Origin of the sequence: Megasphaera elsdenii DSM 20460, assembly GCF_003010495.1 — a bacterium.
In the GTDB taxonomy this organism is placed as follows: domain Bacteria; phylum Bacillota; class Negativicutes; order Veillonellales; family Megasphaeraceae; genus Megasphaera; species Megasphaera elsdenii.
This window is the reverse complement of record NZ_CP027570.1, coordinates 229,803-287,473: the sequence shown is the minus strand read 5'-3', so window position 1 is coordinate 287,473 and position 57,671 is coordinate 229,803. Positions and strand designations below refer to the sequence as shown.

Sequence of the window (57,671 nt, the reverse complement as noted above, 5' to 3'; positions counted from 1 at the left end):
AACGTGCCGCCTGAAGGCGATATCAGCCTGGACAATGTCCGCGTCGTGCCCCAGACGGTTCAGATCTATCACAACGTCATCGCTGAGAAACGCGACCTCGACGGCAGTGTCTGCTATCACATCGTCGGCGATATCGACATGACGACGGCTCCTGAGGACAGCGACGTCGCCTGCATCCGCCAGGGCCATATCGCTTTGACGCCGCTCAAATGGCAGCAGACGGCTGACCGGGTCATAGATCACTTGAAAGGATGTCTGTCCGTATGACCGATGAAGCCCTCATTGAAATTGCGAAACAATATCGCGCTCATTCGTACAGCCCGTATTCTCATTTTCCCGTCGGCGCCGCCGTCCTGACGGCGTCGGGGAAAGTCTATGGCGGCTGCAACATCGAAAATTCCAGTTATCCCCTGGGCAACTGCGCCGAACGGACGGCTATTTTCAAGGCCGTATCCGAAGGGGAGCGGGACCTGGCGGCCATCGCCATCGTCGCCGATACGCCCGGCCCTTGTTCACCCTGTGGCGCCTGCCGGCAGGTTATGGCCGAATTTCACATCCCCAAGGTCATCATGGCCAACCTGAAAGGGGAATGGTGCGTCGTCACTTTGGACCAGCTCCTGCCCTATGCCTTTTCGGATACTGATTTATAAAAAAAAGTGCGCTGAATACGGACAAATTTCCGTAAAGGGCTTGCAATTTTTAAGAAGCCGGTTTATAATAACAATCACATCATACATATTGCGTGAACGAAACACACGGGAGAAGGCCTGGCCTACCGACGGAGTCAAACTCTCAGGTGCCCCTCAGGGGGTGGGACCGTGTGTGGACACGACTCTGGAGAGTCCCGTTTGGGCGCCGAAGGTGCAAGGAAGTGATTCCTAATCTCTCAGGCAAAAGGACAGAGCTGGCAGAATGACCTTTCTTTTTTTCTGCGACCCTTAGGACCTATCTTCAGAGTGATGATGATAGGTCTTTTTTTCATGTCATTATAATTACCATAACAAAAGGGGAGTATGAAAAGATGTTAGAAACGTTGAATGCCATTGATAGTTTTGTCTGGGGGCCGCCGTTGCTGGTCCTGCTCATCGGAACCGGCCTGATGCTGACTGTCCGTCTCCATTTGCTGCAAGTCTTCCGTCTGCCGAGAGCGCTGAAGCTCATCTTCACGGCTAAGAACCAGGGTGAAGGCGACGTAGACAGCTTCAAGGCTTTGTGCACGGCTTTGGCTGCTACGGTCGGCACGGGCAACATCGTCGGCGTCGCTACGGCTGTCCATGCTGGTGGTCCTGGGGCTATCTTCTGGATGTGGATGGCTGCTTTTGTCGGCATGGCCACGAAATACGCCGAAGGCTGTCTGGCTGTCAAATACCGTACGGTCGATAAGAACGGCGACATCGCCGGCGGCCCGATGTACTACATCGAAAACGGCTTGGGCAAGAAATACAAGCCCTTGGCTTTCTTGTTCGCCTTCTTCGGCGTCCTCGTCGCCTTCTTCGGCATCGGGACGTTCGCTCAGGTCAACTCCATCGTTGAAATCACGCGCCTGACGACGAGCATCCCCGTCGAATACACGGCTATCGTCTTGACCATCCTCGTCGCTGCCATCACCATCGGCGGCCTCCAGTCCATCGCCCGCGTCGCTTCCAAGATCGTCCCGGCCATGGCTGTCATCTATGTCGTTTCTACCGTCGCTTTCCTGGTCATCTTTGCCGATCAGATCCCGGCCGCTGTCGAACAGATCATCGTCAGCGCCTTCACGCCGACTGCCGCAGCTGGCGGCTTCCTCGGCGCTACGGTCTTAGTCGCTATGCGTAACGGCGTCGCCCGCGGCGTCTTCTCCAATGAATCGGGCTTGGGTAGTGCGCCTATCGTAGCCGCTGCTGCCAAGACGAAATGGCCGGCTGAACAGGGCCTCATTTCCATGACCGGTACTTTCATCGATACCATCATCATCTGCACCTTGACGGGCCTGGTCCTCGTCGTCAGCGGTGCCTGGATGGGCGACGTCAATGGCGCAGCCCTGACTAATGCTGCTTTCAACATGGCGTTCCCGGCTTACGGCAGCATTATCCTCTGCGTCGGCCTGACCTTGTTCGCTTTTACGACCATCCTCGGCTGGAACTATTACGGTGAACGCTGTGTCCAATACCTCGTCGGCGTCAAAGGCATCCTGCCGTACCGCATCATCTTCATCGCCCTCGTCGCCTGCGGCGCTTTCATCAAACTCGACGTCATCTGGGTCCTGGCTGATATCGTAAACGGCCTCATGGCTATCCCGAACCTCATCGCCCTCATCGGCCTCTCGGGCGTCGTCGTAGCCGAAACGAAGAAATACTTCGCTCATCTGAAGGAAGAAGAAATGGTCGTAGCCGAAGATTCGGAAGAAAAAGTCCCGGCTGGCCACTAAGTTAAAAAAGTTCAAAAAAATACTTGACGATTCTGCTAGTTATGGTATAATTCTTCTTGTGCCAAGCACTGAAACACAAAGTGCCCGGCACAAGAGATATGCCGGGGTGGCGGAATGGCAGACGCACCTGACTCAAAATCAGGCGGGTAACACCGTGAGGGTTCAAGTCCCTCCCTCGGCACCAAGCAAAGAGGCTTGTCGCATACGCGACAAGCTTTTTTTTATCATTCGTGATGGAAGCCTATCCAACTTCTTTTTCTTTCTATCTATATATGTTATAATAGAATAGACATATGATTATAGGAGGGAGTCGATTCACATGAATGAAATCTTTGCCAGACGGAGTATCCGTAAATTTTTACCGACCATGGTAGAAGATGAAAAGATAGAACAGTTACTGCGCGCCGGTATGGCCGCTCCTTCGGCTGGGAATCAGCAGCCTTGGGAATTTTACGTTGTCCGCGACAAACGGGTCATCCAGGACTTATCCCACTGCAGTCCCTATGCTGGCTGTGCTGCCGGTGCTTCCTTGGCCATCGTCGTCTGTTCCCGCGATGAAAACATGCGTTTCCCGGCTTTCGTCAATCTCGACCTCAGCGCAGCAGTTGAAAACATCCTGCTCGAAGCCGTCCACCTCGACCTTGGTGCCGTATGGCTCGGCGTCGCCCCGTATAAGGCCCGTGAAGTCCTCGTCCGCCGGTCCCTCGGCGTTCCCAAAGGCCTGACGCCTTTCGCCATCGTAGCCATGGGGTATCCCCAGGCCACAGCCGAAGACAAACCACGCGAAGACCGCTACGATCCGTCCCGCGTACATTATGTATAATTAGTTTGTAGTACAGCGTTTGTAGTTTGTAGCAGATGGGGCTGTCGCACGAAGGTTTTTGCCATCATGCGAGGCCCCGTTTACTTTATAGTTTGTAGCACAGAGTTTGTAGTTTGCAGAGAAAAACTTCAAATTTAAAGCCACCCTCTAACAACTAACTGCTAGCCACTAACAACTTTAAAGGGCTTGTCGTCGTGCGACAAGCCCTTTTATGCACCTGAAAGGAAATCCCATGTCTGAAGAACGAGCTCCTATTACTTTTCACCTGGAGGAATTGCGGCGGCGCCTCATCGTTTGCTTCGCAGCCTGGCTCCTGGGCAGTATTATTTCCTATATATACGCCGAAGATATCATCGCCGTCCTTTCGGCTCCGGCCGGGAAATTGTATTTCCTCAATCCGGCAGAAGTCTTTTTTTCTTATTTAGAAGTCGCTGCCTTTACGGGTTTTCTCGGCACCCTGCCCATCCATTGTTATGAATTCTGGCGCTTCCTGCGGCCGGCTCTGCGCGGTGGGGAAGTGACGACGGCCTTATGGTTCATCCCGTCGGCCCTGCTCTTATTTTACGGCGGTTCGGCCTTTGCCTTTTTCTGGGTCCTGCCGGCGGCAATCCAGTTCTTCATGGGTTTTGCCACGGTGTCGTTGCAGCCCATGTTCTCTCTCTCGGCGTATCTATCGTTTTTCATCGCCTTTCTCCTGCCTTTCGCCCTGGGCTTCGAACTGCCCCTGGTCCTCCTGGTCCTGTCCCGCCTGGGGCTGGTGACGGCGGCCATGCTGAAAGCCAAGCGCCGCGTCTTCATCCTCCTGGCCTTCATCTTTGCCGGCGTCGTATCGCCGACGACGGACATGTTCACCCAGACGTGCATTGCCATCCCAATGATTGTACTGTACGAAGGAACAATTATCGTCATCGGGATGACAGAAAGGAAAAGCAGCGGGAAGGACTGAAAAGGCCAGAAAAACATGACGTGTATACAGTATTTTTATAAATCCGCAGGGTGCGTCCCTTGTAATGTTTTCCTATTTTGTTATAATGAAGAAAGCGGTGAATGTATGGGAGTGGACATCTGTGCGTTTACCGGTCTTGACTTAATTTTTCTAAGCAGGAGGGTATTTTCATGAAAAAAATTCGTTCGGTTTTAGTTGCCAACCGCGGAGAAATCGCTATTCGTGTTTTCCGGGCTTGTAATGAACTGGGAATCCGTACCGTAGCTATTTATTCCAAAGAAGATTCGCTGTCCCTGCACCGTTTCCGTGCAGATGAATCGTATCTCGTCGGTGAAGGCAAAAAACCGGTAGATGCATATTTAGATATTGAAGATATTATCCGCATTGCTCATGAACATGACGTCGATGCCATCCATCCGGGCTACGGCTTCTTGTCTGAAAATGCGGACCTGGCCAAACGCTGTGAAGAAGAAGGCATTATCTTCATCGGTCCTAAAGTCGAACACCTCATCATGTTCGGCGATAAGATCAATGCCCGCATCCAGGCGAAGAAGGCCGGTATCCAGTACATCCCCGGCAGCGACGGCCCGGTCATGAACTATGCAGAAGTCGAAAAATTTGCCAAACAGGTCGGCTTCCCGATCATGCTGAAAGCTGTCAACGGCGGCGGTGGCCGCGGTATGCGTATGGTCGACCGCATGGCTGATCTCCGCGATGCCTACGACCGTGCTAAATCGGAAGCCAAACTGGCTTTTGGCAGCGATGAAATTTATTTGGAAAAATGCATCGTCAATCCGAAACACGTCGAAGTCCAGATCATGGGCGACGAACACGGCAATGTCATCCACCTCTTTGAACGCGACTGCTCCATCCAGCGCCGTCACCAGAAAGTCGTCGAAACGGCTCCGGCTTCGGCCCTGCCTGTCGAATTGCGCCAGAAGATCTGCAACGCAGCCTTGAAATTGATGAAGAACGTCCATTACGTCAATGCCGGTACTGTCGAATTTCTGGTCACGCCGGACGGTGAATTTTACTTCATCGAAGTCAACCCGCGCGTACAGGTCGAACATACCGTCACGGAAATGATTACGGGCATCGACATCGTACAGACCCAGATCAAAGTCGCTGAAGGCTATGCCCTGGACAGCGATGAAATCGGCATCAAATCCCAGGACGACGTCCGCTGCCTGGGCGATGCCATCCAGTGCCGTATCACGACAGAAGACCCGATGAACAACTTCATGCCTGATTCGGGCAAGATCATGGTATACCGCAGCGGCGGCGGCTTCGGCGTCCGCCTCGACAGCGGCAATGCCTATACCGGCGCCATCATCACGCCGTACTACGATTCGCTGCTGGTCAAGACGACGACTTATGGCCTGACCCATAAAGAAGCAGCCCAAAAGATGCTCCGCGTCCTCAAGGAATTCCGTATCCGCGGCGTCAAGACCAACATCGGCTTCTTGATCAACGTCCTCAAGAGTCCGGAATTTATCGCTGGTACGTACAACGTCAACTTCATCGATGACCATCCGGAACTGTTCAACCTGCCCGTCGTCCAGGACCGTGGCACGAAGCTCCTCAAATATATCGGCGATACGACCATCAATGGCTATGCCGACGCCGGCCATCAGGATAAACCGGCTTTTGAAGCCTTGGAACTGCCGACACCTGTCGAAGGCGCTTATCCGGACGGGACGAAACAGAAATTCGATGCCATGGGACCGGAAAAATTCTCCCAGTGGATCAAGGAACAGCCGAAGGTCTTCTTCACCGATACGACCATGCGCGACGCCCATCAGTCCCTGTTCGCTACGCGCGTCCGTTCCATCGATATGCTCCGCGTCCTGGAAACGGCTTCCAAGAAACTTCCGAATCTCTTCTCCTATGAATGTTGGGGCGGCGCTACCTTCGACGTAGCTTATCGCTTCCTCTATGAAGACCCTTGGGTCCGCCTGCGCCAGATGCGCAAGAAAGCGCCGAACATCCTCTTGCAGATGCTCGTCCGCGGCGCCAATGCCGTCGGCTATACGAGCTATCCCGACAACGTCGTCAAGAACTTCATCGACTTGTCGGCTAAGAACGGCATCGACGTCTTCCGCGTCTTCGACAGCCTCAACAGCTTGGACAACATGTACGGCACCATCCAGGCCGTCCGGGAAAACAACAAACTGGCCGAAGTCGCCCTGTGCTACACGGGTGATATCCTCGACCCGTCCCGGGATAAATACGATTTGAAATACTACGTCAACATGGCGAAAGAATTGCAGAACGCCGGCGCCAACATCATCGCCATCAAGGATATGGCCGGCCTCTTGAAACCGGAAGCGGCATACCGCTTGGTATCGGCCTTGAAAGATGCCGTCGACCTGCCAATCCATCTCCATACCCATGACGGTTCGGGCAATGCCATCTACACGTATAACCGCGCTATCGACGCCGGTGTCGACATCGTCGACGTCGCTTATTCCGCTTTTGCCGGCGGCACGAGCCAGCCGAGCATGAGCACCTTGTACTACGCCTTGAGCGGCAAGGACCGCCAGCCGGACCTCGACGTCGATGCCATGGAAGAACTATCCCGTTACTGGGCTACGGTCCGTCCGTACTACAAAGGCGTCGACAAAGCCGATGCTTATCCGAATACGGAAGTCTACCAGCATGAAATGCCGGGCGGCCAGTTCTCCAACCTGCGCCAGCAGGCGAAAGCCGTCGGCCTCGGTGACCGCTGGAATGAAATCAAGAAGATGTACCACACGGTCAGCATGATGTTCGGCGACATCATCAAAGTTACGCCGTCGTCGAAAGTCGTCGGCGACATGGCCTTGTTCATGGTTCAGAACAACCTGACCGAACAGGACGTTTACGATAAAGGCGACGTCCTCGACTTCCCGCAGTCCGTCGTCGAATTTTTCGAAGGCCGCATCGGTATTCCTTACCAGGGCTTCCCGGAAAAACTCCAGAAGATCGTCCTGAAAGGCAAGAAACCCTTGACGGAACGCCCGGGCAAGAGCCTGCCTCCTGTCGATTTCGAAGCGATCCGCCAGAAACTGACCGATGCCGGCTATAAGCACGAAGATGAAGACATCAACGCCTACTGCCAGTATCCGAAAGTCTTCAAGGACTTCAACGAAACGGTCAAGAAATACGGCGATGTCAGCGTTCTCGATACGCCGACGTTCTTCTTCGGCATGAAGAAAAACGAAGAAGTCCACGTTGAAATCGAAGAAGGGAAGGACCTCATCATCACCCTCATCAACATCAGTGATCCTGATGACAGCGGCGTCCGCACCATTACCTTCATGTTCAACGGCGCCGAACGTGAAATCCAGGTCCAGGACAAGAGCGTCGACATGAAGACCGTCACCCGCCGCAAGGCCGATCCGGACAAAGCCGGCGATATCGGGGCTACCTTGTCCGGCTCTGTCGTCAAAGTCCTGGTCACCAAGGGCCAGAAAGTCAAGAAAGGCGAACCGTTAGTCGTTACGGAAGCCATGAAGATGGAAACGACCATTACGTCTCCTATCGACGGTACAGTCGGCGAAATCTATGCTACCAAAGGCCAGGCCATCATCAGTGGCGACTGCCTGTTGGAAGTACTGGAATAATGTTTGAAGTATGATGTTTGATGTTTGAAGTGATGGTTTTAAATTAGCCCCTTCTACATCAAACATCATACTTTCAACGTCAAACTTAAAAAGGGCTTGTCGTGTACGACAAGCCCTTTTGCCATTCATTCACAAAGGAGTTTTCTCATCATGAAAATGGTAACGGTCTATTTATTAGGCAAGAAATTTTCGGTCCCTGAAGATCTGACGATCATGCGGGCCATGGAATATTCCGGCTTCCGCCTCGTCCGGGGCTGCGGCTGCCGCAGCGGGTTCTGCGGGGCCTGTGCCGTCGTCTACCGCCTGCAGGGCCAGACGGAGACCCATTCGGCCCTGGCCTGTCAGACGAAAGTCGAAGACGGCATGTGCGTCGGCCGCCTGGAATCGTTCCCCATCAAGAAGCGGGATTACGATATGGAAGACCTGCCCGTTGCCGGCAACGTCGTCGGCCAGCTCTATCCGGAAATCTACAACTGCATCCATTGCAATGCCTGTACGCGGAACTGCCCTCAAGGCATCCAGGTCATGAAATACATCGCCCTGGCCCAGCGCGGTGACTATGCCGGCTGTGCCAAGGAATCCTTCCGCTGTGTCTGCTGCAATATCTGTGCGGCCAGCTGTCCGGCCAAGATCAGTCACGGTGCCGTCGGCCTCCTGGCGCGGCGCCTCATGGGCAAGTACATCGCCAAGAAGAGCAAGCATCTGGAACAGCGCGTCCAGGCCATCGAGGAAGGCCAGTTCGCAGCCGACGTCCGGCATCTGATGGAAGCCGATGACGCCGAATTGCACCGCTTGTATGAATCGCGGGATATCGAGAAATAGGGGGACACTATGATCTATACAGAAGAAATGCGGGCTTCCCAGGCGCGGGTCGAAGCTACGCGGAATATCCGTTTGTCTGAAGAATTGCCGCGCTTCACGGCTGAAGAAAAGGGGGAACTCCTGCGCCAGTACCACCCGGATTACCATGAAGAAGGTTTTGCCGTCCTCACGGCGGGCCCGAACAAAGGCGATAAAGTGCCGAAAGAACTGGCAGCCCTCCTGCAGGGCAAGAGCCGCATGGATACGGCCGATGTCGACCTGGACCACATCCAGTTCGAGACGGACGTCCTGGTCATCGGCGGCGGCGGTGCCGGTGCCGCGGCGGCTATCGAAGCGGCCCGCCACGGCGCCCGGGTCCTCATGGCGACGAAACTGCGCCTGGGCGATGCCAATACGGGCATGGCTGAAGGCGGCATCCAGGCGGCGGACAAAGAAAACGATTCGCCGGCGGCCCATTATCTCGATGCCATTGGCGGAGGTCATTATAAGAATAAACCGGAACTCTTGGCCGAACTCGTCCTCCACGGGCCGGAAGCCATCCACTGGCTCAGTTCGCTGGGTGTCCTCTTTGACAAGGACAGCGACGGCTCCATGGTCACGACCCACGGCGGCGGCACGTCGCGCAAGCGCATGCATGCCTGCGGCGACTATACCGGTGCCGAAATCATGCGCGTCCTCCGCGATGAAGTGCGCAATGCTGGTGTCGACGTCGTCGAATATTCGCCGGCTGTCGAACTCCTCCTCGATGGGGAAGGGCAGGCGGCCGGTGCCGTCCTCTACGACTTCGATACGCACGAATACCACGTCGTCCGGGCCAAGAGCGTCATCATAGCCACGGGCGGTGCCGGGCGCCTCCATTATCAGGGCTTCCCCACGTCCAACCACTACGGCTCGACGGCAGACGGCCTGGTCATGGCCTATCGCGCCGGCGTGCCCCTCATCTATGCCGATGCCATCCAGTATCATCCGACCGGGGCGGCTTACCCGCCGCAGATCTACGGGGCCTTGGTGACGGAAAAGGTCCGCTCCCTGGGAGCCATGCTGGTCAATAAGAACGGCGAAGCCTTCCTCCATCCCTTGGAAACGCGTGATGTCGTAGCGGCAGCCATCATCCGCGAATGTCAGGAACGGGACAAGGGCATCTACGCCCTCCACGGTCCGGCTGTCTGGCTCGATACGCCCATGGTCGACCTCATCAATGGCGAAGGGACCATGGAAAAACGCCTGCCGGCCATGATCCACATGTACGAAAAATTCGGCATCGATATCCGCAAGCAGCCTATCCTGGTCTATCCGACCCTGCACTACCAGAACGGCGGTATCTGCATCGGTGCCAAGAGTGAAACGAAGATCCCCGGCCTCTATGCAGCTGGCGAGGATGTCGGCGGCATCCACGGGACGAACCGCCTCATGGGCAACAGCCTCCTGGACATCATCGTCTTCGGCCGCATTGCCGGCATGGAAGCGGCTTCTTACAGCCAGACGGCCCAGCCCGGCAAGGGGACCCTCGACCACGTCCGCCGTTTTGACCAGGAACGGGAAGCAGCTGGGATACACGACGATATCTTGTCGCCGAAGCTACTGCCCAATTACACCCATAACCGCGGCACGCGGGGCTGAGCCCGTCCTAGGCTTCGTGGAGCTGGCGGGCTTTGCGCTGGACGGCGAGGCTGATGAAGAGCAGCAGGGCGCCGGCGGCCAAGAAGACGTATTTCATGCCCAGGAAGGTGGCGATGACGCCGCCCAGGATGGGACCGCCCATGGCGCCGATCTGCTGGGCTGAGAACATGAGGCCGAAGACGCGGCCTTTGATGCTGGCACTGGTCTTTTCGGCTAAAATGGCGTTGATCGACGGATAGATACCGGAGAAGAAGAGGCCGATGGCGAACTGGCTGGCGGCAAAGGTGTACAGCGTGTCCGGGAGGGCCTGGACGAAGAAGAAAATCCCCGCCAGGACCAGGGACAATCGCAGGGCCTTGACGAAGCCGTGATGCTGGCCGAAGCGGCCCCACAGCGGCGCCGTGATGGCGCTGGAAAAACCGCTCATCGAGAAGATGAGGCCGGAAATGAAGACCAGGTTGTCCAAGTCGCCGGCCAGGTGGGAAATGTACGTCGTCAAGATGGGCTGGACGATGAGGATGACGACCTGGACCAGGGCGGCACTGACCAGCATCAGGCGGATGACGGGAATCTTCCAGAGACTGACCTTATCCCCTTCGCTGTCGGCGGCGCTGTCTGCGCCGGCTGTATCCGTCGGCGGTTCCTTGATGAAGAAGACCAGGACGATGAAGTTCAGGAACAGGGCGGCTGCGGCCAGGAAGAAGGACATGCGCATGCCGAAGACTTCGGCCAGGATACCGCCGAAGAGGGGGCCGATGATGCCGCCTGCCGTCAGGGCGCCCTGCATGATGCCCAGGCAGATGCCCAGTTTCTTCGGCGGCGCATAAATGGTCATGATGGCCAGTTCCATCGGCCACAGGCCCGAGGCGAAGCCCTGGAACATGCGCATGAAGGTCAGCTGCAGCGGCGACGTGACGATGCCGCCGAGGAAGTAGCTGATCGATAAGAGCAGGCTGGCCCGGATGGCCATGAGCCGCTTGCCCCGCCGGTCGGCCATGCGCCCCCAGATAGGTGCCATGACGGCGCTGACCAGGAAGGTCGATGAAAAGACGACGCCTGACCAGATATTGACGGAAGCGGCATCGACGCCTAATTCCCGGGTCAGATACATGGGCAGGAAGGGGATGAGCATGGTATAGCTCGAAGACATGAAGATGACATTGCAGGTTAGAATGGCTAAACAGAATTTCCAGTTCACATCGATCACCTTTCTCGTGTTCATTGTTAACGTGCTAACTTCTTATTATACGCCGCCTTTTTAGGGATTACAACTTGTCATGACAGAAGGGGAGCCTTATAATGAATAGTATCTATGTTGGAAAGGAAGGAACCTGAATTGGCCATTTACCTTGCAAAGCGCCTCCTCGGCGCCTGTGTCGTCTTATGGGCGATCATTACCATTACCTTTGGCCTCATGCACGCCATCCCGGGCGGTCCCTTTACCCAGGAAAAAAAGCTGCCGCCGGCCGTCATGGCGACCGTCGAAGCCCGATATCACCTCGACGAACCCTTGTGGTCCCAGTATGTCGACTACGTCCGCCATGCGGCCGTCCTCGATTTGGGCCCGTCTTATAAGTATCCCGGCAAGACCGTCAACGATATCATTGCCGAAACCTTCCCCGTGTCGGCTCAGCTGGGGATTATCAGCCTGCTCCTGGCCATCGGCGCCGGCGTCCTGGCCGGCATGGCGGCGGCCTGGTACAAGAATACCTGGATAGACTATGCCATGATGATCGGCGCCACGCTGGGCGTCTCCGTACCCAGTTTCATCCTGGCGGCCGTCCTCATCCAGCTCTTCGCCTTTACCTGGCCCATCCTGCCGGCGGCGTTGTGGAAGGGGCCGGCTTACGTCATCCTGCCGGCCCTGGCCCTGGCAGCCCAGCCGACGGCCTTCATCATGCGCCTGACCCGGTCGAGCCTGCTCGATGCCCTGGGACAGGACTATATCCGCACGGCCCGGTCGCGGGGCATCGGCACGCGGTCCCTCATCTGCCGCCATGCTTTGCGCAACGCCCTGCTGCCCGTCGTCAGCTACATCGGCCCTTTGGCGGCGGCTCTCTTGACGGGGAGCTTCATCGTCGAGACGATCTTTGCCATTCCCGGCCTGGGGCGCCACTTCGTCACCAGTATCTATAACCGCGACTATACGGTCATTTTGGGCATTACGATTTTTTACAGTTTCCTCATTATGATGATGAATCTGCTCATCGATGTCATTTATCCGCTCTTGGACCCGCGGATTACCATAGATGGAAAGAAGGAGGGATGATGATGGATTTTACACCGCTTACGGCTGCGGACCGGACGGAACCGTATGTACCGCCGCAGACCCTGCGCGACCGGGGCTGGCGGCAGATGAAGAAGAACCGCCTGGCTTTATGGGGCCTGGCCATCGTCGTCATCATGAGCATCCTGGCCATTGCCGGTCCCTGGCTGGCACCGTATACCTATGCCGACCAGGATTTGACGGCTGCCAATGCCTGGCCGTCGGCTGCCCATTGGTTCGGCACCGATTCGTTGGGCCGGGATCTCCTGGTCCGCGTCCTCTATGGCGCCCGCATTTCCTTGTCCATCGGCCTCGTGGCCAGCTTGATCAACGTCTTCATCGGCGTCATCTACGGCGGCATTGCCGGCCTGGCTGGCGGTCGGACGGACCAGATCATGATGCACATTGTCGATATCCTCTATTCCATTCCCATGCTGCTCTATGTCATCTTGCTCATGGTCGTCTTTAAACCGGGCCTGCTCAATATCTACCTGGCCTTGGGCATTGCCTACTGGCTCAACATGGCCCGCATCGTCCGCGGCCAGATTCTCAGCCTGAAGCAGCAGGAATACGTCATGGCCGCCCGGTCCTGCGGGACGTCGACGTGGCACATCCTCTGCCGCCACATGATCCCCAACTGCGTCGGGCCGATCATCGTCACCCTGACCTTGTCCATTCCCGATGCCATTTTTACGGAAGCCTTTTTGAGCTTCATCGGCCTCGGCGTCTCGGCGCCCATGGCCAGCTGGGGTGTCCTGGCGTCTGAAGGTATCAACAGTATGCGTTCCTTCCCGTTCCAGCTCGTCTTTCCGGCCCTGGCCCTGTGCATTACCATGCTGGGCTTCATGTTCCTCGGCGACGGCCTGCGCGACGCCTTGGATCCGCAGAATCAGAAGGAGGGACGCTGATGCAAGCACTCTTAGAGGTTCGCCATTTAACCATTTTTTTCCATACCTACCGGGGCCTGCTGGAAGCCATCCATGACGTGTCGCTCACAGTCAATCCCGGCGAAACCGTCGGCATCGTCGGCGAGTCGGGCTGCGGCAAATCCGTCACATCCCAGGCGGCCATGAAATTGCTGCCGGCAGAAGCGACGGAATATACGAGCGGCCAGATTCTCTGGGATGGCCGCGACGTCATCCCCTTGTCGGAACAGAAGATGAACCACCTGCGCGGCCGCGACATGGCCATGATCTTCCAGGACCCCATGACGTCGCTCAATCCCGTCCTGACCATCGGGACCCAGCTCTGCGAGGGCATTGCCCTGCACCAGCACCTGGGGCGCAAAGCCTGCCAGGCCAAGGCCCTGGAACTGCTCAAAGCCGTCGGCCTGACGTCGCCGGAAAAGCGGCTCCACCAGTATCCCCATGAATTATCGGGCGGCATGCGCCAGCGCTGTCTCATCGCCATGGCTCTGTCCTGTTCGCCGCGGCTCCTCTTTGCTGACGAACCGACGACGGCCCTCGACGTGACGACCGAAGCCCAGGTCCTGGATGTCCTCAAGCGCCTCCAGGCCGAATTGGGCATGGCCGTCGTCCTCATCTCCCATAATCTCGGCGTCATCGCCCAGATGTGCCGCCGCATTTACGTCATGTATGCCGGCGTCGTCGTCGAAGAGGGGACGGCAGACGATATCTTTTATCGTCCGGCCCATCCCTATACGAAGGGCCTCTTGGCGTCTCTGCCGGATCCATCCCAGAAAGACAAGGCCCTGACCGGGATTCCCGGCCAGGCACCGGACTTATTCCACATGCCCCAGGGCTGCCGCTTCTATCCGCGCTGCCCCCGGGCCATGAAAGCCTGCATGGAAGCGGCCCCGCCGCGGGAAGAAGCCGGGCCGGGCCATTACTACCGGTGCTGGCTGGCCCAGGCCGCAGCGGCAAAGGAGGCATTGCCATGACCCTCATTGAAGCAAAACATATTAGCAAGGATTTCGTCGTCCAGCGGGACTGGCTGGGCCGGCCGAAAAAGGTCCTGACCGCCGTCCACGATTTGTCCCTGACCATCGGCGAAGGGGAGACGGTCGGCCTCGTCGGCGAATCGGGCTGCGGCAAGTCGACCTTCGCCCGGACTTTGCTGGGCTTATACGCCAAGACGGGCGGCACTATTTCTTATAAGGGGAAAGATGTCTCTGACGCCGCCGTCGGCCGCGATTATCGCCGCCATGTCCAGATGATTTTCCAGGACCCCTATGCTTCGCTGGACCCGCGCATGACCGTCGAAGATATCATCAGCGAGCCTTTGCGCAACTATCACCTCTGTGCCGATGACGGCCAGCGGCGCCAGCGCGTGGCGTCCTTACTGAAACAAGTCGACATGCGGCCTGAAGCGGCTCAGCGTTATCCCCATGAGTTCAGCGGCGGCCAGCGCCAGCGCATCGGCATTGCCCGGGCTCTGGCCGTCGATCCGGAATGTGTCTTTTGTGATGAACCCATTTCGGCCCTCGACGTATCCGTCCAGGTCCAGATCGTCAACATGATGCAGCGCTTGCAGCAGGAACGGGGCCTGTCCTATTTGTTCATCGCCCACGACCTGGCCATGGTCCATCACATGAGCCGCCGCATGGGCGTCATGTATTTAGGGCGCCTCGTCGAACTGGGGCCGGGCGACGCTGTCTTTCACGACCCGCTCCATCCCTATACGCAGATGCTCATCGCCTCTGTACCCCGGCCGGACCCGCATTACCAGCGCCGGACCATTGTCTGCGGCGAAGTACCGAGCCCCCTTGATTTGCCGAAAGGCTGCGTCTTCCATCCGCGCTGTCCCTATGCCGATGAAGTCTGCCGCCTTGATGTGCCTCATTTCCGTCAGGTCACAGACGACCGCTTCGTCGCCTGTCACCATGCGAGAGGAGGCAGACGATGAAAAAGTTATGCTTGCTCCTGACCTGTCTGCTGGTGGTCGTCCTGTTCAGTGGCTGCGGCATCCAGCATCCCGATACGGTCAGCTATGTCCTGGAAGCGGAACCGTCGCGGCTGGACCCGGCCATGACGACGGCTCTCGTCGAAAGCAATACGGAATTGCAGATTTTTGAAGGCCTGACCCGCCTCGATGATGACGATGTCCCTCAGCCGGCCCTGGCCGAAAGCTGGGACATTTCACCCGATGGCAAGACCTATACCTTCCACCTGCGTCCAGGCATCGAATGGAGCGATGGCACGCCGATTACGGCAGGCGACCTGGAATATTCCTGGAAGCGCGTCGTCGATCCTGACGTGGCTTCGGAAAATGCCTATATGCTCTTTTGCATCGACAAGGCCGAAGACTATTTCAACAAGAAAGCCTCAGCCGATGAAGTCGGCGTCAAAGCCGTCGATGACCAGACCCTGGTCGTCCATCTGAAAGAACCGACGCCATATTTTCTCAACCTGACGGCTTTCCACTGTTATTATCCCGTGCCGCGCCAGCTCGTCGAAGCCAAGCCCAATACGTGGGCTGCCGATGCCGACGGCATGATCTGCAATGGCCCTTATAAAATCGTATCCTGGAACCATTCCAGCGAAATCAAGCTGGTCAAGAACGACCGCTATTGGGATGCCGATTCGGTCATCCTGGACCACATCGACTTCCCCATCAGTGACTCCCAGGCGACACGCCTGACCCTGGTCGAAAGCAATCAGGCCAATATGACTGTCGAACCGCCGCCGGCTGACCAGGAACGGCTGGAAAAGCTGGGCCTCTATAAGATCGCCCCTTATCTCGGTGCCTATTATTACGTCTTCAATGTCCAGAAAAAGCCCTTTGACGACGTCCGCGTCCGCAAAGCCTTTGCCCTGGCCGTCCAGCGGGAAAGCCTGATGAAGTACATCGTCCGCGGCGAAAAGGAAGCGGCTTATGCCTGGGTCCCGCCGGGACTGAAGAATAAGGCCACAGGCCGCGATTTCCGTAAGGAAGGGGGCAGCCTCATCAGCGAGGACCCGGCTAAAGCCCGGCAGTTCTTGAAAGAAGCCGGTTACGACGACTCGCATCCTCTGCCGGAAGTGACGCTCCTCTTCAACACCAATGAAATGCACAAGGCCGTCGCCGAAGCGTTGCAGGCCATGTGGAAAGAAAATCTCGGCGTCGACGTCCATATCACCAACCAGGAATCGAAAGTCTTCATGGCCACTCGTGCCCAAGGCGACTATCAGCTGGCCCGGGCTTCGTGGATCGCCGACTACATCGACCCAATGACCTTCCTCGACGTCTTTGCCGATGAGGAAAATGACGCCCAGTATCACAATCCGGCGTACAACGCCCTCATTGCCAAGGCGAAAGCCAGCAACGACGAAGCCCAGCGCATGGCCTATCTCCATGAAGCCGAGCAGATGCTTTTCGATGACTGCGTCATCATCCCTTTGTATTACACGACGCAGCCCTATGTAGTCCAGCCGTACATCAAAGGCTATCACTGGTCGCCGCTGGGACTGGTCGACTTCAAGAAAGCCTATATCGATGAAACAGAAAGGAAGTAGCCTTATGGAGTATACCTATGCAGTCCCCTTACAGCCTGGCGACACTATCGCCGTCGTCGCCCCGTCTTCGACCCTGGCCGGCGCCGATGTGACCAAGGGCCTCGTCTTTCTGCGCTCTCTCGGCTATGAATTGAAAATCGGGAAATCCGTATCCGCCTTTGACGGCTATCTGGCCGGCCCCGACAGGCTGCGGGCCGCCGATATCAACGACGCCTTTGCCGACGACACCGTCAAGGCCATCGTCTGCCTGCGCGGCGGCTACGGCGCGACGCGCATCCTGCCGCTTTTGGACTATGACCTCATTGCGGCGCACCCGAAACTGTTCGTCGGTTTCAGCGACATTACGGCCCTGCATACGGCCTTCCTCCAGCGCTGCGGCTTCTGTCCCATCCACGGGACGATGGTCATGTCCCTCGGACGCGATGCTTCGGAATATACGAAAGAACAGTTCGCCTATGGCCTGCAGCACCCCTATGAAGCGCGGGAATTGCCCTTGCCGCCGGATTGTTCCCCGAAAACGCTCGTTCCCGGTGCCGTCACGGGTCCCCTGGTCGGGGGTAATATGATGCTCCTGTCCGTCCTCATGGGCACGCCCTATGCCATCGACCCGCCGGCCGGGGCCATCCTCTGCCTGGAAGAAGTCGGTGAAGATGCCTATGCGCTAGACCGCATGCTCTGCCAGTTCGAGGAAGCGGGCCTCATCGACCGCGTCCGGGCCATTGCCTTTGGCGAATTTTATCACTGCGGCCCCGAAGAAAAGGCCCCTTACGAATGGACCGTCAAAGAAGTCCTGCGGGCTTATGCCAAGAAATGGGGCAAGCCGGCTGTCATGGACCTGCCTTTCGGCCACGGTGCCGACAACGCCTGGCTGCCCCTGGGGCAGAGGGCCGGCCTCGAAGCCCGGCTGGACGGCGTGCGCTTTACTTTACTGTAATTTGAATAGGAGAGGATTCCATGGAATATAAAGAATTGAAAGACCAGGCCTGCCACTATGTGGATGAATTGAAGCCGGTCATCTATGGCATTGCCGACGCCCTTCACGACCACCCGGAAACGGGCATGAACGAAGTCTTCGCTTCGACGACGCTGAAAAAAATCTTGCAGGACCACGGCTTTGCCATCGACAATCCCGTCGCCGATGCCTTTCCGACGGCCTTTCACGCTGTCTGCGGCAACGGTCCGTTCCAGATGGGCTTTTTGGCCGAATACGATGCCCTGCCGGAAATCGGCCATGGCTGCGGCCACAACCTCATCGCGGCCATGAGCGTCGGCGCAGCCCTGGCCTTTGCCAAAGCGGCCGGTACGAAGGCGACGGTCCATGTCTACGGCTGTCCGGCTGAAGAAACGGTGGGCAGCAAGGTCTATATGAGCGAACACGGCGTCTTCGACGGCCTGGAAGCGGCGGTCATCGTCCATCCCGGTACGGATCAGACGTATATCGGCGGCACGTCTTATGCGACGCACCCCCTGCAGTTCACCTTCCTCGGCAAGGCAGCCCACGTGGCCGATGCCACCTATCACGGCGTCAATGCCCTCGACGCCCTCGTCGATTTCTACGGCCGCCTGAAAGCCTATGAAAAGACCCTGACCGAACGCCATATCATCGGCGCCATCATCACCGAAGGCGGGACGGCTCCCAACATCGTCCCCGACCGGGCCGTCCTCAAAGCGACTATCCGGGCCTTGAAGGTGGAATACCTGGAAGACAAGATGCTGCCGGACATAAAAAAAATCGCCCGTGACGTCGCCGACGCACACGGAGCGAAAGTGGAAATGGTCCATTATGAACCGCTCTATAAAAATATGATCAATGACCCTAAGATGGACGTTTACTTTGCCGACGCCTTCAATCAGCTCTATGAAGAATTTGGCGTTCGCGACGACGATTATGCCGAAGGCTCGACGGACGTAGGCAATGTCAGCCAGGTCACGCGGGTCAGCCAGCCGGAAATCTGCATCGGCTACGACATCAATGCCCATACCAAAGAATTTGCCCAAGCCGCGGGCAGCGACCTGGGCAAGATGCAGGCATTGACGGGCGCCAAGGCCATGGCCAGGGTCGCCCTCGATGTCATGGGAGAGAAGTACTGATTATTTCGTGCAGGTAAGGATAGCCTGTTCCAGGATGTCCAGGCCGGCATCGAGCTGGGCGTCGGTGACGACGAGGGGGCAGAGGAAGCGGATGACATTGTCGTAAATGCCGCAGTTTTCCATGATCAGGCCGTGCTGGGCAGCTTCCTTGATGACGGCTGTGACCAGTTCCGGATAGGGTTCCTTGCCGGCTTTGTCGTGGACAAATTCCAGGCCGAGCATAGCGCCTAAGCCGCGGTAATCGCCGATGACGTCGTATTTCTGTTTCCACTGTTCATAGCGGGCACAGACTTTTTTGCCGATTTCCAGGGCCCGGTCTGCCAAGTGGTCCCGTTCCATGATTTCAATGACTTTCAGAGCCGAAGCGCAGGCCAGGGCGTTGCCGCCGAAGGTACCGCCGATGACGCCGGCCGGGACGGATTCCATGATTTCTTCGCGGGCTACGACGGCGCCGAGGGGAACGCCGCCGCCGATGGATTTGGCCGTAGCGATGATGTCAGGCGGGCAGCCGGCTTCTTTCCAGTATTTCGTAGCCAGCATGCGGCCCGTACGGCACCAGCCGGTCTGGACTTCGTCGGCAATGAGCAGGATGCCGTTGTCGTCGCAGACTTTGCGCAGCGCTTTGATCCAGGGGATAGGAGCCGGGATGAAGCCGCCTTCACCCTGGAGCGGTTCGACGACGATGGCTGCGACGTATTCTGCCGGCGAGGAATACATGAAGACTTCCTTCAGGGAATCCATGTAAAATTCCAGGGCTTCGTCATCGCTCAGGCCTGCCGGTTTGCGGTAGAGATAAGGAAATTCAGCACGGTATACGCCGTCCGGGAAAGGCCCCATGCCGCGGGCGTAGGCTTTTTTTGCCGTCATAGCCATGGTCATGAGCGTGCGGCCGTGGAAGGCGCCGGAGAAGACGATGATATTCGGCCGTTTCGTATAGGCTTTAGCGACTTTGACGGCATTTTCGTCGGCTTCGGCACCGCTGTTGATGAAGAATGACCGCTTTTTATCGCCTTTGACGGGAGCGATGGCATTGAGCTTTTCTGCTAAGGCAACATAGCCTTCGTGGGTGACGATATTGGCCATGGCGTGGAAATAGTTACCGGCCTGGTCCTGGACGGCTTTGACGACTTCCGGCTGAGAATAACCGATGTTCAAGACACCGACGCCACCGACCCAATCGAGGAAATAGTTGCCGTCCACGTCTTCGAACATAGCGCCTTCACCGCGTTTGATGACCGTCGGATAGATGGTGCCGATGGCATCGGGAATGGCCTGACGGCGGCGGGCTAATACGGCAGCGGCTTTCGGGCCGGGAACCGTCTGGGTAACGATTTTCGGTAATTCATCTTTTAACATAATGTCTCCCCCTTATGACAATTAGAATGTAAAATCTTAGGTTAATTTGCTGATACTAAAGAATTTACATAGATAAACTTAAATGATACGTAAATTATACGTTTAATGATTAAAAACGGCAATGAGCCGGGGAACCAAAGTTAAAAGAGAGATACTGTGCTGGCAGCACAAGAAGAGTGGGGGGATGACCGATGTCTCTATCCATCGATCGGCTTTATAAACAGGATGAAAACAAATATAAACTGGAACTCCTGGCCGGCCGTCAGGGGCTGAGCCATGACGTCGCCTGGGTCCAGGTCATGGAAGATGCGGACTATGGTACTTTCTTGCGGCCCCATGCCTTCATCTTTACGACGGGCCTGGCCAGCCACGGCGACCCGCACTGGCTGGAGGCCTTCGTCGACGCCCTGCTGGCGGCCGATGCGGCAGGACTCGTGGTCAATACGGGGAAATATCTCCTGGCGTCGGACATTACGGACGCCTTGAAGGACCGCTGTGATGCGGCGGCTTTCCCGTTGTTTACCCTGCCCTGGGAAGTGCGGCTGGCAGACATTACCCAATCCTTCTTGTCGTCCCTCTTCTTGACCCACCGCGAAGAATACCGGGCCATTACGGCCTGGAAGGAATTTCTCTTCGGCGTCCAGGGCTCGTCGGTCCTGACGGAACTGGCCTTGACCGGATGGAAAGAAGAGGGGCCGTATACGGCCCTGGTCCTGGCCGGCGCCGATGCCGATGCGTCTTTTTTAGCCGATAGCAAGTCCTTTCTCAATGGCTTGGGTCAGCCGTACTTTATATTTCCTTATAAGGACACCGTCGTCCTGCTCCTGCAGGGAGAACTGCCAGCAGCTCTCGTTGCCTGGCTCAAAGGCCATGAACAGCTGGTGACGGGGCAGGGAGTGACGGCACCTGACTTAAAAGCCCTGCCGGACAGCTGCCGCCAGGGGCAGCAGGCCCTCATCTGGGGGCGCCTCCACCAGCAGTCCTGGTGCTATTTTGGGGCCCTCGGCGCTTATGCCCTCTTCTTTTCCCAGCCCGATGACCAGGTGCTGCACGTCCTTCATGACCGGGCCCTGGGAGCCTTACTGGCTTACGATGAAGGACACCAGTCCAGCCTGTATGAAACGCTGGAAGCCTACCTCTGCCATGACGGCAGCCTGAAGGGAACAGCGGCCCAACTCTATACCCATCGCAATACCGTAGCCTATCGCATCCATAAGGCGGAAAAACTCATCCCTTATGACCTGAACGATTGGGAACAGCGATTCACGGTCTTCCTGGCCTGCCATATCCATCGTTATTTTGAAATTCTGAAAAATGACCATTGACTTTTGTCGGGAAAGATGGTACTATATAGAAACCAGCTGTACTGGAGCGGACGAAACGAATTAAAAAAGATTCAAATTAGTTCTTGACAAAGTGTTCACAGTTTGGTAAGATATACAAGTCGCCGCGATAAACGACGACAACGATGACCTTTGAAAACTGAACAATGAACTGAATGAACGCCAGAGTGCGAGGTTCTATTTCAATAGAACGTCAAACAATGAGTAATACCAATCAATAAACAAGAGCCAAACAGCTCTTCCATATATCATGGAGAGTTTGATCCTGGCTCAGGACGAACGCTGGCGGCGTGCTTAACACATGCAAGTCGAACGAGAAGAGATGAGAAGCTTGCTTCTTATTGATTCGAGTGGCAAACGGGTGAGTAACGCGTAAGCAACCTGCCCTTCAGATGGGGACAACAGCTGGAAACGGCTGCTAATACCGAATACGTTCTTTTTGTCGCATGGCAGAGGGAAGAAAGGGAGGCTCTTCGGAGCTTTCGCTGAAGGAGGGGCTTGCGTCTGATTAGCTAGTTGGAGGGGTAACGGCCCACCAAGGCGACGATCAGTAGCCGGTCTGAGAGGATGAACGGCCACATTGGGACTGAGACACGGCCCAGACTCCTACGGGAGGCAGCAGTGGGGAATCTTCCGCAATGGACGAAAGTCTGACGGAGCAACGCCGCGTGAACGATGACGGCCTTCGGGTTGTAAAGTTCTGTTATACGGGACGAATGGCGTAGCGGTCAATACCCGTTACGAGTGACGGTACCGTAAGAGAAAGCCACGGCTAACTACGTGCCAGCAGCCGCGGTAATACGTAGGTGGCAAGCGTTGTCCGGAATTATTGGGCGTAAAGGGCGCGCAGGCGGCGTCGTAAGTCGGTCTTAAAAGTGCGGGGCTTAACCCCGTGAGGGGACCGAAACTGCGATGCTAGAGTATCGGAGAGGAAAGCGGAATTCCTAGTGTAGCGGTGAAATGCGTAGATATTAGGAGGAACACCAGTGGCGAAAGCGGCTTTCTGGACGACAACTGACGCTGAGGCGCGAAAGCCAGGGGAGCAAACGGGATTAGATACCCCGGTAGTCCTGGCCGTAAACGATGGATACTAGGTGTAGGAGGTATCGACCCCTTCTGTGCCGGAGTTAACGCAATAAGTATCCCGCCTGGGGAGTACGGCCGCAAGGCTGAAACTCAAAGGAATTGACGGGGGCCCGCACAAGCGGTGGAGTATGTGGTTTAATTCGACGCAACGCGAAGAACCTTACCAAGCCTTGACATTGATTGCTATGAATAGAGATATCCAGTTCCTCTTCGGAGGACAAGAAAACAGGTGGTGCACGGCTGTCGTCAGCTCGTGTCGTGAGATGTTGGGTTAAGTCCCGCAACGAGCGCAACCCCTATCTTCTGTTACCAGCGGTTCGGCCGGGGACTCAGGAGAGACTGCCGCAGACAATGCGGAGGAAGGCGGGGATGACGTCAAGTCATCATGCCCCTTATGGCTTGGGCTACACACGTACTACAATGGCTCTTAATAGAGGGAAGCGAAGGAGCGATCCGGAGCAAACCCCAAAAACAGAGTCCCAGTTCGGATTGCAGGCTGCAACTCGCCTGCATGAAGCAGGAATCGCTAGTAATCGCAGGTCAGCATACTGCGGTGAATACGTTCCCGGGCCTTGTACACACCGCCCGTCACACCACGAAAGTCATTCACACCCGAAGCCGGTGAGGTAACCTTTTGGAGCCAGCCGTCGAAGGTGGGGGCGATGATTGGGGTGAAGTCGTAACAAGGTAGCCGTATCGGAAGGTGCGGCTGGATCACCTCCTTTCTAGGGAAAACCTAAGAAGTCGGCACTTTGGTAATTCATTCATTGTTCAGTTTTGAGAGGCCATCCTCTCAATCGTACCTTGACAACTGCATAAAAATGTTAGAAAATACCTCTTTTTAAAAAGAGATCTTAACGAACCTTGAATTCTTGTTTATAGAAATTAGTCAAGTAAGTAAGGGCGTACGGCGGATGCCTTGGCCATATCAGCCGAAGAAGGACGCGATAAGCTGCGATAAGCTGCGGTGAGGTGCAAGTAACCTTTGACCCGCAGATCTCCGAATGGGGAAACCCGGCAGCAGTAGTGCTGTCATCCTCTATGAGGAAGGGCACCCGGTGAACTGAAACATCTAAGTAGCCGGAGGAAAAGGAATCAACAGAGATACCCCTAGTAGCGGCGAGCGAACGGGGCAGAGCCCAAACCGGGATGGGAAACCAATCCGGGGTTGTGGACTGCTATCAAATGCATGAGTGAAGCAGAATGAGCTGGGAAGCTCAGCCAGAGAGAGTGAGAGCCTCGTAGGCGTAAGCAAGTGCATGGAGCAGGATCCAGAGTACCACGGGACACGAGAAACCCTGTGGGAAGCTGGGGGGACCACCCTCCAAGGCGAAACACTGATATGGACCGATAGCGCATAGTACCGTGAGGGAAAGGTGAAAAGAACCCCGGGAGGGGAATGAAAGAGAACCTGAAACCGTATGTCTACAAGCAGTCGAAGCACTTTATAGGTGCGACGGCGTGCCTATTGAAGAATGAACCGGCGAGTTACTTCAGCTAGCGAGGTTAAGCGGAAAACGTGGAGCCGAAGCGAAAGCGAGTCTGAACAGGGCGTATAGTTAGTTGGAGTAGACCCGAAACCACAGTGATCTACCCATGTCCAGGTTGAAGCACAGGTAAAAATGTGTGGAGGACCGAACCAGTGAGCGTTGAAAAGCTTTTGGATGAGATGTGGGTAGGGGTGAAATGCCAATCGAACGTGGAGATAGCTGGTTCTCCCCGAAATAGCTTTAGGGCTAGCCTCATGGCGAGAGTACAGGCGGTAGAGCACTGAACGGGGTAGGGGCCTATCCGGCTACTGAACCTAATCAAACTGCGAATGGCTGTACTTATCCATGGGAGTCAGACTGTGAGTAATAAGGCCCATAGTCAAGAGGGAAACAGCCCAGACCAACAGCTAAGGTCCCCAATGCCGTACTAAGTGGCGAAGGATGTGGAATTTCGAAAACAACCAGGATGTTGGCTCAGAAGCAGCCACCATTAAAAGAGTGCGTAATAGCTCACTGGTCGAGAGACTCTGCGCCGAAGATGTCCGGGGCTAAAGTACGGAACCGAAGCTTTGGCAATTGACATTAGTCAATTGGGTAGGGGAGCGTTCCTGCATGGGAGAAGCCTGACCGGAAGGACAGGTGGACAGGCAGGAAGAGAGAATGCCGGTATGAGTAGCGAAAAGAAGGGTGAGAATCCCTTCCACCGAAAGCCTAAGGGTTCCTGGGCAACGATCGTCGTCCCAGGGTAAGTCGGGACCTAATCCGAGGCGGAGACGCGTAGGAGATGGACAACAGGTTGAAATTCCTGTACTGGCTGAGGCCGTTTGAGCGAAGGAGTGACACAGGAAGGAAGGCGCGCGTGCGATTGGAAGAGCACGTCCAAGCAGGTAGGTTGGGAGACAGGCAAATCCGTTTCCCGAGAGGCCGAGATGCGATGGGGAGCTTCTGGAGACAGAAGCGAAGGGGCTGGCACTAAACTGTCGAGAAAAGCTTCTAGTGAGGACTCAGGCACCCGTACCGAAACCGACACAGGTAGGCAGGATGAGAATTCTAAGGTGCGCGGGAAAACCCTCGTTAAGGAACTCGGCAAAATATATCCGTAACTTCGGGAAAAGGATAACCCAGCGTACGTGAAGTGCAGAAGCGCACGGAGCGGAGATGGGTGGCAGAAGAGAGGCCCAAGCGACTGTTTACCACAAACACAGGCGTCTGCTAAAGCGAAAGCTGATGTATAGATGCTGACACCTGCCCGGTGCTGGAAGGTTAAGAGGAAGTGTTAGCGCAAGCGAAGCAGTGAATTGAAGCCCCAGTAAACGGCGGCCGTAACTATAACGGTCCTAAGGTAGCGAAATTCCTTGTCGGGTAAGTTCCGACCCGCACGAAAGGTGTAACGATTTGGGCACTGTCTCAACGAGGGACCCGGTGAAATTGAAGTACCTGTGAAGATGCAGGTTACCCGCGACTGGACAGAAAGACCCCATGGAGCTTTACTGTAACCTGAGATTGGATTCCGGTAAGAGATGTACAGGATAGTTGGGAGGCTGAGAAGTGAGTACGCCAGTATTCACGGAGCCATTGGTGGGATACCAACCTTGTTTTATTGGAATTCTAACGAGAAGCGTAACGAGCTTGCGGACAGTCTCAGGCGGGCAGTTTGACTGGGGCGGTCGCCTCCGAAAGAGTAACGGAGGCGCCCAAAGGTTCCCTCAGCGCGGACGGAAACCGCGCGAAGAGTGCAAAGGCAGAAGGGAGCTTGACTGCGAGACGGACAGGTCGAGCAGGGACGAAAGTCGGGCTTAGTGATCCGGTGGTAGAGAGTGGAATTGCCATCGCTCAACGGATAAAAGCTACCCTGGGGATAACAGGCTTATCTCTCCCAAGAGTCCATATCGACGGGGAGGTTTGGCACCTCGATGTCGGCTCATCACATCCTGGGGCTGAAGTAGGTCCCAAGGGTTGGGCTGTTCGCCCATTAAAGTGGTACGCGAGCTGGGTTCAGAACGTCGTGAGACAGTTCGGTCCCTATCCATCGCGGGCGTAAGAAACTTGAAAGGGGCTGCTCCTAGTACGAGAGGACCGGAGTGGACCGACCAATGGTGTACCAGTCATGGCGCCAGCCGTGCAGCTGGGTAGCTACGTCGGGGACGGATAAACGCTGAAAGCATCTAAGCGTGAAACCAGCCTAGAGATGAGGTTTCTCATTGTTTTAACAAGTAAGGTCCCACAAAGACGATGTGGTTGATAGGCCGGGAGTGGAAGTACAGCGATGTACGGAGCGGACCGGTACTAATAGACCGAGGACTTGACTTAAGCAGAGAATCCTACCGAATGGTAGGGGTCGCCATGTGGGCGACCCGTTAAGAAAAACATTTTTATGCAGTTGTCAGGATACGAACATCCTGAACAATATAATTCAGTGGCGATAGCTGCGGGGATCCACCTGTTCCCATGCCGAACACAGCAGTTAAGCCCGCAAACGCCGAAAGTACTTGGGGGGAGGCCCCCTGGGAGGATAGGAAGCCGCTGATTTTTGTAGGGGTATAGCTCAACTGGTAGAGTAGTGGTCTCCAAAACCATTGGTTGAGGGTTCGATTCCTTCTGCCCCTGCCAGAAAAAATGGAATGAAGGTCCACCTTCATTCCCACATGACTCGGTAGCTCAGCTGGATAGAGTGACTGACTACGAATCAGTAGGTCTAGGGTTCGAATCCCTACCGGGTCACCATAGGAAAAAGCTCACGCAAAATGCGTGAGCTTTTTTGTTGTGTTTGAGGTTTGATGTATGATGTTGGATGCGATGGCTTTTAAATTTTATCCCATCCACATCAAACATCAAACTTTCAACTTCAAACTCACGCCTACTTTAGGCGCGGCCCTATCCATGCTATAATAGAGTCATCGCAAATTGTGAAAAGGAAGTGTAAGCTATGACAGTCCAAATCGAAGAGCTATTGAAAGCTTTTGAATTGAACAACCCGTATCTTAAATTTTATTTGAATAAAAATGACGGCCATATGGCCCTGGTCACGGAAATCCCCGGAGATGACAAGGCGGAAAACGAAGTGACGGCCCATCCCGATGCCTATATCAAGCTGCCGACCCAGGCCGACCTGGACCTGCCGGAAATGATCAAGGGCTTCGTCCCCATGATGAAGGACCCCAAGCAGCGGGCCGCCTTCCAGCAGTCCATCGAAGCCGGCAAGACCGTAACCCAGTTGGAACGGGAATTGAAGGACATGGGCCTGGTCCAGTTCTGGTATACTTTCCAGCGCATGGAATTTCGCAAGATTGCCAAGAAATGGTGCGAAGACAACCATGTCGCTTATGAAGAATAACGTTGCGGAGGCTCGATCATGAAAATTTCAGATATCGGTGAATTTGGATTCATCGATGCCATCAAAGCGGATACGCTCTACCATAAAGAGAACGTCGTCGTCGGCATCGGAGATGACGGTGCCGTCTATACGACGACGCCAGGCTGGCAGCAGGTCGCTGTCATCGATACGATGGTCCAGAACAGCCATTTCATCGTCGGCCAGACGGCAACCTGGCATGATGTCGGCTTTAAAGCCGTCGCTTCGAACCTCAGCGACATCGCAGCCATGGGGGCCGTACCGACGCATATCGTCTTGTCGACGGCGTTGGCGCCGCAGATGGAAGTCGACGACGTCGTTGAAATGTATCGCGGCATCAAGGATATCTGCCGGGCCTATGAGGTCAATATCCTCGGCGGCGATACGGTCATGTCTAAAGAAGGCGTCGTCATCACCGTGGCCGCCTTTGGCGAAATCGAAGCCGGGAAAGCCCTGCTGCGCAGCGGCGCCCAGGCTGGCGATGTCATTGCCGTATCCCATACGATCGGCGATTCTGCCGGTGGCCTGGATGTGCTCCTGGCTGGGCAGGACGGTTATGAAGCTTTGAAGAAAGCCCACCAGTACCCGGAACCGCAGATTTCCTTGGGCCGGTTATTGGTACAGCATCATTGCCATAGCTTGAACGACATCAGCGATGGTTTGGCCAGCGAGTCCAATGAAATCGCCAAGGCCAGCGGTGTCGAACTGGTCATCGACCGGGATAAGGTGCCGACGAGTGACGGGCTAAAAGCCTGGGCGGCGTCATCGGGCAAGGATATCTGGAAATTCGTCTTCAACGGCGGCGAAGACTATGAACTGGTCTTCACCATGGCCCCCGCTGATTTCCAGGCCCTGCAGGCCGATTATCCGGCCGTGACCGCCATCGGGACCGTCCGTCCGGGACCGGGCCGGGTCCTGCTCCGCCACGATGGGGGAGAACAGGTCCTGCCGCCGACGGGCTGGACCCATTTTTAAAAGGAGAAAATTATGACCTTTGATGTAGCTACCCATTCAGAAGCCGGAACGATAGCCTTAGGCAAAGCCCTGGGTCCGGTCCTCAGCGACGGTGATGTCCTGGCCTTGCGCGGTGACCTCGGTGCCGGCAAGACCCATTTCGTCCAGGGCATTGCCCAGGGCATGGGCATCGACGATGTCGTCGTCAGCCCGACGTTCACCATTCTGAATTATTATGAAAATACCATTCCTCTCCAGCATTTCGATTTTTATCGGCTGGAAGAAGAATATGAATTAGATGACCTGGGATTCGACGACTATCTCGAAAGCGGTGTGACCGTCATCGAATGGTCGGAAAAATTCCCAGACCGCCTGCCTGATGATGCCGCCATTGTCACTATCGAAAAGACGAGTCCTACAGACCGGCTGTTTCATTTTGATTTCCGCGGCAGCCGCTGGAAGGCTGTAGAAAATGAGGTAAAAAAATATGCTCTTAGCCATTGAAACATCGAGCCTCGTATCGAGTGTCGCCTTACTCCATGAAGACACGCTGCGGGCCGAACTCACTATCCAGGCACGGCTGACCCATTCGGAACAGCTCATGCCCCACATTGCCGACATGCTCGACAAGGCGTCGGTCAAGAAAAGCCAGATCGACGGCGTCGCCGTAGCCGTCGGCCCCGGTTCCTTTACGGGCCTGCGCATCGGCCTGGCCACAGCCAAAGGCCTGTCCTTTGCCTGGAACGTCCCCATTGTTGGCGTGACGACCCCAGTCAGCCTGGCCTGGAATTTCGTCGGCGTCTCCGACCGTATCTGTACCCTCATCGACGCCCAGAAAGGCAACGTCTATGCCGGCGTCTATCGCTGGGACCGGACGACGCTGACGACGGAAAAAGAAATCTATATCGCCCCGCGGACGGAAGTCCTGGATACGCTGGAACAGGAAGGTCAGCCCGTCGTCTTCTGCGGCGACGGCTCCCTCAAAGGGCGTAAGGACATCGAAGGGCGCAGTCCCTTGTTCCGCATGGCGCCGCCGACGATGGTCATTCCCCGCGCCGGCAGCGTAGCCCTGGCGGCCAATGTCCGCTTTGCTGCCGGTGACTACGACGACTGCATGACCTTGACGCCGTCGTACCTGCGCCGTAGTGAAGCCGAAGTGCTCTGGGAAAAACGCCACGGCGGTGCATCATGCCGGTAACGGTCCGTCAGGCTGGCCGGGAAGATCTGCCGGCCATCATCGCCATCGAAGAGGCCTCCTTTTCCGTGCCCTGGTCCCATCAGTCCCTGGCAGCGGAACTGGACAATCCTGTCGCTAAGTATTACGTCCTGGAAGGGGAAACAGGTCAGGTCCTCGGGTACGCTGACGTCTGGCTCATCGCCGATGAAGGCCAGCTGGCCAACATCGCCATCCACCCGTCCGCCCGGGGCCACGGTTATGGCGAGACCCTCCTGCGCACGGCTATGGAAGCCCTGTTCCAGGACGGCTGTACGAGTATGTTTCTGGAAGTCCGCCAGTCCAATGCACCGGCCCAGGGCTTGTACCGCAAGCTGGGCTACGAAGGCGTTGCCGTCCGTAAGGATTACTATTCCCAGCCTGTAGAAGATGCCTGCATCATGCAGTGTCAGAAAGAAAATTACCAATGGTTCAGCCATTCACGATAAAAAGGATGAAATCTATGTATACCTTAGCTTTAGAAACGAGTTGTGACGAAACGTCGGCTGCTGTCATCGAAGACGGCCGCCACATCTGCTCCAACATCATATCGACACAGGTACCGATTCACCGCAAGTTCGGCGGTGTCGTACCGGAAATCGCCTCGCGCCAGCATATCGAATACGTCCTGCCCATCATCAAGGAAGCCCTCGATACGGCGCAGGTCACCTTGGCCGATATCGACCATATCGGCGTTACCTACGGGCCCGGCCTGGTCGGTGCCCTGCTGGTCGGCGTCGCCGCCGCCAAGGCCATCAGCTTTGCTGCCGATAAGCCCCTGGTCGGTGTCAACCACATGGAAGGCCACATCTTTGCCAATTTCCTCAGCCATCCCGAACTGGAACCGCCGTTCCTGGCCCTCGTCGTTTCTGGCGGCCATACGCAGCTGGTCCAGATCAATGGCTATAATTCGTTCAAACTCATGGGTCAGACCCGCGACGACGCAGCCGGTGAAGCCTTCGACAAGATTGCCCGCGTCATGGGCTATCCCTATCCGGGCGGTCCGCAGATCGACAAATTGGCTAAAGAAGGGAATCCCGACGCCATCGCCTTTCCGAAGGCCCTTCATGAAAAGCACAACTTCGAGTTCAGCTTCAGTGGCCTCAAATCGGCCGTCCTGAACTACCTGCACACGCAGGAACAGCGCGGCCAGTCCTATAATGCGGCCGATGTCGCGGCCAGCTTCCAGAAGACCGTCGTCGAAACGCTCGTCGAAAAGACCATGGACGCCGCCTCTTACTGTGGGGCTAAAAAAATTGCCGTCGCCGGCGGCGTCTCGGCCAACAGCGGCCTGGCAGCGGCCATGAGTGCGGCCTGTGCCGACAAGGGCTATGCCTTTTACCGGCCCGATCCGATCCTCTGCACCGATAACGGCGCCATGATCGGCTGCCGGGCCTATTACATGGCCTTGGACGGCCGTTTTGCCGATTTGACGCTCAACGCCAAGCCGGCCCTGCCGATTACATCGGACTAATCCTGTGAAGAGATGGGGGAATCTTCTATGGCTACACTTGAAGCGGTCTGCCGGACTCAGAGCACGTTGTCGCCCGTGCAGATCCATATTTTACAGAACAGTGAAGAATTATTGCAGTTCGCCAGCGACTTGTCGCACCGGGAACTCTTCGTCTACGTGCCGGGAAAGGACGCGGGGACCCTGGTCCTGGCCGCCCACCGGACGCCGCTCCTGCAAAAAGGACGGCAGACCGAGACGACCGATCCGGGCGCTGTCTTTTCCCGGTATGAAGAACCCTTCAACTATCAGGTCTTCCAGGCTGGGCAGGCCTTGCAGGGCGAAAGGGAAATCGAATACGGCCGCATGGCGCCGATCGTGTCCTATCCCTTCGTCGATAACGGCGGCGGGACGATTGCCGTCATTGCCTTTGTCGGAGCCGTCGAAGACAACCGGGAAATCTTGACGGAAACGGCCTTTTTGTCCTTGCAGGTGCCCATGGATTTCCATTCCATGTACCGGCCCTTGTCCATCCAGGATGGCGTCGTCCTGGTCAACTGCAACGGCGTCGTCATCTATGCCGACGACATGGCCGACAGCATCCTGCACATGTGCGGCCAGCGCGGCGCCATTACGGGGACCAATATCTACAATACCCGCCTCGACCTGACCGGGGCCAAGAAAGCCCTGTCCCAGGCGACAGGGCTGACCGACGACGTGACGCTCGGTGAAGCCGTCGTTTCCCGCCGGGTCATTCCTATCCTGCAGCGCGGCAAAGTCCGCCGGGTCATTTCCATCCTGACCGAGCGGACGGAATTGCACCGCAAGGAAGAAGAACTGATGGTCAAGACGTCGGTCATCAAGGAAATCCACCACCGCGTCAAGAACAACTTGCAGACCATCGCCAGTCTGCTGCGCATGCAGATGCGGCGCACGACCAGTGAAGAAGCGCGGGACGTCCTCAAAGAAAGCCTGAACCGGATCCTCAGCATTTCTTTGGTCCACGAGACGTTGTCCCACCACGATGAAGAGAACATTGATATTTCCGACGTGGCCCAGAAACTGCTGGGCCTCCTGGCTCACAGCCTGGTCAGCAAGGACTGCCATGTAGAGACGAAATTTTCCGGGGAAATATTGCCTCTGCCGTCCGATGCTGCGACGTCGCTGGCGCTGGTCCTGAACGAACTCATTACCAATGCCATCATCCACGGTTTTGAAGGGCGCAGCCAGGGGACCCTGTCTATCACGATCCGCCGGGACGGGGATAACGGTCTCATCCTGGTCTGTGATGACGGCGTCGGCATGGCCCAGGCGCCGGTCGATACGGGCCGCAAGCATCTGGGCATGGCCATCGTGCGGACGCTGATCGAGAAAGATTTACAAGGGGCGATTGCTTTCGATGACGGCGTGCCGGAAGGGACGGTCGTCACCATCCGTTTTCCATTACCAGAGAGGGGAGAATAACCAATGGGATATCGCGTTGTAATAGGGGATGACGAATCGATCATCCGTATGGATTTATGTGAAATGCTGGAAGATGCCGGCCATACCGTCGTCGGGGAAGCGGCTGATGGCGTCGAGGCCCTCGATTTAGTACGCAAGGAGAAGCCGGACATCGTCCTCCTGGACATCAAGATGCCCCGCCTGGACGGCATCCACGCGGCCCGCATGATCGGCCACGAAGGCCTGGCACCGGTCCTGCTGCTCACGGCATACAGCCAGCAGGATATCGTCGACAAGGCCAAGGACTCCGGGGTCCTCGGCTATCTGGTCAAACCGGTCAGCCCGGTGAATCTCTTCCCGGCCATCGAAATCGCTATTTCCCAGTTCCGCCACCAGCGCGAAGTGGCCCAGCAGCTCGATGATATGAACGAACGCATCGAGACGCGCAAAGCCGTCGACCGGGCCAAAGGCTGCCTCATGGACTTATATCATATATCCGAACACGAAGCTTACCGCCGGTTGCAGCAGTACAGCATGAAGAACCGGAAATCCTTGAAAGCCGTGGCCGATGCGGTCGTCGCCAGTGCGGAAAAGATAAAAAGTCAAAAAAAATAAAACGTTTCAGGAAAAAGTCAGGGCTAAGGCCTTGACTTTTTTACCTTTAATGGCTAATATATATATTGTAAGTTAGCACTCGGAAGTATGGAGTGCTAATAAAGAGTAGCAACTTACTTTTAAGGAGGAATATAAAATGTTAAAACCGTTAGGAGATCGCGTAGTTATCCGTGTATTGGAACAGGAAGAAAAAACTGCAAGCGGTATTTTTTTACCGGACACTGCTAAAGAAAAACCGAGCCAGGGCGAAGTCGTAGCCGTAGGTCCGGGCAAAGTACAGGACGACGGTAAACGCGTTGCTTTGGATGTCAAAGTAGGCGACAAGATTATTTTCTCCAAATATGCCGGCACAGAAGTCAAGTTCGAAGGCACCAAATATTTGATCGTCAGCGAACGCGACATCTTGGCTATCATCTAATAAATCATCAATTTAAAACTACTTAACTTTCACATAGGAGTGTGTTCAACATGGCTAAACAGATTTTGTTCAACGAAGATGCACGCCGCGCTCTCGGCAAAGGCGTAGACGCTTTGGCAAATGCCGTAAAAGTTACTTTAGGGCCTAAAGGCCGCAACGTCGTTCTTGACAAGAAATTCGGCGCACCGACCATCACTAACGATGGTGTTACCATCGCCCGCGATATCGAATTGGAAGATCCCTTTGAAAACATGGGCGCACAGCTCGTCAAAGAAGTCGCAACCAAGACTAACGACGTCGCTGGTGACGGTACGACGACAGCTACCATCCTGGCACAGGCTATGATCCAGGAAGGCATGCGCAACGTCGCAGCCGGTGCTAACCCGATGATTCTCAAACGCGGTATCGAAAAAGCTGTTGCTAAACTTGTCGAAGAAATCAAGAAACGTTCTATCGCCGTATCCGACAAAGCTTCTATCGCTCAGGTAGCTTCTATCTCGGCTGGTGACGAAGAAGTCGGCGGCCTCATCGCAGACGCTATGGAAAAAGTCGGCAAAGACGGTGTCATCACGGTTGAAGAATCGAAGACCATGGGCACGCAGCTCTCCGTCGTCGAAGGCATGCAGTTCGACCGCGGCTACATTTCCCCGTACATGGTAACGGATCCGGATAAAATGGAAGCTGTCATGAGCGAACCGTACATCCTCATTACGGACCGCAAGATCGCTTCTATCCAGGAAATGCTCCCGGTCCTCGAAAAAGTCGTCCAGGCTGGTAAAGAACTCCTCATCATCGCTGAAGACGTCGAAGGCGAAGCCTTGGCTACGTTGGTCGTCAACAAACTCCGTGGTACTTTCAAAGCGGTTGCTGTCAAAGCTCCGGGCTTTGGTGACCGCCGCAAAGCGATGCTCCAGGATATCGCAACCTTGACGGGCGCTACGGTTATTACAGAAGATGTAGGCCGTAAACTCGACAGCGTTACCATGGAAGACCTCGGCACAGCTCGTCAGGTCCGCGTAACGAAAGACGAAACGACCATCGTTGAAGGCCACGGTGATCCTCAGGCCATCAAAGATCGCGTTGCTCAGATCAAAGCCCAGATTGCTGAAACGACGTCTGATTTCGACAAAGAAAAATTGCAGGAACGTTTGGCTAAGATGTCCGGCGGCGTAGCTGTCATCGAAGTCGGCGCTGCTACCGAAGTCGAATTGAAAGATAAGAAATATCGCCTCGAAGATGCTCTCAACGCTACCCGCGCAGCTGTTGAAGAAGGTATCGTAGCCGGCGGCGGCACGACCCTCATCGACATCCTCCCGGCTCTCGACGAATTTAACGAAGACGGCGACGTACAGACCGGTATCAACCTGGTCAAACGCGCTATCGAAGCTCCGCTCCGCCAGATCGCTGAAAACGCTGGCCTCGAAGGTTCGGTCATCGTTGCCAAAGTCAAAGCTTCCGAAGACGGCGTAGGCTTCAACGCCCTCAAAGAAGAATATGTCGACATGGTCAAAGCTGGTATCGTCGACCCGGCTAAAGTAACCCGTACAGCTCTCCAGAACGCAGCTTCCATTGCAGCTCTCGTCCTCACGACAGAAACCTTGGTCGCTGACAAACCGGAACCGGCTCCGGCAGCTCCGGCAGCTCCGGCTGGCATGGGCGGCGGTATGCCCGGCATGATGTAAGACTCAGTAAGGCTTACTAGTAATGAAATAGAATAAAGACTACCCGAAAAAGGGCTGTCGCTTAGGCGGCAGCCCTTTTTGTGGTTCGTTTGCCAAAGCCGCGTAGGGGCCGCCATAATCGGCGGCCCGCTTATTGACTTTTCCCTTCATCTTCATGGTGCGGCGGAGACTCGTGACTTTAGTCATGAGAGGCGCCGCACCTCCCCTCCTTTCAATAAAAAGCAATAGATTTTCAGCAAAATAGTGCTATAATAATTTTAATGAAGTAATATATATTTAGAAAGGCAGGTGAGAAATAGTGTCTAACCTAACTAAAACAATAAAACTTCGTATACACGTTACTCCCGAACAAGAGACGCTGTTCCGTCAGATGACGGAACAATACCGTCAGGCTTGTAACTTCGTGTCGCAGTACATCTTCGACCACCGATTTAACATGACCTACCAAAGTCTCAACAGAGAGCTGTACAGTGACCTGCGCAGCCAGTTCGGTCTGAAATCGCAGCTGGCCCAGTCTTCTATCAAGACGACGATTGCCAGATATAAGACGGTAAAACAACAGCTCTTCCAAAATCCCTACAGATATAAGGATGAAGATGGCAACTGGCAACGAATTATCAAGACATTGGAATGGCTCTGGAAGCCGATATTCTTTACTCGTCCGCAAGCTGATTTGGTCCGTAACCGAGATTACAGTTTCGTTAATGATGGTCAAATCCTATCTATCAATACACTCGGCAAAAGAACCAAATGCACTTTTGAGGGCGAACATTTCGCTGAATACCTCGATGGTTCCTATGAACTTGGAACAGGAAAACTGGTCGAACTCAAAGGTTTATGGTATCTCCATATTCCCGTAACCCAGGCTGTCGAAGATTTTCAGAAAGAAAACGTCCGTCACGTTGTCGGTATTGACCGTGGATTACGTTTTTTGACCGTTAGCTATGACGAGCAGGGCAAAACTGAATTTGTTTCTGGTAAGAAGATGGCTACTAAACGCCATAAATTTCAGGAAGTCCGCCGTCAGCTCCAGTCTAAAGGCACAAAGTCAGCAAAGCGTAGACTCAAAGCCATTTCTGGACGAGAGAACCGTTGGATGTCTGATGTAAACCATCGGATTTCTAAGACACTCGTTGAAAAATACGGCAAAGATACGCTGTTTGTGCTTGAAGATCTGACCGGCGTTAGCTTCGAAGAGTCCCATCTTTCAAAAACGGCTAAACAAAATTACGACCTGCGCAGCTGGGCGTTCTATCAGTTGGAACAATTCCTGACCTATAAGGCTCATGAAAATCGTTCCGAAGTTCTGAAGGTATCTGCTAAGTATACCTCTCAACGTTGTCCCAAATGCGGTACTATCCACAAGGAAAACCGTGACCATCACAAACACTTATATCGTTGCCAGTGTGGTTACAGATCTAATGATGACCGTATCGGAGCTATGAATATTCAGTTCCTCGGAACTATGTGGATTTCCGGAGATAACAATCCTCGTTACGAAAGAATAACAACTGCTTCGGAGTAAACTCCTTAGCAAAGCGGGTGTTGTCAGCCACCCGATGATGTAGGCGGATTTAGGAAGACATCTTTTAGATGTCGTTAGTACCTATGCAGTTCCGACTTACAAGCTCCCGACTTTAGTCGGGAGTAGTTGACGCCTATCGGTCTGCTCATGGACATTTCTCAGTCCTTCGCAATGACTGAGTCCCAGACGGGCATTATGATCACTGTCTACGCCTGGGTCGTAGCCTTGTTGTCCTTGCCGCTCATGCTACTCGTCTGCCAGATGGAGATGCGGCGCCTCTTGTTAGGGACTATGGGTCTCTTTGTCTTGGGACAGCTGGCGTCGGGGCTGGCCTTGAATTTTCCCATGCTCATGGCAGCCCGTATCAGCGTCGCCTGCGCTCATTCTATTTTCTGGTCCATTGCAGCTCCGATAGCGACACGCCTGGTCACGCGGACTCATCGCCCTTTGGCTTTGAGTATGATCGTCACCGGCTCGGCTGTCGCCATGATATTCGGTCTGCCCTTGGGGCGGATCATTGGCCTCTATGCCGGCTGGCGCATGACTTTCTTGACCATTACGGCAACAGCCTTAGCCGTGCTCCTTTATTTGGCCTTCGTTTTTCCGAAACTGGCCAGTGACGCCTCTTTTTCCCGCGATGACCTGCCTAAATTGCTCAGGAATCCCGTCGTCGTCAGCGTCTATATCCTGTCCGTCCTGTTTGCGACGGCCTATTTCACGGCCTACAGCTATATCGAACCCTTTCTCAAAATCGTCGCTGCCTTTAGCGACCAGGGAATCACGTCGACACTCATGTTTCTCGGCGTCAGCGGCCTTGTAGGGAGTTTTGTCTTTTCCCATTTTTACAATCATTTCCGCTATGGCATCATCCGGGCCGGACTGCTGGGGCTGGTCATTCCGTTCCTCTTGTGGAAGGCTGCTGCTGGCGGGGCAGGGACGATGGTCGCTGCTTGCCTGGTCGTCGGCTGTGCTTCGACGTTGTTCAACGTCACCTTCCAGGCCGAACTCATCCGCCATGTCCCGATGGGGGCGGCACCGGTGGCTATGTCCATCTTTTCGGGCATCTTCAATGTCGGCATCGGCGGTGGTACCTGGATTGGCGGGCAGGTCACGGCTCATGGCCTGTTGCCGTATATCGGCTATGCCGGTGCAGCCATCGGCTTAGTCGCTGCCGTGTATTGTTTTACGGCCTATTTCCATTTCCTCGGCAGGGCAGGAGAAAGTCATCAAAAAAAATCGTAAAAAAGACTTGCATTTTTCTATCTCTTCAAGTATAATATTAATTGTTCCGATTCGGAACGAGCTTGAAGTGATATTCCTCAATAGCTCAGTTGGTAGAGCAATCGGCTGTTAACCGATTTGTCGTAGGTTCGAGTCCTACTTGAGGAGCCATGGCCCCTTGGTCAAGCGGTCTAAGACATCGCCCTTTCACGGCGAGAACATGGGTTCAAATCCCGTAGGGGTCACCAAGAGGAAAAAGGCCTGTCGTATAACGACAGGCCTTTTTCGTTTGCCGTGGGTCGTGGGTCGTGAGTCGTGGGTAAACCGCCAGCAACGTAGGGGCTCGCACGTGGCGAGCCCGCCCTAATCGGCGGCCCGCGCGAATCTTGTACACCGCCCGTTCTGGAACAAATGTCTATTATAAAAATACACATACGCAAATATTCTCTTGACAGTAGACAACAAACGGCGTATGATGAAACCATAAAGCATACGTATCATTAATGAAATGAAAAGGAGGGAAGCTGCCTTTTGGCAGCGTCTATGATGAGTGAAGAAAAAGTTACTTTAAAGATGATTGAAGAAGCACGGGAACGTTTGAAGGGCGTCGCCCAGGTCACGGGTCTTTCGTACAGTAATTCCGTCAGCGATTTGGCTGGCTGCGAAGTCTATTTGAAACTGGAAAACCTCCAGCGGACAGGCTCCTTTAAACTGCGCGGGGCCTATAACAAAGTCGCTTCCCTGACCCCGGAAGAACGGGAAAAAGGCGTCATCGCCGCTTCGGCCGGAAACCACGCCCAGGGAGTGGCTCTGGCTGCCAGCGAATATGGCTGCCAGTCCGTCATCTGCATGCCGAAACACGCTCCCTTGAGTAAGATTACGGCGACCCGCGGCTACGGTGCCAATGTCGTCCTCTACGGGGATTTCTTCGATGAAGCCGCAGCCAAAGCCGTTGAATTGACGACGGAACATGGCTATACCTTCGTCCATCCCTTCAACGACCCGGAAGTCATTGCCGGCCAGGGGACGATTGCCCTGGAAATCATCGAACAGCTTCCCGAAGTCGATGCTATCGTCGCACCGATTGGCGGCGGCGGCCTCATTTCCGGCCTGGCCGTAGCCGCTAAGAATGTCAACCCTAAGATCAAAGTCATCGGCGTTCAGACGGAAAACATGCCGTCCATGAAGGAATCCATCGAAAAAGGACAGGTCATTACCTACAACGGCAAGGCTACTCTGGCCGATGGCATCGCCGTCAAGACACCGGGTGACTTGACCTATGATATCTGTAAGAAATACGTCGATGAAATCGTCACCGTCGATGAATCGGAAATCGCCAGCGCCATCCTGATTCTCCTGGAACGGGGCAAGACCGTTGCCGAAGGGGCCGGTGCCGTACCGGTCGCAGCTCTCATGAGCGGCAAGATTTCCGGCATCCGCAACAAGAAAGTCGCAGCCCTCGTCAGCGGCGGCAACATCGACGTCAACAATATGACCCGCGTCATCAACCAGGGCCTGATCAAGTCCCAGCGCAAGATCTTCTTCCAGACCGTCATCCCCGACGTCCCGGGCGAACTGGTCAAGCTCCTGACCCTTATTGCCGGCACCAATGCCAACGTCCTTTCCATCACCCATGAACGCAGCCAGCACGGCATCGACATGGGCATGACCGCCGTCTCCCTGGAACTGGAAACGGCCAACGAAAAGCACGTTGAAAAACTGATGACCATGCTCAAAGACCATCATTATTTTGTTACCTTGAAGTAATGGAGGGCAGATCATGGAACAGCAGAAAATGGAACGCGGCTTGAAACCGCGCCACGTAGAGATGATCGCTCTTGGGGGGACGATTGGTGTCGGCCTGTTCATGGGATCGGCCAACACCATTCAGATGGCAGGACCGTCGGTATTGCTCTGTTATGCCGTGACGGGCGTCGTCATGTTTTTCATCATGCGCATCATGGGGGAAATGCTTTATCAGGAACCCGTTACCGGCTCCTTTGCCACGTATGGACATAAATATATCAGTCCTTTCGTCGGCTACCTCACTGCCTGCTCCTATTGGTTCCTGTGGGTCGTCGTCGGTTTGTCGGAAATCACAGCTGTCGGCATTTACGTCCACTACTGGTTCCCACTGCTGCCGCAATGGATCTCGGCCCTGGCCGGCATGGCCATCGTCGCAGCGGCTAATATGGCAGCCGTCAAATATTACGGTGAATTTGAATTTTGGTTCGCCTTGATTAAAGTCGTCACTATCATCGTCATGCTCATCGTCGGCGCTGCGGTCATCCTCTTTGGCTTCGGCAATGGCGGCGTTCCTGTCGGTATCAGCAATCTCTGGGACCACGGCGGATTCATGCCCAATGGCTGGGGCGGCATGCTGGCAGCCATGTGCGTCGTCGCCGCGTCCTTCCAGGGCGTCGAACTCATCGGTATTACGGCCGGCGAAGCCCAGGACCCGAAACACACCTTGAAGAAGGCCGTCAACAACATCGTCTGGCGTATCCTCATCTTCTACATCGGCTCGATTTTCATTATCCTCTGCATCTATCCCTGGAGTGAAGTCAGCTACATCGGCAGTCCCTTCGTCATGACCTTTGCCAAAGTCGGCATCTCGGCCGCAGCGGGCATCATCAACTTCGTCGTCCTCACGGCGGCCCTGTCCGGCTGCAACAGCGGCATGTACAGTTCGGGCCGTATGCTCTACACGCTGGCACAGAACGGACAGGCTCCGAAGATTTTTGCCAAATTGTCGCCGAGTGGCGTGCCGCGCAACAGCATTGCCGTCACCATCGTCGTCCTGGCTATCGGCGTCATCCTCAACTACCTCGTGCCGGACTCCAAATTATTCCTTTACTTATACAGTGCCTCTGTTTTTCCAGGCATGGTCGCCTGGTTCGTCCTGGCCTATGCCCAGAAAAATTTCCGCAAGTCCTGGGGACCGGAAGTCATGGCGAAACATCCTTTCAAATCGCCCCTCTATCCCTATTCCAATTACTTCTGCATCATCTTCCTGATTCTCGTCACTATCGGCATGATTTACAACCCTGATACGCGCATGTCCATCTTCTCGTCGTGGGTTTTCATCGCCGCTGTCGTCGCCGCCTGGTTTGCCTGCGGTTTGAACAAGAAGCAGTATGACAGGGAAGGGCACCTCATCGAAGGGGCTGACGCTAAATCAGAATCGTGATTATTGCCGCAGGCCTATGGTTTTCCCAGGGCCTGCGAGGTATAATACAGTTAGATTAAAATTAAGGAGATGCATTATCATGGCAGTCAATGTTATCAGTACTACGAAAGCTCCGGGCGCAGTAGGCCCGTATTCTCAGGCTATCAAAGCCGGTGATTTCCTCTTTGCTTCCGGCCAGATCGCCATCAACCCGGAAAAAGGCAAAATCGTTTCCGGCGGCGTCGTCGAACAGGCCGAACAGTGCATGAAAAACGTCGGCGCTATCCTCGAAGAAGCCGGTCTTTCTTATGATGACGTCGTCAAGACGACGGTTTACCTGACGGACATCAACTTCTTCGGCGCTGTCAATGAAATCTACGGCAAATACTTCCAGAAGACCTTGCCGGCCCGTTCGTGCGTCGAAATCAGCCGCCTCCCGAAAGACGTCTTCGTAGAAGTCGAAGTCATCGCCTATTGCGGAAAATAAGCTGTATTTAGTGGCTCGTGATTCGTGGCTCGTTGTTCGTAGGCGGCCCGCTGTGCCTTAAATTTAAAACCATCCGCTAACCACTAACAACTAGCCACTTAAAAGGTCTTGTCGTTATACGACAGGACCTTTTTTTACCTCCCAAGCAGGAAATCAGGGCCTTTGTGTCTAATACTTATAATATAAGAAAAGGAGTGATAACTATGTCTAAACGTACAGCTTCAGATATTATGGAAAAGAATTTCGTTACGGCTTCGCCGGAAACGTCTGTCTTTGATTTAGTCAACATGTTCGTCAAGAATCACATTACGGCCATTCCTATCATCAATGAAAAGGAAGAGCTCGCCGGCATCGTTACCGACGCCGATTTGCTCTACAAGAAGGTAAAGCCTCATGTCCCGCACTATGTCAATCTTTTGGGAGCCAGCATTTATTATAACGGCATCAGTGAATACGACAAGGGCTTCAAGAAACTCATGGCCTGCACGGCCAAGGACATGATGACCAAAGACGTCATCATCGCTGCGCCTGATGCGGAAGTCGAACAGATTGCCGGCGTCATGGTTGCAGAACATCTGAAAGTCATTCCGATTGTCAAGGAAAAACACATCGTCGGCATCGTTACCCGCGGCAACATCCTCGATGAATTGTATCGCGAATACGGCGACGACTAAGGGGAGGGGACGTACCATGGCTGAAGAAATGAAAGAAAAACCAATTGTCCGCGTGAAAGATGTCATGGAAAAGGTTTTCGTCTCGGTAACGCCGGATATTCCCATCCGCGACGTCTTCCGCATTTTCATCAAGCATCGCCTCCTGGCCGTGCCCGTCGTCGATGAAGAAGACCATCTCATCGGCCTCATCTCCAGTGCCGACCTCATGTACCGCAGCTCGAAGCCGCACATCCCGCGCCTGCCCTTCATCGGTACCAAGATTTATACCAGCCGCGTCGGCAAATATGCCAAGGATTTCAAGAACCTCCTCGACCAGCCCTGCTCGAAACTGATGACCAAGAACGTCATGATTGCTACGCCCAAAGCTGACGTCGAACAGGTAGCGGCCGTCATGATCCTGGAACATTTGAAAGTCCTTCCCGTCGTGGACAATAAGCGTGTCGTCGGTATGATCACCCGGGCGTGCATCCTCAAAGATTTGTACCGGGAATGGACGTAATTAGCCCCTTTGTGACTAGTCACTCTCATCTTCGTGTGTTATAATATGATAATCGAATGATTTAGGCAGCCGCCGCTGTCAAAGAAAGTATTTCACGAGGAGGCACTTAATGGATACCAAAGAACTCGTCATCGTTGTCGATTTTGGTGGTCAGTATAACCAGCTCATTGCACGGCGCGTCCGTGAAAACCACGTATACTGTGAAGTATACCCGTATCACAAAGCCGTTGCTAAAATCAAAGAACTTCAGCCCCAGGGCATCATCTTCACCGGTGGTCCTGGCAGCGTCTATGAAGACAATGCGCCGAAGATCGAAGCAGAAGTCTTCCATCTCGGCATCCCGGTCCTCGGCCTTTGCTATGGCATGCAGTTCATGGCACAGACCTTAGGCGGCGAAGTCAAACACGCCGACATGCGCGAATTTGGCAAGACCGAAATCGATGTCAATACGGCATCGCCTTTGTTCAAGGGCCTGCAGGAAAAAGAAATCGTCTGGATGAGCCATCAGGACTACGTCGCTTCCATCCCGGAAGGCTTTGAAATCGTAGCTCATACGGCCAATTGCCCGGTCGCTGCCATGCAGAACCCGGAAAAGAAACTCTATGCCATGCAGTATCATCCGGAAGTACTCCATTCGGAACACGGCAAGGAAATGCTCCATAACTTCCTCTTTGAAGTCTGCGGCTGCACCGGCTCGTGGACCATGGCCAACTATGCCAAGACGGCCATTGCCAACATCAAAGAAACCGTCGGCGACGGCAAAGTCGTCCTGGCCCTCTCAGGTGGCGTCGACAGCTCCGTAGCGGCAGCCCTCATCTCCAAAGCCGTCGGCAGCCAGCTGACCTGTATCTTCGTTGATCACGGCCTGCTCCGCAAGAACGAAGGCGACGAAGTCGAAGCGGCCTTCAAGGACAGCGGCATGAACTTCATCCGCGTCGATGCGTCGGAACGCTTCCTCAAGAAACTCGAAGGCGTCAGCGATCCCGAACGGAAACGGAAAATCATCGGCGAAGAATTTATCCGCGTCTTCGAAGACGAAGGCCGTAAAATCGGCTCCGTCGATTTTCTGGCCCAGGGGACGATTTACCCCGACGTCATCGAATCCGGTGCCGGCGATGCTGCCGTCATCAAGAGCCATCACAACGTAGGCGGCCTTCCGGCTGTCGTCGATTTCAAGGGCCTCATCGAACCGCTCCGCAACCTCTTCAAAGACGAAGTCCGCGAACTCGGTGCCGAATTGGGCCTGCCGGAATACCTCGTATGGCGCCAGCCTTTCCCGGGACCGGGCCTGGCTATCCGCGTCATGGGTGAAATCACCAAAGAAAAACTGGCTATCCTCCGCGATGCCGATGCCATCTTCCGCGAAGAAATCGCCAATGCCGGCATGCAGCGCGACATCAACCAGTACTTCGCCGTTCTGACCAACAATCGCTCTGTCGGCGTCATGGGCGACTTCCGTACCTATGACTACACCTTGGCCCTGCGCGGCGTCACCACAACCGACTTCATGACAGCGGACTGGGCACGTATCCCTTACGATGTCCTCGATAAGATTTCCAGCCGTATCGTAAACGAAGTAGACCATATCAACCGCATCGTGTATGACATTACCAGTAAACCACCCGCTACGATTGAATGGGAATAGTTGCAACAAGCCTCACAAATCGCTTAACCAAGCCGTTTGTGAGGCTTTCTTTTTTTCAAAAGTTCCAAAAGTGTACAAAAAAATTTTAAAAAAATTTTTTGGGGGCCTATTTTTGCCAAATTTCTCGAACAAAAAATATACACGGCCAACGGCCTTGTGCGTAGGGGCCGTCCCCTGCGGAATCGCATATAGGCGATGAATGGACTTACTGTGCCCCGGCTTATCTATCTTCGTTTCTCAATCGTTTCATAGCCAGGCGGTAGAAGCGGCGGGCTTTCATGGTAGTATCTTTTCTTAACAGGGGGTCCGTGGAATGGACGATGCTCCAGTGGAAGGTGATGGTGACGGGGCTGCCGTCTACTTGATGGATGTCTTGGAGGCGGTGCTGTATTTTCTGGGCCAGGGCTTCCGATTCTTCTGGGTTCTTTTCCTGGCGCAGGATGGCAAAGGTGGAGTTGAAGACCCGGGAGATGGTGGAATCTGTTCCGGCCATTTCCTGGATAATCTGCCCTTCTTGTCGGATTAGTTTGCGCAAAAGCGGCAGTTCATAGGATTTTTTCATATATTCGTCAAAGCGGCTTTCCAGCAAAATCAGGCAATACGGTTGGTGCGCTGTATCCCACGTTTCCTGGCAGGTCATTAAATCATTCAGGAAGCCCTGACGGTTTTGCAGGCCTGAGATGGGGTCGTTAAAGGGGTCAGACAAGTTTTGGCGGAGTTTGCGATAGAGTTGATCCGTATCAAAGAAGGCCCCCATCAGGCCGATAATCTGGCCATTCTGGTAAATAGGCCATTTATAGCAGATGATGTGGTGGAGGATTCCTTTTACAATACATTCGCCCGGCACATTTTCGATAAATTTTCCTTGGTGTAGTACATCCAGTTCATCATTTCGGTAAGGGGCATTATCCATATGCCAATTCATATCCTCATCGGTTTTGCCAATGATTTCTTCTTCTGACTGAAGACCGTAGTGATGGAGAAAGGACTGGCTGGCTCCCAGGAAGCGGCGATTTTTGTCTTTCCAGAAATAATTGAAGCGGGTATTTTTTTTGAAATTGGCCCATAGCAGGGCAGGGAGAGCATCGGTGGTTCCGCGGGAAACAGCAGATACCGTCACGGGGTTATCGATTGTCCGGACGGCTACCAGCAGCAGGGGATGCTGGACATTGTATAGCAGGACGACCATACATTCCCGCCATTTGTAGTTGCCATGCTTATCTTTGGAACGGAAAAAGCAGGAGAGGCTTCCCGACGCATTTTGGCTGAGCCGCTGTTTTATGGTGGTCAGGTCGGCAAAGGCCAGGTAACTGGCCCGGTCTTCTTCGTAGACGCGCTGCTGGGCAAATTGCTGGAGTGTTTCCTGGATATTCTGCGCCTTTCCCTGGAAGAGAAACTGGCTGCTGTTATTGTTGGCGTAAAGATGCTCTATCGTGTCCTCCTGAGGGGATATCAGGTATACATCTTCAAATAAATCGTACAAGTACCGGAGATTGGCGTCCAGCTTGTTCTGCTGGAGACCGGGAGTGCTTTGGGAAATGTTCTGAAACTCCGTATGAATCAGCAGATGGCGGTTCATTTCACAGATTACCCGGATTCGGACGCCGATATAATCTCCGTCGTCGATATAGTAGTAGGTTTCCAGCTGATGGCTTTTCCGGGATAATTCGATATAAGTGCGGAAAGTACGGATAACCTCCAGCTTTTTCGGCTGATTCATATTCTTTTCGACGTCCGCTAGGCTGTAGCCCATTTTTCGGATTTCATCCCGATAGGGTTGGTTCGTATAGATATAGCGGAGATAGCCTGTCTCATCCATCTCGTAAAGGGCGCTGGTCCGGTCCGTTTCATGGATGGACATACTGGCCATGTCGTAGAAATGGAACCATTTCCGAGGTTCCGTCGTGCGGCCTTCTGCTTCCATATGTGCTAAGACGCCGGTCAGGGGCTGCGGTTTGCCATAATAGTAACCCTGCTGACGGCCACAGCCAATAGAGGCCAGATAATCTGCCTGTTCCTTGGTTTCTACCCCTTCGACCAAAGTCTTGATTCCCAGCCGTTTGGCCATGATGATGACAGAGGACACGATACTTCGGGAGACTTCCGTAAAGTTCCGGAGGAAGCTCATATCCAGTTTAATCAAGTCTAACCGGTAGTCCTTCAAGACATTCAGGGAGGAGTAGCCACTGCCGAAGTCATCCAGCCAGACTTCATAGCCTTCGTTCCGCAGGCGGTCGATGGTCTGGTGTATTTCCTGGGCATTCTGTGCCAGTACGCTTTCTGTGATTTCTACATGGAGGAAATCGCGGGGCAGACTATATTTTTTTCGCATATTTTCTACTACCGTGAAGACATCCATATTGTCAAAATCGTATTTGGACAGGTTAAAAGAAATCGGCGTAATGGGCAGGTTTTCATCCAAGCGCTGACGCAGCATCCGGCAGACTTCCTCCAGTACATACGTATCCAGGCGATGGATCAGACGGACCTGTTCCAAAATCGGGATGAAAGAAGCCGGAGACAGAAAGCCGACCTGGGGGTCGACCCAGCGGGCCAGGGCTTCCATGCCACATAGTTTTCCCGTCAAAGTGCGGATGATCGGCTGATAGTATACTTGAATCCAATGCTTTTCCAGGGCTTCGTCCAGATGCTGGGTGACATAGTCCTGGATGTCCCGGTCTACCCGATGACCGTTCTGGGGAATGTCGATTTCCTGGAGGGTGCAGTAGATTACCTTTCCCCAGATTTCCGTATCCACCTTGCGACCGGATATGTCCGCATAGCGGATGCGGTTTTCCCGCGTGAACAAATGGGCCTGGACATGAGCGAAACGGCCTTGTTTTTCTATCAGCTCCCGTTGAACTTCTTCCATAAACCGGGGCTGGTCATTTATGGCGACTACATTGCGTCCGTTATTACGGATATGGTGACGAAATTCCTCCAAATTCCGGCAATCGAAGAGCCGCAGCGTTTCTCCATTGGCATAAAGCAGTGAAAAAGGCTCCTGTGCCTGCACGATGTAAAAACAGCAGGGTAAGTCCTCGAATATGTCCGTGAACGGTTTCAGATTCGTTGTACAAACAGCAGGTTCCATAGTTAATCTCCTTGCAAGTTGAAGCATATTACCCAAAATCTATATCTTTATTAAATTATCTCACAATTTATCCCTGAGAGCAATGATGACCCGTAATCTTAGAAGAAGCTAGACCCAAATCGACCTTCGATTTTTTAGGAAATTGTTAATCCTATCTCGATGAGATTATGGCCATGTATCATTCGTTATCGCATACAGGCGACAGGAAAAGAACGCAGGCCGCAGGTCGCCAAAAACTGCACGGCCAACGGCCTTGTGCGTAGGGGACGCCTAAAGTGCGTCCCGCTATGAGAGTGGATTATAACCCATTCGAGTATAATAGTGAGCCTTTACGAAATACGATTCACGGGATTTTCCTCGGATTCAGATGCGGCTTCGCCGCGATAAACTCAGAATTGTATTACAACCCTGTGCCATTCGTCATAAATTCTGGCTGTACACGGGATTCACGCGGCCTTTTTGGCCCGTCAGGTGCCGACCAGAGGAAGGCGCAGGGCGGTTGCCAAAACGGACAGCTGTAGCTGGACACCTTGCTCAGGACGTCCCCTACGGAATCGCAGACAGGCGATAAATGGGAACTCTGTTTACTGGCTACAAAAATACACGGCCTCTGGCCTTGTGCGTAGGGGCCGTCCCGGTTAGGGCGGCCCGCTGTGATATTTAACAACATCTGGTTCTGACATTATGGAGAGCCTTTACGGACTGCGGACCATTGCTTTTCGAGGGGCTCCCTGATTGTATAAAGAGTTTGGATTTGATACAATAAAGAAAAAGGGAGGTGTAGCCGATGAATGAGGAGATAATGCAGGATGTAAAGGAACAGCTGGTGGGCGCATTGGATTACGATCAAGCAGCTAAAGGCGTTTTATCACAGAAAAAGGTGCTGGCTTATATCTTGAAACGGACGGTTCCCGAATTTGAATCGGCCAGCCTCGATGATATTGCCAATATCTACATCGAAGGAACGCCGGAAGTCAGTACGGTTCCGGTTTCCAAGGACAAAACGAATGCGGTTAGACACGCCTTGGAGCGACAGGATACACCGAAAATCAAAGGGGCACAGAATGAAGATAACAGCATAACGGAAGGCTCCATCGTCTTTGATATCTTGTTTCGGGCGAAGGCACCGGAAACGAATGAGCTTATTACGCTGATTATCAATGTGGAAGCACAAAAACGATTGAACCCGAAAAAGAAAATGGGAGATACCTATCCTTTATTAAAAAGAGCTGTCTATTATGCCAGCCGTTTGATTTCTTCGCAAAAAGGAACCGAATTTACCAATAGCGACTACGATAAAATAAAGAAGGTCTATACCATTTGGATTTGCATGGAAGCCCCGCAGGGAAAAAGCGCTATCAACCGCTATCAGCTGAAAGAACAGCATTTGCTGCACCGCTATAAAGAACCGTGTCAGAATTATGACCTCATGGGCATCATCTTTGTCTATCTGGGAAACAGCAAAGTCAAGGACCAGCTGATAAATCTGCTTGATTTGATGTTCAAATCGTCAAAGAATGCCAACGAAAAGATTACGGCCCTGCATAATGATTTTGGGATTGATTTGACACAAGAAGGAGAGGGGGATTTGAAGCTCATGTGCAACTTAGGAGAAGGATTGTATGAAGATGGTCTGATGAAGGGAAAATTGGAATCAGCTTTGGAAATGCTCAAGGATGGTGTGGATTTAGACAAAGTCGCAAAGTATACCAAATTATCACTTTCCATCATCAAGGAACTTGCTAAACAAAATAAATTGATTTAGGAGCAATTACCAAAATACCGCCATGGTGCTTGCCTTGACTCTTTTCTGGTGCCGGCTTTACAATGGCAGTAGGTCAGTGTGCTACAAGGAGGCATGACATATGGATTATCGTAAATTTGGGGAAACTTATTATATTCGGCTGGATCGGGGCGATGAGATTATCAGTTCGATTTTAGGGATTTGTCAGAAAGAACAGATTGAATCGGCTATTTTTTCAGGTATTGGCGGCTGCCGTTCGGCCGAAATCCAGACGTTCATTCCGGAAACGGGGAGTTTTGAGGTCCAAGAGCTGAAAGGAATGCTGGAACTAGTCTCGCTGACTGGGAATGTCGTTACTGATGATGCGGGTACCTATTTCCATCACACCCACGCGGCTTTTTCTTATAAAAAAGATGGCGAACATCACATTGCGGCAGGGCATATCAAGTCGATTGAAGTTCTGTACACGGCTGAAATCGAACTACGGCCCGTCCTTGGCGGACGAATTCGGCGGAAATATGACCCGGAAACGGGAACCGGATTTTGGGATTTCGGGACAGAAACAGATTAACGGGATCGTGTATGATGGTTTCATCATGCACGGTCTTTTTTATGTGCAGATTTCCTGTGAAATTGTCCCAAGTCTATATACAAAAAGAGAGCATTTTATGAACCCCTCAAGCGAGGATTTCCATGGAATGCTCTTTTTTTTGTAAAATTTTTTGTAATATTTTATTAATATATAGTATTAAATAAATATTAATAATTTACAATAAAAAGAATAAAAAAGTAATAACAAATAAATGTCTACACAGCTGCAAAATGGCTTTAGTAAGCCTTTTATTAACAAAAATAAGTGCTATAATGATATCACAAAAAGACCATATAAAATACATAAAAATGCAATATAGTGAAAGGCGGTGCATCGAAAAAAATTTTACATGGTATATAAGGTGAAGTCATTATAAGCAAAGGATGCGCAAAATTATGAACAAAATATTTAAAGTCATTTACAGCAAAACCAGACATTGCTACGTTGTCGTCTCGGAACTAGCAAAAAGTCATTGCAAAACCACACAAAGTCATACAGTCAGAAGCAAAACAGCCCTGACGGCAGCTGTGTTGCTGGCATTGGGAGCTTTCTCGTTTGTAGGGATGCCAGTGGTGCAGGCGGCCGACGGCACTGAAAGCTTACGGAATAATGATTTTGTGGGAGCCAATGATTACTATTGGTACTATGACGAAAAGGAAAAGGATAAGGATAAGAAATGGAAAACATATCAATATAAAGCAACGGATATCTTTAATAATCGTTCACGGCACGACTTGCCGAACTATCAGGGCGGTGGTGCAAAGTTACCTGGCGCCATCACTGCGGGGTTATATGCACAGGCAGGACAGCAGACGGTTACCATTGGTGATCGCAATGCCGGCCAGTCAAAAGGCAGTGTATTCATTGGTGAACATAGTGGATATAATAATGGGGATAATGCTCCTGCTGGGATGAAAAACAACTATGTGACATCTGTTGGGTTCCAATCTGATGCTACCGGTTGGGGTTCTATTGCCATCGGCTCTAATGCAAAAGCTGAAAATTCAAAGATGGAGAGCCAAGTTGTAGAAGAAGTAGGGAAGGCTAATACTTCTGGTACAGTAAGTGATGATACTTATGGAATAAAAGAAAACCCGACAATCCAGGGAGCTTCTGTAGCTTTAGGCTATAACGCTCATTCAAAAGACGGTAATATCGCCATTGGTTCCTATTCAGATGCTACATCTACAGATAAAAATGATTCTTACGTCTCCGTAGGTAATGCAAACCTTAAGCTTAAGCGTCGCATTACCAATGTCGCCGACGGTACCGAAACTACCGATGTGGCTACGGTGGGACAGATGAACAAAGCCATTAAGTCCATCGGGACTACGGGCTGGAACCTAAGCACCAACGGTTACAGCTCTTCCACAACTATTACCTCTGGCAAGACTGTCGACTTTTCGCCTGCTGTTGATGGAAAGAACGGGACAACGGATCATAAAAACGTAAAGATTTCTAACGATGGCTCTAACGTCAAAATCGGTCTGAACAAGGATATCGTCCTTGGGGAAGCGACTAAAGGCGAGGGTGGCAGCCTGAATGTGTATTCCGATTCTACTGAAGCCAGTAACTTGGGAAATCGTGTGAGCATTGATGGCTCTACGGTCAGCGTCTACTATGGAAGTGAAGAAGGTGCTTCAGGGACAAAGCGTGGCGTAGTCCTTGGTGTAGGAGAGGACTGGAATCGTAATGCACAAGGATATATTGCCTTTAACAACATTGATCCTAATGGGAAAATAGATTCTACCTATTTGCATAGTGCTACGGACGCACCGGATAACCTGAAAGGACGTCTGGTATATTCAAACACCATGAGTGGAACTGAATACATTGCCAATCTGGATGATGGCATTACCTTTACCGGCGATGTGCAAAAAGATGTGCCGAAAGACTACACCCAAACTCCAACAAAACTCAACATGACGCTCAATATCACGGGCGGCGCTGCAACGGAAAAAGATTTGACAGAAGGAAATATCGGTGTCGTTTCAACTCCGGCAGCAGAAAGTGCGGATGGCACGACTCAGGCATCCAAACTGGAAATCAAGCTGAATAAGGACCTGAAAGGCATCACCTCCATCACCAGCCAGAGCACAACAAACTCCACCGGTGCCAAAATTGAATTAGGAGCAAATGGTACCACCATCTCCGGCGGCGATGTCAACGTTAGCGAACACAAGGTTACTGGTCTGGCAAATGGCGATGTAAGTACTACGTCTACTGATGCTATTACAGGCCAACAGCTGAATGCTGTAAAAACTGATTTGACGAAGGATTTGACAGTCAATGCCGGCTGGGGCCTTGAAAAAGAAGGCAATACAATTAGTCTGGAACGTAATCTGGGAAAGAACTATGGGAATACATACGGTGGAAAGGGCAAGGTTACTTTTGAAGCAGATGGGGAAAACTCACTGATTATAGGCGGCGGCGCAATCAATAAGATTCGGGATGAGAGAGATAAAAACTTTACATTTGGTGCTCATGCAAAAGATTCTGTTCTTGTAGGCGGCATGAATAATGATATTGACAAAAACAGTGAAAGAGCACTGATTGTTGGTGGAGTTAACAATAAAACTCTTTCCACAGATAAAGTACAACAAACCGGCACAGATGCTATTATCGTTGGTGGAGCTGATAATAAAGCATAAGGTGATGGTGCTGTCTTAATTGGTGGTAATCGCAATGAAGCATCAGGCTCCTATTCAATGACCGTTGGAGGAACTAACAATAAAAATGAGGGACGGATGTCATCTATTTTTGGAGGCACTAGCAATACAATAGAAGGAGAAGGTAACTTTGCTACTATTTTTGGTGGTGATAATAATGTTGCTGACAATATTTCTGCTGTTGTTGGTGGTGGTAATCGTAACCATTCTTCTGGATATTATTCAACTGTTTTGGGTGGTCACTATAATCTAGCCAATGGTGGACTTTCTACTGCTATTGGTGGCGAAAACAATAATGCTAGCGGTAATGGTTCTGTAGTTGTAGGTGGAGGTCATAATTTAACTTCCGGTATAGATTCATATGCTTCGGGCGGTCTTTATAATAATGTAACGGGTAGAGGCGCCTCATCGCTAGGAGGAGAATATTCTAGTGTTAACGGGATACTTTCAACTGGCGTAGCAGGTGGTTCTACGGGAGATGATGCAGTTCTTGCCTTAGCAGCTGGTAATCAATCTGTAGTTACGAATAGTGGTGTTGAAAAAACATATATAAGTGCTGAAGAATATGACCAAATTGCATCTGATGTAAAAAGCGGTGAATATATTATGGATCAATCATATTCAGGTGCCGCTCCTGAAGATATCAGGTATATTCATTATGACAAAGCTTCAACGGCTTTGGGATATCAAGCTACAGCTAATCAGCCTGGAACAATAGCTTTTGGTCATGATGCTGGTGATGAATCCGGTTATACCTATGAATGGGAAACCCTGACCGATGAAAAAGGCAATCCGAAACAAAATGAGATTGATGGAACAACTAATGATTATACAAAGGCGCCTAAAATAAAGAAGAAAGCTCCTTATACCTCTGCTTACTACAACCGCCTTGTCAAAGTCGCCGACGGCCAGGATGACCACGATGTCGTCGTCATGGAACAGCTGAAGCAGTATGCTGAAAAAGATGCCGGCAATATCGGTACAAATCTGACTGCCGATACGGTATATCGGAAGAATGACGATGGCTCCATTAAAGTTGATTCCAACGGCAATCCGCTTGTTGATGAGGATGCTACAAAGAAGGCTCTTACTGAAGCCCAGACAGCCAACGAAAATGCCTGGAGCACAGCTATCGGCACTGGCAAGATTGCTGATCCGAATGCAGCGGATAAAAAGACCAATGGTTCTCAGCAGCTGGTAACCGGCGGCACGGTGTATACAGAAGTTCGTCCAAAAGACGGTACCTATGTACATACAGCTAGCACAACAGCTGCTAACTTGAGTGCACTTGATAAGCAGGTCGCTGCCAATACGGATGCACTGACAAAGCCGAACCATAACATCAAATACTATTCAGTAAAGGTAGGTCCTTCTTTAGGATTTGATCAATACACAAATGAAAATAATAATGGCGCGCAAGGAACAGCTAGTCTGGCAGCCGGCAATGTGACACATACAGATGGAGTCGCATCAACTGTGGTTGGCTCGTATTCTGCTGTTTTCGGAACTGGTCTCCAAGGCGCTGCAGCCGTATCTTATGGTACTGTCAATGTAAATAACAACACGGACACCACAAAGGCATATAGCGGTGTAGCCAACAGTATCGTGGGTCAGGCCAATATGACTACGAACTCCAATGCAGCAATCATCTATGGCGCAGGCAACACAGTCACTGATTCCTATCGTGACATCGATAAAGATAAGGCAGAAGCAATATCAAATTCAACCGGGAACGCTGAACAGCTGAAAAATGCTTTGCAGGATGCAGTTCCGACCAGCGGTGCTCAGGTCATGGTTATGGGCGGCGCCAACTCCGTTGACAAAGCCTATATGACGCAGGTCACCGGTGTCGGCAACAAAGTAACCGGTCAGGATAGCACCTACGCAGAAGAAACATCAACACAGTACAACTATGTTGACGGCTTCCAGAACGAATTGACTAATGGCAAGCATGACTATATCATTGGCTCGAACAACAAGGTCAGCGGTGACAGTGTAGACAACAACCAGTCCAACATCGTGATTGGTGATAACCACAAATTGACGAATCAGAAGAACAACGTCATTATCGGCTCGTCTGATAAAGAACAAGAAATGACTGCCTCGAATGCCGTATCTATTGGACATAATGCCAAAACTGGTGGCGATGCTGTAGCAATAGGTGAAAAGGCGAAAGCTCTTAATCAGGGTATCGCTGTTGGTGCGAATGCTTCTGCCGGCTACGGACAGAATATGGCTCTTGGTTACTATGCAAGTGTTGCCAGCGGTGTCAACAATTCCACTGCTCTTGGTTATGGCAGCCAGATTACCAAACGCGATATCCTTCCTACCGATGGCAATGATGGAGTTGTCTCTGTTGGTAAAGCTGTTGGCCAGTCTGGAGAAAAAGGCATTACCCGTCGCATCATCAACGTGAAAGCCGGCGTGAAAGACACTGATGCAGTCAATGTATCTCAGCTGAAATCTGCTCAGACTGATTTGACCGACAAGGGCCTGACCTTTGCCGCCAACTCCGGTACTGCCTATAAGGCTAAGTTAGGTGATACGGTGACGATTCAGGGCACCGAGAAGAAAGACGGCCATGAATACACGGCTGATAACCTGACCACGGAAATTGATGAAAATGGCAACATCAAAATCCTCATGGACAAGGATATGTCCGTGGAAAAGATTGCTGTAAACGGCAAGGATGGAGAAAATGGTGCTCCCGGTACTCCTGGCAGCATCGGCATCAGTGGCCAGGACGGCCAGTCCAGTGTTGGTATTGACGGCAAAGACGGTATCTCCATCAAAGGCAGAGATGGCAAAGATGGTGTGACCATGAAAGCTGTCGATGGTGAAAATGGTACAGAAGGCCATATCGGCTTGACAGGCCCTGCTGGCACCAATGGCATAAATGGTGCAAATGGACAGCCGGGAACTTCCATTGATATCACCGTCAAGAACGGCTATGATGGAACAGATGGCAAGGATGGTGTCAAAGGTGAAAAAGGTGTCGATGGTACAAGCTTGACACGTATCGTCTACAAAGATGGTGCTGGTGAACATCAGGTAGCTACCATGGAAGACGGCCTGAAATTCAAGGGTGATGATACGACTGTCATTAACAAGAAGCTCAACAACACTCTCGATATCATCGGCGGTGCGAAGGGCGACCTGACAGAAGGCAACATCGGCGTCAAGAGCGACAGCGGCAAGCTGAAAGTCCAGCTGGCAAAAGATCTGACGGGTATCACATCCATCAGCAACCAGAAGACCGAAGGCGGCAAGACCACCGGTGCCAAGATTACCCTTGGCGATGATGACAGTGTTGATGTCAACGGTGGCAAGATCACCCATGTAGGCAGTGGTGCAGATGCATCCGGCAACTACACAACTACAACGAATGCTGCTAACATCGGTGATGTACAGAAAATTGTCAAAGATGCTGTTGATAGTGCAGCTGATACTACCAACAAGGCATTGGCAGGCAAAGCCAATGTCGATGCATCCAACATCGGTGCTAATCTGAAAGGTGAAGATGGCAAGACTCCGGCAACCGAAGCAGAAAAGACCAAGAATGAAAATGCTTGGGGCAGTGCTATCGGTACTGGCAAAATCGAAGCCAATAATGGCCAACTGGTTACCGGCAAGACTGTCTATGAGTACAACAAGCCTGTTGCAGAGGATGGCAAGACGCTGAATTATGTTTCTGAAGGTAAAACAACCGGTCAGAACTTAGGTGCCCTCGATGCACAGGTCAAGAACAATGCTGATGCCATCAAGAAAAACAGCGAATCCATTCAGAATATTACCAATAACGTGAAGAACCTCAGTGACAATGCAGTTCAGTATGATGAAGACTCCAATAAGACAACAGTCACGCTGGGCGGTGACGGCGGTACGACCATCACCAACGTCAAGGGTGGTACTCTGAGCGATAGCAGCACGGATGCCGTCAATGGTAAACAGCTGTATGATGAACAGCAGGCCCGTGAAAAGGCAGATGCAGAAATTAATCAGAAAGTGACGAACAATACCAACGATATTACCAACATCAAGAATGGCAACTTCACGGATGCCAGCAAGACGGCTATCCATAATATCGCTAAGAATGCTGTCAAAGTTGTCGATGGCAAGAATACGACGGTCACTACGGTCGATGGCACGGATACGACTCCGACGACCTACGCCGTCAATGTCGAAGGCACGGGCAAGGTCGCTGCTGACAATACGGGCTTGATTTCCGGTGATACGCTCTACAAAGAAGTTCATGTGGACAAGGATGGCTCTTACATCAAGGGCAGCCAAACTGTCGGCCAGAACCTGTCTGCTCTGGATTCCGGTCTTAAGACGACGAGCGACCTCATCCACACGAACACTACAGGTGACACCATCCAGATTGGTGGCAATAGCACGGCTACGAAGATTGATGTCAATGGCAAGGATGGCAAGGGCCGCGTCATTACCGGTGTTGTCAGCGATGCTAACGACCCGAACAGTGCGGCTAACGTCGGATACGTCAACGGCCTAACTGCCGCCAACACGCAGCAGATTTACCGCGATATGAACAATGCGTACAGCCGTCTGGATACGAACATCAACAGAGCGGCAGCCGGCAGCAATGCTTTGGCAGCGCTCCATCCGCTTGATTTCGACCCGGCTGATAAAGCAAGCTTCGCTGTCGGTTATGGTCATTACCGTAACGCCAATGCAGCCGCTGTCGGTGCCTTCTACCAGCCGAATGCCAATACCATGGTCAACATGGGCATTTCTCTTGGCAACGGCGACCCGGGCTTCAATGCCGGTGTCTCCCTCAAGATTGGCAAAGGCTCCGCATACAACGGCGTCAGCAAGGCTGAAATGGCACAGACCATCCACGACCAGGCTACGGAAATCTCGGCTATCAAAGCTGACGATGCTGCTAAGGATAAACG

At 53.1% G+C, this 57,671-nt stretch carries 42 protein-coding genes, 5 tRNA genes, 3 rRNA genes and 1 riboswitch (2 of these 51 cut by a window edge); of the genes, 46 read left to right on the top strand and 4 right to left on the bottom strand.

Annotated features, from left to right (window positions below; all coding sequences use genetic code 11):
- The 9 genes from surE to C6362_RS01380 form a co-directional block, all read left to right on the top strand.
- A protein-coding gene (gene surE, locus C6362_RS01420) for a 5'/3'-nucleotidase SurE (RefSeq protein ID WP_014014988.1) crosses the window boundary here: on the top strand, positions 1-267 show its 3' portion. Its footprint begins 492 nt before the window's first position; 267 of the gene's 759 nt are visible here — the last part of the coding sequence; the start codon falls outside the window, past its left edge; it ends in the stop codon at positions 265-267.
- Positions 264-650 (top strand): cytidine deaminase, encoded by a 387-nt coding sequence (locus C6362_RS01415; RefSeq protein ID WP_014014987.1) that lies wholly within the window; start codon positions 264-266, stop codon positions 648-650. The genes surE and C6362_RS01415 overlap by 4 nt, the downstream gene beginning before the upstream one ends.
- Before the next feature lie 174 nt (positions 651-824).
- Positions 825-912: riboswitch (glycine riboswitch) on the top strand.
- Between the two features lie 109 nt (positions 913-1,021).
- Positions 1,022-2,407 carry an alanine/glycine:cation symporter family protein gene (locus C6362_RS01410; RefSeq protein ID WP_014014986.1) on the top strand — a complete coding sequence of 462 codons (1,386 nt, stop codon included), beginning with the start codon at positions 1,022-1,024 and terminating at the stop codon, positions 2,405-2,407.
- Between the two features lie 100 nt (positions 2,408-2,507).
- Positions 2,508-2,591, top strand: a tRNA-Leu gene (locus tag C6362_RS01405).
- A 135-nt stretch (positions 2,592-2,726) separates the two neighbouring features.
- A complete protein-coding gene (locus C6362_RS01400) occupies positions 2,727-3,230 on the top strand; it encodes a nitroreductase family protein (RefSeq protein ID WP_014014985.1) in 504 nt (167 codons plus the stop codon).
- 232 nt (positions 3,231-3,462) lie between these two features.
- Positions 3,463-4,176, top strand: coding sequence for a twin-arginine translocase subunit TatC (gene tatC, locus C6362_RS01395; protein WP_014014984.1), 714 nt, complete (start codon positions 3,463-3,465; stop codon positions 4,174-4,176).
- A gap of 170 nt (positions 4,177-4,346) precedes the next feature.
- Complete coding sequence (locus tag C6362_RS01390) at positions 4,347-7,781, top strand: pyruvate carboxylase (protein WP_014014983.1); 3,435 nt, start codon at positions 4,347-4,349, stop codon at positions 7,779-7,781.
- A 150-nt stretch (positions 7,782-7,931) separates the two neighbouring features.
- A complete protein-coding gene (locus C6362_RS01385; protein WP_014014982.1) occupies positions 7,932-8,603 on the top strand; it encodes a 2Fe-2S iron-sulfur cluster-binding protein in 672 nt (223 codons plus the stop codon).
- A gap of 9 nt (positions 8,604-8,612) precedes the next feature.
- Positions 8,613-10,223, top strand: coding sequence for an FAD-dependent oxidoreductase (locus C6362_RS01380; protein WP_014014981.1), 1,611 nt, complete (start codon positions 8,613-8,615; stop codon positions 10,221-10,223).
- A gap of 7 nt (positions 10,224-10,230) precedes the next feature.
- Here C6362_RS01380 and C6362_RS01375 read toward each other — a convergent pair whose 3' ends face one another.
- Positions 10,231-11,445 (bottom strand): MFS transporter, encoded by a 1,215-nt coding sequence (locus C6362_RS01375; RefSeq protein WP_014014980.1) that lies wholly within the window; start codon positions 11,443-11,445, stop codon positions 10,231-10,233.
- A 114-nt stretch (positions 11,446-11,559) separates the two neighbouring features.
- Between C6362_RS01375 and C6362_RS01370 the strand changes: the two genes are divergently transcribed.
- From C6362_RS01370 to C6362_RS01340, 7 genes are read left to right on the top strand one after another with little or no spacing between them, the layout of a single operon-like run.
- Entirely contained in the window at positions 11,560-12,492 is a 933-nt protein-coding gene (locus C6362_RS01370; RefSeq protein ID WP_014014979.1) for an ABC transporter permease, read from the top strand.
- Positions 12,493-12,494: 2 nt separating this feature from the next.
- Entirely contained in the window at positions 12,495-13,397 is a 903-nt protein-coding gene (locus C6362_RS01365) for an ABC transporter permease (RefSeq protein WP_014014978.1), read from the top strand.
- On the top strand, positions 13,397-14,389 hold the full coding sequence (locus C6362_RS01360; protein WP_014014977.1) for an ABC transporter ATP-binding protein: 993 nt from the start codon (positions 13,397-13,399) through the stop codon (positions 14,387-14,389). The genes C6362_RS01365 and C6362_RS01360 overlap by 1 nt, the downstream gene beginning before the upstream one ends.
- Positions 14,386-15,354: an ABC transporter ATP-binding protein gene (locus C6362_RS01355; RefSeq protein ID WP_014014976.1), complete on the top strand. Its 969-nt coding sequence runs from the start codon at positions 14,386-14,388 to the stop codon at positions 15,352-15,354. Before C6362_RS01360 ends, C6362_RS01355 begins: the two co-directional genes overlap by 4 nt.
- Positions 15,351-16,943, top strand: a complete 1,593-nt coding sequence (locus C6362_RS01350) for a peptide ABC transporter substrate-binding protein (protein WP_014014975.1) — start codon at positions 15,351-15,353, stop codon at positions 16,941-16,943. The genes C6362_RS01355 and C6362_RS01350 overlap by 4 nt, the downstream gene beginning before the upstream one ends.
- Before the next feature lie 4 nt (positions 16,944-16,947).
- On the top strand, positions 16,948-17,877 hold the full coding sequence (locus C6362_RS01345) for a S66 peptidase family protein (protein ID WP_014014974.1): 930 nt from the start codon (positions 16,948-16,950) through the stop codon (positions 17,875-17,877).
- Between the two features lie 20 nt (positions 17,878-17,897).
- Positions 17,898-19,034: an amidohydrolase gene (locus tag C6362_RS01340; RefSeq protein WP_014014973.1), complete on the top strand. Its 1,137-nt coding sequence runs from the start codon at positions 17,898-17,900 to the stop codon at positions 19,032-19,034.
- On the opposite strand, the gene C6362_RS01335 is transcribed toward C6362_RS01340, so the two are convergent.
- The gene (locus C6362_RS01335) at positions 19,035-20,390 is read right to left on the bottom strand and encodes an aspartate aminotransferase family protein (RefSeq protein ID WP_014014972.1); all 1,356 of its coding nucleotides are present in this window, start codon (positions 20,388-20,390) and stop codon (positions 19,035-19,037) included.
- 191 nt (positions 20,391-20,581) lie between these two features.
- Between C6362_RS01335 and C6362_RS01330 the strand changes: the two genes are divergently transcribed.
- The 16 genes from C6362_RS01330 to groL all read left to right on the top strand — a co-directional run bounded on the left by C6362_RS01330 (position 20,582) and on the right by groL (position 35,436).
- Positions 20,582-21,715: a PucR family transcriptional regulator gene (locus tag C6362_RS01330; RefSeq protein WP_014014971.1), complete on the top strand. Its 1,134-nt coding sequence runs from the start codon at positions 20,582-20,584 to the stop codon at positions 21,713-21,715.
- Positions 21,716-21,980: 265 nt separating this feature from the next.
- A 16S ribosomal RNA gene (locus C6362_RS01325) occupies positions 21,981-23,544 on the top strand.
- A 162-nt stretch (positions 23,545-23,706) separates the two neighbouring features.
- A 23S ribosomal RNA gene (locus tag C6362_RS01320) occupies positions 23,707-26,619 on the top strand.
- A gap of 102 nt (positions 26,620-26,721) precedes the next feature.
- Positions 26,722-26,838 (top strand): 5S ribosomal RNA (gene rrf / locus C6362_RS01315).
- Together the 16S, 23S and 5S rRNA genes with 2 tRNA genes alongside form the textbook arrangement of a ribosomal RNA operon.
- A gap of 5 nt (positions 26,839-26,843) precedes the next feature.
- Positions 26,844-26,919: transfer RNA gene (locus C6362_RS01310), tRNA-Trp, on the top strand.
- 37 nt (positions 26,920-26,956) lie between these two features.
- A tRNA-Arg gene (locus tag C6362_RS01305) sits at positions 26,957-27,033 on the top strand.
- Positions 27,034-27,235: 202 nt separating this feature from the next.
- Complete coding sequence (locus C6362_RS01300) at positions 27,236-27,643, top strand: UPF0158 family protein (protein WP_014016215.1); 408 nt, start codon at positions 27,236-27,238, stop codon at positions 27,641-27,643.
- Between the two features lie 18 nt (positions 27,644-27,661).
- Positions 27,662-28,636 carry a thiamine-phosphate kinase gene (gene thiL, locus C6362_RS01295; protein ID WP_014016216.1) on the top strand — a complete coding sequence of 325 codons (975 nt, stop codon included), beginning with the start codon at positions 27,662-27,664 and terminating at the stop codon, positions 28,634-28,636.
- 12 nt (positions 28,637-28,648) lie between these two features.
- Positions 28,649-29,119: a bifunctional tRNA (adenosine(37)-N6)-threonylcarbamoyltransferase complex ATPase subunit type 1 TsaE/phosphotransferase gene (locus C6362_RS01290; protein WP_014016217.1), complete on the top strand. Its 471-nt coding sequence runs from the start codon at positions 28,649-28,651 to the stop codon at positions 29,117-29,119.
- Entirely contained in the window at positions 29,103-29,813 is a 711-nt protein-coding gene (gene tsaB, locus C6362_RS01285) for a tRNA (adenosine(37)-N6)-threonylcarbamoyltransferase complex dimerization subunit type 1 TsaB (RefSeq protein WP_014016218.1), read from the top strand. Before C6362_RS01290 ends, tsaB begins: the two co-directional genes overlap by 17 nt.
- Complete coding sequence (gene rimI / locus C6362_RS01280; protein ID WP_014016219.1) at positions 29,804-30,277, top strand: ribosomal protein S18-alanine N-acetyltransferase; 474 nt, start codon at positions 29,804-29,806, stop codon at positions 30,275-30,277. The genes tsaB and rimI overlap by 10 nt, the downstream gene beginning before the upstream one ends.
- Before the next feature lie 14 nt (positions 30,278-30,291).
- Positions 30,292-31,302 carry a tRNA (adenosine(37)-N6)-threonylcarbamoyltransferase complex transferase subunit TsaD gene (gene tsaD, locus C6362_RS01275; RefSeq protein WP_014016220.1) on the top strand — a complete coding sequence of 337 codons (1,011 nt, stop codon included), beginning with the start codon at positions 30,292-30,294 and terminating at the stop codon, positions 31,300-31,302.
- 27 nt (positions 31,303-31,329) lie between these two features.
- Entirely contained in the window at positions 31,330-32,742 is a 1,413-nt protein-coding gene (locus C6362_RS01270; protein ID WP_014016221.1) for a histidine kinase N-terminal domain-containing protein, read from the top strand.
- Positions 32,743-32,745: 3 nt separating this feature from the next.
- Positions 32,746-33,336 (top strand): ANTAR domain-containing response regulator, encoded by a 591-nt coding sequence (locus tag C6362_RS01265; RefSeq protein WP_014016222.1) that lies wholly within the window; start codon positions 32,746-32,748, stop codon positions 33,334-33,336.
- A 136-nt stretch (positions 33,337-33,472) separates the two neighbouring features.
- Positions 33,473-33,754 carry a co-chaperone GroES gene (groES, locus tag C6362_RS01260; RefSeq protein WP_014016223.1) on the top strand — a complete coding sequence of 94 codons (282 nt, stop codon included), beginning with the start codon at positions 33,473-33,475 and terminating at the stop codon, positions 33,752-33,754.
- A 50-nt stretch (positions 33,755-33,804) separates the two neighbouring features.
- Positions 33,805-35,436, top strand: a complete 1,632-nt coding sequence (gene groL, locus C6362_RS01255; protein ID WP_014016224.1) for a chaperonin GroEL — start codon at positions 33,805-33,807, stop codon at positions 35,434-35,436.
- Between the two features lie 39 nt (positions 35,437-35,475).
- Here groL and C6362_RS11760 read toward each other — a convergent pair whose 3' ends face one another.
- Positions 35,476-35,622 (bottom strand): hypothetical protein, encoded by a 147-nt coding sequence (locus C6362_RS11760; RefSeq protein ID WP_014016225.1) that lies wholly within the window; start codon positions 35,620-35,622, stop codon positions 35,476-35,478.
- 112 nt (positions 35,623-35,734) lie between these two features.
- Here C6362_RS11760 and C6362_RS01250 point away from each other — a divergent pair, with 112 nt between their 5' ends.
- From C6362_RS01250 to guaA, 10 genes are all read left to right on the top strand, one after another.
- On the top strand, positions 35,735-36,961 hold the full coding sequence (locus C6362_RS01250) for an RNA-guided endonuclease TnpB family protein (protein ID WP_014016226.1): 1,227 nt from the start codon (positions 35,735-35,737) through the stop codon (positions 36,959-36,961).
- Between the two features lie 147 nt (positions 36,962-37,108).
- Positions 37,109-38,203 carry an MFS transporter gene (locus C6362_RS01245; RefSeq protein WP_232501451.1) on the top strand — a complete coding sequence of 365 codons (1,095 nt, stop codon included), beginning with the start codon at positions 37,109-37,111 and terminating at the stop codon, positions 38,201-38,203.
- Positions 38,204-38,277: 74 nt separating this feature from the next.
- Positions 38,278-38,353 (top strand) — tRNA-Asn (locus C6362_RS01240).
- Position 38,354: 1 nt separating this feature from the next.
- Positions 38,355-38,430: transfer RNA gene (locus tag C6362_RS01235), tRNA-Glu, on the top strand.
- Between the two features lie 298 nt (positions 38,431-38,728).
- Positions 38,729-39,949: a threonine ammonia-lyase gene (ilvA, locus tag C6362_RS01230; RefSeq protein WP_041647163.1), complete on the top strand. Its 1,221-nt coding sequence runs from the start codon at positions 38,729-38,731 to the stop codon at positions 39,947-39,949.
- A gap of 13 nt (positions 39,950-39,962) precedes the next feature.
- Positions 39,963-41,372 carry an amino acid permease gene (locus C6362_RS01225; protein ID WP_014016229.1) on the top strand — a complete coding sequence of 470 codons (1,410 nt, stop codon included), beginning with the start codon at positions 39,963-39,965 and terminating at the stop codon, positions 41,370-41,372.
- A gap of 79 nt (positions 41,373-41,451) precedes the next feature.
- The gene (locus C6362_RS01220) at positions 41,452-41,838 is read left to right on the top strand and encodes a RidA family protein (protein ID WP_014016230.1); all 387 of its coding nucleotides are present in this window, start codon (positions 41,452-41,454) and stop codon (positions 41,836-41,838) included.
- A gap of 203 nt (positions 41,839-42,041) precedes the next feature.
- Entirely contained in the window at positions 42,042-42,512 is a 471-nt protein-coding gene (locus C6362_RS01215) for a CBS domain-containing protein (RefSeq protein WP_014016231.1), read from the top strand.
- A 16-nt stretch (positions 42,513-42,528) separates the two neighbouring features.
- The gene (locus C6362_RS01210; protein WP_014016232.1) at positions 42,529-43,011 is read left to right on the top strand and encodes a CBS domain-containing protein; all 483 of its coding nucleotides are present in this window, start codon (positions 42,529-42,531) and stop codon (positions 43,009-43,011) included.
- Positions 43,012-43,120: 109 nt separating this feature from the next.
- On the top strand, positions 43,121-44,656 hold the full coding sequence (gene guaA, locus C6362_RS01205) for a glutamine-hydrolyzing GMP synthase (RefSeq protein ID WP_014016233.1): 1,536 nt from the start codon (positions 43,121-43,123) through the stop codon (positions 44,654-44,656).
- A 220-nt stretch (positions 44,657-44,876) separates the two neighbouring features.
- Here the strand turns inward: guaA and C6362_RS01200 are convergent, their stop codons facing one another.
- A complete protein-coding gene (locus C6362_RS01200; protein ID WP_198407943.1) occupies positions 44,877-47,528 on the bottom strand; it encodes a bifunctional diguanylate cyclase/phosphodiesterase in 2,652 nt (883 codons plus the stop codon).
- A 1,009-nt stretch (positions 47,529-48,537) separates the two neighbouring features.
- Here C6362_RS01200 and C6362_RS12070 point away from each other — a divergent pair.
- From C6362_RS12070 to C6362_RS12065, 4 genes are all read left to right on the top strand, one after another.
- On the top strand, positions 48,538-49,515 hold the full coding sequence (locus tag C6362_RS12070) for a hypothetical protein (protein WP_014016235.1): 978 nt from the start codon (positions 48,538-48,540) through the stop codon (positions 49,513-49,515).
- A 100-nt stretch (positions 49,516-49,615) separates the two neighbouring features.
- Positions 49,616-50,065: a PPC domain-containing DNA-binding protein gene (locus tag C6362_RS01190; protein ID WP_014016236.1), complete on the top strand. Its 450-nt coding sequence runs from the start codon at positions 49,616-49,618 to the stop codon at positions 50,063-50,065.
- A gap of 416 nt (positions 50,066-50,481) precedes the next feature.
- The gene (locus tag C6362_RS01185; protein ID WP_014016237.1) at positions 50,482-52,737 is read left to right on the top strand and encodes an ESPR-type extended signal peptide-containing protein; all 2,256 of its coding nucleotides are present in this window, start codon (positions 50,482-50,484) and stop codon (positions 52,735-52,737) included.
- 624 nt (positions 52,738-53,361) lie between these two features.
- Positions 53,362-57,671: the 5' portion of a beta strand repeat-containing protein gene (locus C6362_RS12065; protein WP_014016238.1), read on the top strand. The gene runs 76 nt beyond the window's last position; the window shows 4,310 of its 4,386 coding nt (coding positions 1-4,310); it begins with the start codon at positions 53,362-53,364; its stop codon lies beyond the right edge, outside the window.

What these genes read in the sequence shown, in the direction of transcription:
- C6362_RS01410 (WP_014014986.1), top strand. Translation starts at nt 1,022, where the DNA reads ATGTTAGAAACGTTGAATGCCATTGATAGTTTTGTCTGGGGGCCGCCG.
- C6362_RS01220 (WP_014016230.1), top strand. Translation starts at nt 41,452, where the DNA reads ATGGCAGTCAATGTTATCAGTACTACGAAAGCTCCGGGCGCAGTAGGC.
- C6362_RS01355 (WP_014014976.1), top strand. Translation starts at nt 14,386, where the DNA reads ATGACCCTCATTGAAGCAAAACATATTAGCAAGGATTTCGTCGTCCAG.
- C6362_RS01385 (WP_014014982.1), top strand. Translation starts at nt 7,932, where the DNA reads ATGAAAATGGTAACGGTCTATTTATTAGGCAAGAAATTTTCGGTCCCT.
- C6362_RS01360 (WP_014014977.1), top strand. Translation starts at nt 13,397, where the DNA reads ATGCAAGCACTCTTAGAGGTTCGCCATTTAACCATTTTTTTCCATACC.
- C6362_RS01215 (WP_014016231.1), top strand. Translation starts at nt 42,042, where the DNA reads ATGTCTAAACGTACAGCTTCAGATATTATGGAAAAGAATTTCGTTACG.
- C6362_RS01300 (WP_014016215.1), top strand. Translation starts at nt 27,236, where the DNA reads ATGACAGTCCAAATCGAAGAGCTATTGAAAGCTTTTGAATTGAACAAC.
- thiL (WP_014016216.1), top strand. Translation starts at nt 27,662, where the DNA reads ATGAAAATTTCAGATATCGGTGAATTTGGATTCATCGATGCCATCAAA.
- C6362_RS01340 (WP_014014973.1), top strand. Translation starts at nt 17,898, where the DNA reads ATGGAATATAAAGAATTGAAAGACCAGGCCTGCCACTATGTGGATGAA.
- C6362_RS01290 (WP_014016217.1), top strand. Translation starts at nt 28,649, where the DNA reads ATGACCTTTGATGTAGCTACCCATTCAGAAGCCGGAACGATAGCCTTA.
- guaA (WP_014016233.1), top strand. Translation starts at nt 43,121, where the DNA reads ATGGATACCAAAGAACTCGTCATCGTTGTCGATTTTGGTGGTCAGTAT.
- C6362_RS01365 (WP_014014978.1), top strand. Translation starts at nt 12,495, where the DNA reads ATGGATTTTACACCGCTTACGGCTGCGGACCGGACGGAACCGTATGTA.
- C6362_RS01335 (WP_014014972.1), bottom strand. Translation starts at nt 20,390, where the DNA reads ATGTTAAAAGATGAATTACCGAAAATCGTTACCCAGACGGTTCCCGGC.
- C6362_RS01400 (WP_014014985.1), top strand. Translation starts at nt 2,727, where the DNA reads ATGAATGAAATCTTTGCCAGACGGAGTATCCGTAAATTTTTACCGACC.
- tsaD (WP_014016220.1), top strand. Translation starts at nt 30,292, where the DNA reads ATGTATACCTTAGCTTTAGAAACGAGTTGTGACGAAACGTCGGCTGCT.
- C6362_RS01200 (WP_198407943.1), bottom strand. Translation starts at nt 47,528, where the DNA reads ATGGAAGAAGTTCAACGGGAGCTGATAGAAAAACAAGGCCGTTTCGCT.
- ilvA (WP_041647163.1), top strand. Translation starts at nt 38,729, where the DNA reads ATGAGTGAAGAAAAAGTTACTTTAAAGATGATTGAAGAAGCACGGGAA.
- C6362_RS01380 (WP_014014981.1), top strand. Translation starts at nt 8,613, where the DNA reads ATGATCTATACAGAAGAAATGCGGGCTTCCCAGGCGCGGGTCGAAGCT.
- C6362_RS01245 (WP_232501451.1), top strand. Translation starts at nt 37,109, where the DNA reads ATGGACATTTCTCAGTCCTTCGCAATGACTGAGTCCCAGACGGGCATT.
- groES (WP_014016223.1), top strand. Translation starts at nt 33,473, where the DNA reads ATGTTAAAACCGTTAGGAGATCGCGTAGTTATCCGTGTATTGGAACAG.
- C6362_RS12070 (WP_014016235.1), top strand. Translation starts at nt 48,538, where the DNA reads ATGAATGAGGAGATAATGCAGGATGTAAAGGAACAGCTGGTGGGCGCA.
- tsaB (WP_014016218.1), top strand. Translation starts at nt 29,103, where the DNA reads ATGCTCTTAGCCATTGAAACATCGAGCCTCGTATCGAGTGTCGCCTTA.
- C6362_RS01330 (WP_014014971.1), top strand. Translation starts at nt 20,582, where the DNA reads ATGTCTCTATCCATCGATCGGCTTTATAAACAGGATGAAAACAAATAT.
- C6362_RS01350 (WP_014014975.1), top strand. Translation starts at nt 15,351, where the DNA reads ATGAAAAAGTTATGCTTGCTCCTGACCTGTCTGCTGGTGGTCGTCCTG.
- C6362_RS01390 (WP_014014983.1), top strand. Translation starts at nt 4,347, where the DNA reads ATGAAAAAAATTCGTTCGGTTTTAGTTGCCAACCGCGGAGAAATCGCT.
- tatC (WP_014014984.1), top strand. Translation starts at nt 3,463, where the DNA reads ATGTCTGAAGAACGAGCTCCTATTACTTTTCACCTGGAGGAATTGCGG.
- groL (WP_014016224.1), top strand. Translation starts at nt 33,805, where the DNA reads ATGGCTAAACAGATTTTGTTCAACGAAGATGCACGCCGCGCTCTCGGC.
- C6362_RS01190 (WP_014016236.1), top strand. Translation starts at nt 49,616, where the DNA reads ATGGATTATCGTAAATTTGGGGAAACTTATTATATTCGGCTGGATCGG.
- C6362_RS01265 (WP_014016222.1), top strand. Translation starts at nt 32,746, where the DNA reads ATGGGATATCGCGTTGTAATAGGGGATGACGAATCGATCATCCGTATG.
- C6362_RS01225 (WP_014016229.1), top strand. Translation starts at nt 39,963, where the DNA reads ATGGAACAGCAGAAAATGGAACGCGGCTTGAAACCGCGCCACGTAGAG.
- C6362_RS01210 (WP_014016232.1), top strand. Translation starts at nt 42,529, where the DNA reads ATGGCTGAAGAAATGAAAGAAAAACCAATTGTCCGCGTGAAAGATGTC.
- C6362_RS01375 (WP_014014980.1), bottom strand. Translation starts at nt 11,445, where the DNA reads ATGAACACGAGAAAGGTGATCGATGTGAACTGGAAATTCTGTTTAGCC.
- C6362_RS01270 (WP_014016221.1), top strand. Translation starts at nt 31,330, where the DNA reads ATGGCTACACTTGAAGCGGTCTGCCGGACTCAGAGCACGTTGTCGCCC.
- C6362_RS11760 (WP_014016225.1), bottom strand. Translation starts at nt 35,622, where the DNA reads ATGACTAAAGTCACGAGTCTCCGCCGCACCATGAAGATGAAGGGAAAA.
- C6362_RS01185 (WP_014016237.1), top strand. Translation starts at nt 50,482, where the DNA reads ATGAACAAAATATTTAAAGTCATTTACAGCAAAACCAGACATTGCTAC.
- rimI (WP_014016219.1), top strand. Translation starts at nt 29,804, where the DNA reads ATGCCGGTAACGGTCCGTCAGGCTGGCCGGGAAGATCTGCCGGCCATC.
- C6362_RS01415 (WP_014014987.1), top strand. Translation starts at nt 264, where the DNA reads ATGACCGATGAAGCCCTCATTGAAATTGCGAAACAATATCGCGCTCAT.
- C6362_RS01345 (WP_014014974.1), top strand. Translation starts at nt 16,948, where the DNA reads ATGGAGTATACCTATGCAGTCCCCTTACAGCCTGGCGACACTATCGCC.